The sequence below is a fragment of the Pseudomonas koreensis genome (assembly GCF_024169245.1).
Taxonomy (GTDB): Bacteria; Pseudomonadota; Gammaproteobacteria; order Pseudomonadales; family Pseudomonadaceae; genus Aquipseudomonas; species Aquipseudomonas koreensis_F.
The window spans coordinates 5,830,815-5,888,485 of the sequence record NZ_JALJWP010000001.1 but is presented as its reverse complement, the minus strand read 5'-3'; the positions used below and the strand labels follow the sequence as shown (position 1 = coordinate 5,888,485).

Sequence of the window (57,671 nt, the reverse complement as noted above, 5' to 3'; positions counted from 1 at the left end):
TGGATCTATGGCTAAAGCTGCCTCCCGAGGAGGTCGATTCACTGCTGATAGCCGCTTTCAACGCCGAGTGGGCTGGTATCCCCGATGCCCCTGACAAACCTTTAAAACCCGCCATCCGGGTTACCGACCATACCGTGCATGCATTGGGGGTGTTCCAGACCTTGCGTGAAGGCTTCGAGTGCAAGGCTGCGGATTTCGCAGTGTTCATCGATAAGTTCTCGATCTATGGCCGCGGGCAGGTAGCGTCCCAATTTGATCAGATTTTCAATAACGTCCAGGGCAACCACCGCGATCCATTGCTCCTTGATAACGGCGAGTTTCCATTGCTGCCGGCGCAAGGTGTGCCGGAACTTACCGTCAGCCGAATCTGCAGCGCGCTGGATATCGACCTGCAGACCTACCGGTATCTGGCGCTGGCGATTGCCCGTGCCCATGGCCGAACCGACACGCTCGTGCGCAGCCCGGAGATTCTGTCGGCGTTTCACCGACTGGTGAAATTGCCCCGCTTGTTGGGCATGACGCCTGTCGAGGGGCTGTTGATGCTCATGGTGCTTGGCCGGGAGGCGTGGGTTGAGGGTCTGGCGGGCGTTCCGGTGCTCAAGGGAGAACCCGCGGCCGGCGACACAGTCCCCGATGTGTTGAACCTCATTTCGGCACTGGTTGCCTGCCGCTACTGGTGTCGAACGCGCAATTTGCCGGTGCTGTGGATGCTGCAACAAGTGGCGGTTCCTCAGGTGTCCAATGTGGCGGCCGAGCCAGAACTGCGCTTGTTCGAGCAGGTCCGCAATTTGCTGGGCGAGGCATTATTGACTCATACCGGATTTGTGACCGCCGGTGTGCCGCCGCTGGTGGGCCGTGACTGGAAAGATCTGCTGTCTTCGCTGACTGACCCGCTGGGGCTGGTGAAATCTCGCGAGGGTACGGAGGACCAATATGTTGTCTTCGCCAGAGAGGAACTCGACAAGGCGGTCAGGGTGGGGCTGGATGAAGATGACATCAGTGTGCGTGCTCCCATCGTCGATATCATGCTCACGGTTCTGTTGCAGGCGCGTGCCGCTCAGCTTTCAGTCGCGCGTGAATGTCTGGCTGTTTATACCGGGCTGGATGCAGAGCGGGCGCTGAAGGTTCTGACCTGGGCGAATTCGAGCGTTTATGAGCTGTTGGTCAGAATTGTCGAGCAAATGGATGAGGATTGGGCGCTGTCACGCACCCTGCGCGCGGAACCTCTTGATCCCCTGTTTTTTCTGCTGGCTGACATACGTCGGCTCAGCGCCGTCGTGGCCGAACTGGCCATCAGCCTCGAAACCCTTGATGCCCTGCTCGATTACGGGCTCGACGATTGGTGGGAGCAGAACGATCCTGAAGTCTTCACCGTCACGACCCTGTACTACCTGACGGTTCTGACTCATGCCTTCGAAATCAGCAAGCAGCCTCATACCGAATTGCTCGAGTACTTGAGACAGATCCACGAATTGGGAGATCCGGAGAATTTGTCCACCGACGCGTTGCGCCTCGCACAGCAGGCGTCGGAGGTCTGGCTGGCCCGGTTTTTCGACTGGAGCGAGCAGGAAGTGCACGAATGCGTCGGGCGAATCGACCCGCAATACAGGCTTTTGAAAAACCTCCAGCAACTGGATCTGTTGGTACGGGTACGCGAACTGGCCACCCATACCCGCATGGATGCGCTGACCATTTTTCTGCTGGGAGCGCTGCCTGAAACCGTCGACAAGCCGGTTTACAAAGACGCTGCCGAACATGCCTCGTTGAGTCTGTCGGAAACGGCGCCAGCGGTTCGGCCATCCGCCGAGCTGCGGGCGCCGCTCATCAACATGCAGATTGTGGCGGATAGCTCCGAGGTGATTGCCGGCAGTGGGGGCAAGATCATTTTCACCATCACGCTGACAGATCAGGACGGCAAGGCGCTCACCGGTGTGTCCATTCGCGGTCAGGCCAGTCTTGGCACGCTGGTCATCGGAAAAACCCAGCCAGAAACGGGTATCGCCACGGCAACCTACACGCCTGGGAAGATCATGGGCGCTGAGCGTCCGCTGTTTTGGGTGCCCTTGATCACGCCGCAGGAGGGGCCGTTCATCCAGTTGACCGACGACGGCCTGAACCTGGATTTCCCCGCGCCTTTCATGTCCAGAGTACCGACCAGCGTTGTGCCAGCGGGGCAAGCGGTCGAGTTATCGGCCGTTCTCATGGATCGCTTCGGCAATCTGGGTAAAAACCGCTGGGTGCGTTGGTCCGCCACAGCCATCGGTGACGAGCCTTTACTGGCGGTTGAGGCGGTGATCCGGCCCCAGCAGGGCCAGACCACTCAGCAAGGCGTTGCCCGAGCGGTTATCTCAAGTACGACGGGAGGCACATTCATTTGCACCGTGCTCTCGGAAACCAGCGAAAACGCTGTGGATTTTGCATCGATTGAGTTCGCGCCTCTCCCTCTTCCAAATGAAGCATGACGTTTGCGCCGCCCCACCAGAAGGTGAAGATCATGAGCCAAAGCATCATCAACGATTTGCTGGAACAACGTCGCACTGCACTGACGGAGTATTGCCTTGGCCACTTTGGCGAGAGCGGTGGCCGGTTCAGCATCATGAAGAACGCTGACCATCTGAACGAATTGTTGCGTCTGGACTCGCTCGACACGCAAAAAGTCCCCAGTGCACTGGGTGCCGAGGCGATCAGCTGCGCGCAGAAATTCATCAACGCTGCTTACCGCAAGCTTGAGCCGGGGTATTCGAAGACGGAGTTCCCTGACGAGGATCTGAAACGCTGGGAGCTGTACAGAAACTTTTCGGACTGGTCGGCGCTGAAGTCGCTCCTTGTTCACCCGGAAAACTACATGACGCCGTTCGCGCGGCCGCGCACGACTCGTTTGTTCCAGGCGTTGATGACCGATCTGAACCAGACCCGGTTAAGCACCGATTCGGTACTGATCGCTTTGCGTACCTATCTGAAGTCTTTTGAAGGAATCTGCAACCTGGAAGTCATCAGTGCTTTTCTGCATGGCACTACGGCCGTGGATGGGCGCTATTTCATTATCGGCCGCGAACGGGTGGCGCCTTACCGATACTTTTGGCGCGAAGCGCAGATTGAACTGACGCCGACCTGTACCGGCGTCAATCCGGCGGCGTGGAACGAGTGGGAAGTAATCGATGTCGGGGCCACCGGAACCGTGCTGGATGTGCGCCCGGTGTTCTGGAACGGTAGGCCGTGTCTGGTCTGGGCCGAGCTTTCAGACAAACTCGGGGAGCAGGGCAAGGACGGCTATGTGCCTTACAAAGTGAGCATCAACATAGCCTTCAGATCGCAGAACGGAGAGTGGTCGCCGGCAACAAATCTGCAAAGGATTCCGGATCTCCACGCCCCTCCTGCAGCCGGTAGCCGCTTGATTGCCACCGTCCGTGTGACCGAAAGTCATCCCAATGGCTTTCTTGGCATTCTGTTTTTTAACGGTGCTGCAGCGCGGACGCCAGTGGTGCGCGATGCGTTGTTTCGGCCGCTCCCTGCGTATGAAGGCGGCTGGCTGGAAAAACTGGCGCAACGCTTCGACAGTGTTCTCACCGTCCAGCATTCGTTGACTGAGCGGACGCAGCCAAAAATGGTTACGACGATCCCTACGCCGGGGACACTGACTGACTTCTACAAACTGGATGCTTTTCTGCTGACTCACACCACGGGAGACATCCTGGCTGTAAGGGGGATCTGCATAGCGAATGGCACGGCGCTGGTGGCAGCGGCTGATGTCTCCGTCGATTTCGATTTGACGCTGGTCAGCACTCCCTCAGATGGCGATCCGACGCAAACCAAGGAGAGGAATTCAACAGGTGGCGGATGGGCTACCGACTGGCTGATCTACAAGCGTGCATCGGGAGGATTCACCAGCCCCATCACCTTCACGTTCGGCGCTACTACGCTCTCTGCAACCTATGGCCGTAAGCAATTCGTGCTGACAATGACCGACATCGTGGGTTTCGACCCGGCGGTACTGGAAAAGAATCGGCATGACGCGGCGCAGTTTCTGGCTTTCAACAAGCCGGGAACATTGCCACGGGTACGCCTCAATTCGATGTTCGGTCCGCAGTTGGTCGGGCTCGCCAATGTTTCCGTCGATGCGGTGCTCGACTGGCCGACGCAGTTTCTGGTTGAACCGCCCTCGGAAGCCGGGCCGGTCAATGAGCCCAACGGAGCCTTCAACGGTGCCAATGGCCTGTACTTCTGGGAGTTGTTCTTCCATCTGATCCATCTGGTGGCTATCCGCTTTCGCGACGAAAATCGTTATCGCGAGGCCGAAGCCTGGTGGCGCAAGGTGTTCGATCCGCAAGCGACCGCACAGGTTTCAAATCCCCCGCAGCCAAGCGACAAGCCGGACTACTGGCGGTGCCGGCCGTTGGTGAGTCCCGGCAATGCCGGCCCCGAGTGTCTGGTAGAAGATGATCCGTACGCCATCAGTTATGCGGCGCCACAGCATTTTCAGATCCTGACCTTCATGGAGTTCGTCAAGAATCTGGTCGAGGAAGGGGACTGGTATTACCGCCAGCAGACGCGGGACAGTCTGGTGCTGGCCAAGGAGTGTTATCAGCAGGCGCAGGACTTGATGGGCGACCCGCCTTCGGCGCGCTCGGTGACCGATTGGCAGACGCAGACGCTCGGAGCGCTGATTGACCAGAGCGGCACGCGCCCAACGCTGGAAGCGTTCGAGAGAACGCATGTGTATTCCCTTGCCGACGTACCGCCCGCGGCTGATTTCGCACCCGCGATGGGGCTGCTGGCGACACCACCGTTCAAACTGCCGACCAATGATCGCTTGCTGGCGCTGATCCAACTGCCTCGGCAGCGCCTTTACAACTTGCGCCATTGGTTGACCATTGATGGCAAACCGCTCGAATTGCCGCTGTATGAACCGGCGGGTGATCCTGTGCAACTGTTACGTGATCTGGCGGCAGGAAACAACGCCGGGCCACGGCGAATGGGGGGGCGGCCAGTCATAAACGGCTACGGCTGGCGAGTCACCAGCGAATTTGCACTGCGGTCTGCACAGGAGCTGCAAAACCTCGGCAGTGAACTGCTGCGCTTCATGGAACAGCGCGACACAGCGCAACAGATGGAGTTGCAACAAAGGCATCTGCTGGAACAAGCCGAATGGACGAAAGCCCTTCAGGAAAAATCCCTCGCTCAGATGAACGTGACGCTGACGGCCTTGCGCCAAAGTCACTCCGCCGTCAAGCAACGCGCCGATGAGTACGCCGCGTGGTTCGACGAAAACGTCACGGCAGAGGAATACAAGGTCATGGATGACCTTCACGCCGCCAAGGAACTCAATCAGGGCTCGGTGGCCGTTCAGTCTGCAGCGGGAGCGATTTCGGTCATTCCCAAGGTTTTTGGTTTGGCCAATGGCAATGCCTTTCCTGAAGGTGTGTTACATGCCATCGCCCAGGGCTTGCAGATTGCTTCCTTGGGCAAGCAGGCCGACGCGGAAAAAAGAGCGGTGACCGAGGGCTATCGTCTGCGACGCCGTGAATGGGGCATGCAACGCAACCTGGCACTCGCCGAACTGCTGGCGCTGGATGAGCAGATCAACGCGCAGGTGATTGCCGTGGACGCTGCCCAAGCCAGTTTGCAATTGGTCTTGCAAACCAATCGTCAGTCTTTGGCGGTGTACGACTTTCTGCAGAAACGCACTGCGCACAGCCAGCTTTATGACTGGTTGCTGGGACAACTCAAGGCGTTGTACTACCAGGCTTATGATGCAACTTACAGTCTATGCATCAGTGCTCAGGCTTCGCGCATTGCACAAACCGGTGATTACGATTCACTGTCGATTCTGGCCCAGGCATGGTCCGACAAGCATCACGGTTTGTTGGCTGGCCAGCAGTTGGCTGGCTTTCTGATGCGCGAGCAGCGCGATCACCTGCAAAGCTTCGAGCGACGTATCGAGCGGGTCAAGACCGTGTCCTTGCAACAGCTCTTCGCTGATACCGTCGAGCGGCAGCCTGACGCGCCCGATTGGGCGACGGCACTTGAAAAGCTGCAGACTCACGGACGCCTCGCTTTTTGCGTCAGTGAGTTGAACTTCAATCGCGACCATCCCGGTGAATACTGCCGGTTGATCCGCTCGGTTGAATTTGACTGTCCGGCATTGCTCGGCCCCTACGAAAACCTCAGGGCCACGCTGACCCAGACGGGCAGTCGTACCGTCGTCCGGCCAGTGCCACAGGCGGTGGAATATCTGCATAACCCCGACAGCAGGTCAGCGCCTGCCGATGTGGTATTCAACACGCGCTCGGGACAGCAAATCGGCATTTCCCAAGGCGTTGCTGATGATGGGCGTGTCATGGAAGACCAGGACTCGGGGCTGCTTCGCGCCTTTGAGTGCTCGGGGGCCGTTTCCTGTTGGGAAATTCATTTTCCGTGGTGGGGCGAGCCGGCTCAGTCTGCCGTGCTTGCATCCATTACCGACCTCATTATCACTATCCGCTATACGGCCAGGGCCGGTCAGCCGACCTTCACACTGGCAGTGGAAAATCTGGTGACAGAAGCCGAAGCGGATGCTTTGCAACGCAATGCAGAACGGAGCCGTCATCATGCTTAAACCCGGGATTCGAGCCGAGCGCAATCTGATTCTCAACGGCGACTTCTCTCAGAGCCTGCGAGAGTGGAAAAGAGGGCCGGTCAACCCGGCTTATGTCGTGACCAAGGCCGAGCAATTTGAAAGTGGTGAGCGCCTGAATATCCTGTCCGCTCTCGACGGGTCTTCCGCGTATCAGGAAATTACCTTATTCAAAAGTGCCAGCAACGACGTCAGGTATGTCATCAGCTTTCTTTGTGAAATGGACCACGATGAGGAGGGGCTCCTGGAGCTCAGTGTGGCCGGGCTGCCCGATACGCAGAAAATTCCCCTGCGCGTGGGCGCACTTCGCGACCGCAATGCCGACCTCCAGCGCCAGCGCGATGGTCTGCCTCGGCTGTTCCGGCCACACACGTACGAAGTGGATGTGACACTGCCGCTGTTGGATACGCACGTTCTGAAAGTCCACGCCATCAGTCCGCTCAACAAAGAGGGCGACTACTTCTCCTCGTTGCGTATCACCCGGATCAACCTGCAGTTGCATTTGCCGGCGGCGCACGTGTTGACGTTGCAACTGGACGGGGAGCAATTGCCACTGGCGCGCGTCTTGCCTCTTTGTCTGGGCGCGCTGGGTTCGACTGCGCACCGCTTCAAATGCATCCATGCGCAGGATGATGCCTGGCAGGGTACTCGGGCGTCCTTGAACATCAGGAACAACCCACAGGGCGCAATTGTCGCCGATCCGGATTGGGGCAGGGATAAACCGCTGGATGATACCTGGAGTCTCGTTTGCCCGGAACTTGACGGGGACCCTCCCTATCTTCTCACTCTGCAGTTAGCGAACGAGTTCAACTCCCCCGTGCTGGATATTCCGGTCTCACTGGGTGACCACCGTCTCAAGTTCATTCAACTGCAAGAGGCGGCGCATTACGTGGTAATGGAGTATGGCCAATCCATCAGGGTTGGCGTCCGCGTCGGTTCGTATTACACCGACGAGGCGCTGGAGGGTAAAACAGTCACCTGGACGGTAGACGGCACGGGCGCAAAAACCGCGACGCCGACCGATCGTGAGGGCTGGGCCTGGTTTGAACAACAACCGAGCGCGGCCGGCGATGTGCAGATCCAAGCGTCGGTCGAAAGTCTCTACTACGCCAGCGGCGCAGTGAGTCAGGCCTTTGAAGTCAAGGTGCTGGCGACCGACCCGTTGAAAGAGATCCGCACGATCATTGGAGATGGAGATGAGCGGCCGTGGGATCAGAAAGGCTATCCCAATCGCGGAACGACCTATCGTTTGCAAATCCGCTTCCCCGAGGAACTGTGGGACACAGACGTGACGTTGCGCTGGAGTGGCGACCCTGCCGAGAAGCTGGGAGTTTCTGTCACGCCACCGCTTGAAACAGCCGCTCGTATAGGCTCGGATGGACTGCTTGAGTATCGATTTGATAACGAGGACAGAGACGATGGCCAGTTTTCTCTGCGGTTGACCTCTGCGCATCTGTTGGAAAGCTCGCCTGCCAAACCCATGTTGCTGGCGCGCAATGTCGTTGAACCTGGTGAGGTGCGAGGGCCTGACAGGATTTGTGTGGTGGATGAAAACGACAGCGCACGAATGTGGGTGCAGGTGCTGCACAAGATGGGATCAGCAACCGGTGGCCCGGTCGAGGGAGCACTGGTGTTCTGGACGGAGCCGGATGGGAGTGTGACGAAGACCCTGACAGGTACCGGTGGCTGGGCCAGTCATAGCCATCAGCCTGGCGCTGCGGGAGACCATCGTGTGACTGCCACCATCAAGGCTCATGAAGATGCCGAGCCGAGCGAGATGGAATTCGTCGTGAAGGCGATCGCGACCAATGTCTGGAAGGAGCATGTGAAGGTCACTCTGGATGACGAAGCAGTGGATCTCCAAACCATCGGTCTGGTGTGCCGGCATGGACAGACACATGTGCTGAAGGTCACCCCTGTTGAGGGCAGCCCATGGGTCGACACCAAACGCATCAGTCTGGATTGGCGAGAGGGCGATCCGCTGATCGGTCTGAACCCGGCTGACCCGGGCATTTTTTTCCCGCTGGGGGCTGATGGATTGACATGGAACCTGTCCTCCAGCGCCGCCGAAAGTCTGAGCAGACCCTTTGAGTTGCGTCTGCGCGCTGATGCTGTTGCAGATGATCGCGAGTTGTGCGGGCGATTCGTCAATGCAGACCTGACTCGGGAGCTTGGCGTCAGGCTGGACCGCGTAACGGCAGCACTCGATGGGCAGACGCTCTATCCCTGCCTCGGTGCGGATCATCAGTTCACCGTCTGGCTCAATGAGCTGAGCCCGCTGGTGGGCCTGTCAACAGCGCTGGAGTGGTCGGGAACGCCTGCCGAAGAATTGAACGCGGACGTGCGTCCGCCCCTGGCGCAATCTCAACCGCTGGGTGCAGAGGGTGCTTTCTGGCAACTCGACTTCCGCAACAGCAAAAAAGCGGGTGACTTTGCGCTCGCTGTGAACCTGCCTCAATTGGCATTCCTCGCCCCCGTCACACCCATGGATCTGGGACATAACGCCTTGAGTTTCAATTCCATACTGGAATCACCGGTGGATCCGGTAGTGGATCTCGATCAGGCCTGGACATGGGCTAATGTGGTGTCGCGTTTTACCGGGGAGGCAGTTGCCGATGTACCGGTCACATGGCACTCAGGCGCAGCCCCTGTAGTGGTCAACACGGACAGCGATGGTAACTCCGGCTTCGCCGTGCTTCCCGTGAGCACCGAGATGCATACGGTGCAGGCGACTTTGCTCAGTCTCTACGACACTACCTCAGAGCACAGAAGCGCCAGCTTCAAAGCGTTGGCAGAAGATCTCTGGCCGCGAGTCAAGGTCAGTTTCGATGGTCAGACCAGTCAGGTCTGGGGTGACACAACCGGATTCCCGCGTCGCAAAGGCAGGCACAGTATCGTGGCGTTTTTCCCGGAAGGGTTTAACGGGCAGACCGTACGTATGGGGCATACCGGCACTGCGCCCGCGGTACTGGGCAATAGCTATCAGCCAGAGCTGGGCATGGCGCAGGTCGTCACGAATGGAATGGCGAGGTTCGGGTTGCGCGCGGGAGATTTTACGGACGGCAGTTTTGCCTTGCGGCTCTGCGCCGAACGGCTGGCACGGCTTTCGCCGGCCAATGCGATGTCGCAGGGTTCAGGTTCGCGGGTAATAAAAATCGGCCTGACAGCCAGCAATGCCGATTCGCAGCTTCTTTGGGGAGATGTCTTTGAAGAGACGATCCAGGTCGTGTCGTCCATCAGTGCAAAACCCATGGCAGGGATGCTGGTGACATTTACCCACCCTGACCTTGGCGCTTTGAACGCCGAGACCGATTTTTACGGGAGGGCAACAGTACGCTTTGTTCCCACAACTCCAGGTTCCAGTCAGGTCATCGCAACAGTTGGCGATGCTGGCAGTTCGGCCTCGATTGCGTTGGATCTTGTCCTCGCCCAACCGAGGCAGATCGCAGAGCTTTATGAACCGTCCGACGCCCGGCAGCCTCCCGACGAACCCCGGGTGCATGCGAAAGCCAGAGTGACTTCTGCATTGACCGGACAGCCTTTGGCCGGAGTGCCCGTGACGTGGGAGTTTGCCGGGCATGTAGTGAGCTCGGTGACCGATGACGAGGGTATTGCCGACTGGACTTTCATGGGTTTGAGTGACGGCGTTCTGTCAGCGACCGTTGAAGGCGGGCTGGCCGGTTGGGATATGGCTGTATTGACCTATACCGGGCAAGTGCCGGTGATTGAATCGCTCAGTTGCGACAGGGCAATGATCTATCGTGCAGACGAGGTGAATGCCTGGGCAGTGGTGAAACTCAACCCGCAAGGCACACCCGTAACAAACCTGCCGGTCAATTGGCGATACGCCGGAAATTCGCTGCCCACATCGATTTCCGACGAGTACGGGATCGCTCCGGCATCATTTCTGGCTGCTGAAGTCGGGGAATTTGATCTCGAGGCCTGGCTGAATCCGGGCACGATTTCCCTGGCAAAGATCAATGTGGTAGCCCGACCTAGCGTTATCTTGCGTTCCATTTATGCATCGCCCCTTATCGGTCAAGTGGGCAAGCCTGTGACGATTGCAGTGCAGGTCGTTAAAAACCTGACCGAGCCAGTGGTCGATATGAGCGTGCTCTGGACCGTTGATGATGTTCCGTTGAGAGGGACTGTCAGCGATGACAAGGGATGGTCGAAGGTGGTTTTTGCACCGGGTGAAACTGGCTCGGTTGTTGTCAGGGCAAGCGTGAAAAACCCTGTGGGAACAACCCAGACGTCATTGACTCTGGTCGTAGTCTGAGTGTGCGGTCGCGCTAGAGCGTCGCGGACTTTTTCCAGTCAAGATAGCGGCTCACCAACGCGGCCCCGAACTCCCCGGGCCGAACATCCATCACGACAACTCCATGAGCATTCAACTGCTCATGGAGTTCTACCCGTTCATTCAAATAATTCACCGTGCCGCAGTAGGCCAATGCTTCGGGCAGTGTTCGCACTGGCGTCTGGCGTAACGTATCCAGCGCTTCCTCGCGCAGGCTCGCCACCAGCACCCGGTGTTGCGCGCTCAGGCGTTTGACCGCGCCGAGCAGTTGATCATCGTCATCGCGCAAGTTTGTCACCAGCACTACCAGCGCCCGGCGCTTTTGTCGCGTCAGCAGTTGGTTGACGGCGGCCTGGTAATCAGCCGGACGCTGCGTGCTGTCGAGGTCGTAAACCGCGTTGAGCAGCATGTTCAGTTGCCCGCTGCCTTTGACTGGCACGACATGGCGCGGTTGATCATCGGCAAACGTACTCAATCCCACCGCATCGCCCTGACGCAACGCCACATAACTGAGCAAGAGGCAGGCATTGAGCGCGTGGTCGAAATGCGAGAGTTCATCGTCCTGGCTGCGCATGCGTCGGCCGCAGTCGAGCAGGAAGGTGATTTGCTGGTCGCGCTCGTCCTGATACTCGCGGGCAATCGGCGTGCGTTGACGGGCGGTGGCTTTCCAGTCGATCTGACGCAGGCTGTCGCCCTCACGGAATTCGCGCAACTGATGGAATTCCTGACCCTGTCCGCGACGTTGCCGCTGGCGTACGCCGAGCTGGCTGAGCCAGTTGTCCACAGCGCGCAACTGACCGCCGTAGAGCCGGGCGAAATCCGGGTAGACGCGGGTCTCGTCGCTGACGCTGAGCAGGCGTTTGCCTGACCATAAGCCCAAGGGGCTGGGCAGGTTGACTTCGCAGTGAGCAAAGCTGAAATGACCGCGCTTGAGCGGGCGCAATCGATAACCGGGCAGGCTGCGCCGGCCGGGTTGCAATTCAATCAACAGCGGCAGGTTTTCAAAACTCAGGCCTTCCGGCGGATGGTCGAACAGTTCAATGTGGATCGGCTCGTTGAAGTCATGGTCGACTTCCAGACGCACTTCACCCCAGCGGCCAAGCGCCAGACTGCCGGGCATCTGCCGGGTGATGCGCGGTGTTGGCAGACGTTGCAGGCGCAGGGCATCGAGCGCGGCCAGGGCCAACAGCGCCAGCAGCAGTCCCCAGTTGATCGACATCAGGCTTGCCGGGATGTTGATTTCCAATGCGCGCAACGTGCCCAGCGCAATGCCGACAGCCAGCAGCAATGCCAGCCAGATCAACAGCAGTTTCGACGGCTTCATGCCTCCGCTCCCTGTGGGAGCCGCCGAAGGCTGCGATCTTTTGATCTTTTCATGATCGTCACAGACGCGGCGCCGGAATCTGGTCGAGCAGTTGTTGCAGCACCTGATCGACCTGCAGACCCTCGATATCCAGCTCCGGAGCAATGCGCACGCGATGACGCAGCACGGCCAGCGCGCAACCCTTGATGTCGTCGGGAATCACGAACTCGCCACCACGCAACAAGGCGCGGGCGCGGGCGCAACGCACCAGGGCAATCGAGGCACGGGGGCCGGCGCCCAGGGTCAGCCCCGGCCAGGTGCGCGTGCCGCGCGCCAGGCGCACGGCGTAATCGAGCACCTGATCGTCCAGCGGCAAGTCACTGGCAATCCTTTGCAGGGCTTGCACGTCCCTAGCCTGCAATACCGTTCGCAGCGGTTGCACATCAAGCATGTCGGCGCGGCTCGAGCGACACACCTGACGGACCATGTTCAGTTCCTGATCGGCATCGGGATAATCCATGCGCACCTTGAGCATGAAACGGTCGAGTTCGGCTTCCGGCAGCGGATAGGTGCCTTCCTGCTCGATCGGATTCTGTGTGGCCAACACCATGAACGGTTGCGCGATCGGCAGGGCGCGACCTTCGAGCGTGACCTGACGCTCCTGCATGGCTTCGAGCAGCGCTGCCTGGGTTTTCGCCGGGGCGCGGTTGATCTCATCGGCCAGCAGCAGATTGGTGAACAGCGGCCCTTTGCGCAGCTTGAACTGTTCGGTTTGCAGGTCGTACACGGCGTGGCCGGTGACGTCGCTGGGCATCAGGTCCGGGGTGAACTGGATGCGTGCAAACTCACCACCAAAGCAACGCGCCAGTGCCCGCACCAGCAAGGTCTTGCCCAGACCGGGCACGCCTTCGAGCAACACATGGCCGCCGGCAATCAGCGCGGTCAGCACGTCGTCGACCACCGCATCCTGGCCGATCAGCGCTTTTTTCAATTCGTTGCGCAGCGCCTGCGCCAACTGGCTGGCACGCTGGCGTTGCTGGGCGGCGTGGCTGGCACTGCCGGGCTCGATCTGTTCAGTCATAGCGTGTTCCTCAAGGTTTGCAGGTGAGCGACCTGCCGGCTGAATTCGGCGCTGGACAAACGCTGCTTCGCTCGTGGACTCAGGGCCTGGCTGATGGCGCGGGTGGGTTGCCGGGTCAGGCGCGACAACGCCAGCCATTGTTCGGCAACGTTCAATTGATCGAAACCGGGATGGCGACGGCGGGCGCGGCGCAAGATGTCCTGTTGCAAGGCTTGCAGCAGCGCCTGCTGGCCGTTGTGGCGCAGCAGGAAATCGGCACTGGCGCGCAGGTGTTCCTGCAATTGCCGACGTCCGCTCGGGGCGGGCAGCTGCAGCGGGCCATGGCGTACGCCAGCGTGCCACAGCCACAGGCCGATCAAGGCAAGCAGGGCGACGATGGCCTGTGGAAAGTAGCGCCATAGCAGCGTCCACAGACCATCGTGCGCCGTGTTGTAAATCAGCGTGACGTCGGTGTCGGCGCTCAGGTACCAGAGCAGCCAGGCGTTATCGTATTGGCCGATGGCCGGGGTTTTCCACAGCTCGGCGTCGGTGACCACGGTGACCGTGCCGAGGCCGTACACCCGTTGCATCATGTGCGTGGCTTTGGCGCTGTTGGCCCAGGCCTGCGCGACATTGTTCGGGTCGTCGAGGTGGAAGTCGGTGTCGAAACCGGCGTAGGCCGGTGCGTCTTCGTCTTCCAGATACAGTTTGGTCAGTTTCGGGAAGCGGTCTTTTTCCACGTCCACTGGAGGATCTTTCAAGTCCTTGCTCAGCGATTGGTGCAGTTGCACCTTGTCGAGCAGCAGATCGTTGCTTTGCCGGGTTTGCGCATTCCACAACGACTCGGCGACAAACACCAGGCGCCCGCCGGCGCGAGTCCAGTTCAACACCTGATCGACTTCTCGCGGCGTCATCCGCGCGCGCTCGCCTAACAACAGCAAGGTGTGACTATGCGGATCAATCTGCGGCAGCACCGCCAGGGTCTCGGCGTGATTGACCGCCAGACCACGTTCACGCAGGAACATTTCTGCTGCCAGATACGGGTTGGCTTGCGCCGTGGGCGAGGGGCCGTGATCAATGATTTCCTGATACGGCCGGGCTTTGAGAAACAGAAACAGGCTCAGACCGCCAAGCAGCAACAGCGCCAGCGCAGCCAGCGACCAGCCGATGCGCCGGTTCAATGCGCAGCACCTTTGGCAAACAACGTACGCCAGCCGTCGCACAATTCCGCTTGCAAATGAGCGGGTGGAATCCGGTGCCCGTAGGCCATGTTCTGCCAGTGAACAGTGAGGTTGCGGCTGTAGGCGAGCAGGTCCGGGCGTTGCAATTGTTCGATGCGTTCGAGGATCTGGCTCTCGGTGTCGGCGGCTTTCAGCGTCAGATCGAAATCGTGCAGCAGATGGCTCAGCAGCCCGCGATAGAGCAGGCCCAGCGCGGCACGAGGTTCGCTCAGCCACAACTGTTCGGCGCTGGCGGCGATGTCATCAGGCAAGGTTTCACGGTTCAGATCGAGGCCGAAAACTTGTGGGGTCGCCGGTCGTTTGCTGCGCGATGGCGGGTTCGGTCGGCGGCTGACAAAGGCCTGGAGAAATTCGCGATAACGCCAGCCCAGCCAGCCCAGCGCGGCGATCAACGCGCCCCACAGCAGCACTTCAATCACGCTGGCGAGGCTATCGAGGTGCCGACCATCGAGCCAGCCGAGCAGGGTCTTCAACCATTGCGGTGCCTCACCTGTCTGCTTGTCCTTGGCCGGACTCGCCGGGTCATCGCCGAAGCGATAGCGGGTGACGCTCTCTTTATTCTTGAACGGCGGTTGTTCGAGCAGCGACTGAATGCTGTCGCGCGAGGCCTGACTGGTCAGCGGCTGATTGAGCAGTCGTGGCGCGTCCGGCGTATCAGCCGCCCATACCGGTTGCAGGTTCGGCAGCAACAGGCACGCGGCGAGCAACACACCGAGCACGCCGTTGTTCAAGCGCTGGCGCAAACGGCGGAAGACCAGCTCGATGTCCCAGGCTTCCAGTTGCGTGCGCCGGTTGAGGTAGAGGCTGAAACCGCAGGCAACATAGATTGGCTCCCAGACCACCAGGATCAGCGCATAAAACGCGTTGGTCAGGTGTTCCAGCCAGCGCCAGTCCTGATCGGCCGCGAGCAGCAGCGACTGCCAGTCCCAATCGGTTTCGATCTGCTGCGGCAGGAGCATGTAAAACAACACCATCAGGCCAATCCACAGCGCGGTTTCCAGATGCACGCCGATAATCGTCAACCACTGCGCGGCGCCGCCGTTGCGCTGCAGCAGCACCTGCAGACGTTGTTGTCTGGCCTCGCCGTCGAGGCCTTCGAGTTGCGTCACCGGCAGCACAAAGCTGCGACTCAGGCTCAGCCGTCGCCAGGTCAGACTGGCCAGCAACTGCGGCCTTAGCAGGCGCGGCCATTCACGCAATGCCTGCTTGAGCGTCGGCGTTTCCCCGAACAGTGCTTTGGAGAGGATGTACAACGGCAGGCGTTCATATGCTGGTTTCAGCCACCAGAAAATGAACACCGCCAGCGACGGTGAATCCCACAGCAACAGGCTGAGCAGGGCGAATAGCGGCAGGGTGACGATGGCCCAGCTGGTCATCAGCAGACGCCGATGTTGCTGGCTCATCAGGACGCCGAGGTCCATGGCTTCCCAGGTCGTGCGCGGGCGAATCACCACGCTGGCGTCACTCAGGCGCATGGCGGATCCGTCCGGCAAACAGCAGATACACCGCGACGGCCAGCCACAGCGCGGCGCCGACGGCGTATTTGGTCAGCGGCGTGACGCTGGTTTTCGACGACCAGTAAGCCTCGATGAATGCTGCGATCAGCAGGAACAGCATCACCCCGCACACCAGCAACACGCTTTTTCGCGCGGCCAGGCGCAGTGCCTCGCCGCGTGTCAGGCGTCCCGGTGCGATCAACGCCCATCCCAGCTTCAGGCCCGCCGCTCCGGCGAGGGCGATGGCGGTCAGTTCGAATGCGCCGTGGCCGATCACGAACGACCAGAAGGTCTGGCCAAAGCCGATTTCGCTGAGGTGCCCGGCCACCGTGCCAATGATCATGCCGTTGTAGAGCAGAAAAAATGCACTGCCCACGCCCATCAGCAAACCGCTGGCGAAGGTCTGGAAGGCAATACCGATGTTGTGCATCACGTAATAGCCGAACATCACCCAGTCTTCACTCGCTGCGCGTTCCGCCGAGCGGCCGAGGTGGCCGGCGACGGGGTCGTACATGCCTTGCATTTCATGGACCTGTTCGGCCGGGATCAGGTTGTAGATCAGTTCAGGGAACAGATAAACCAGCACGGCGAAACCGATCAGGCTGGCGAAGAACAGCAGGCTGGCGACCGCAACGAAGCGCCACTCTTCGCGCACCAGCCGCGGGAAGTCGGCGAGGATGAAACTGATGATTTGCGCGCCGAGGCGACTGCGCTGCCGGTACAGCTGTTGATGGCCGCGCAATACCTGCTGCTGCAATGAGTCGATCAGAAAACTGCTGTAGCCGCGCTCCTGGGCCAGAGCCAGATGTTGGCAAAGACGTCGATAGGCCTTGGGAAAAGCCGCAACTTGCGAGGTGTCCTTGCCGTGTTCGAGGCGTTCCAGCGCCAGGGCGAAGCGCTCCCATTCGGCCTTGTGGCGGGTTTCGAACAGGCTCTGCTTCATGGGGTCGGCCCCAGCAGGCCGCGCGCGATACCGTTGAGTTCGGACACGGCTTTGGGCGCGGAAATATGCAGCGGCTGCGCCAGCAACGCTGCCAGCTCATTGACCCGTGCCGGCGATAGCTCGGCCTGACGCTCGGCGAAACCGAGTAGCGCGCGTTGTTCGCTGAGCGTGAGAGCGACAGGGCAGCGGCGAGGTTCGGCCTCAGGCAATTGCGGGCGACTGAGCGGGCGTTCGCTGTAGACCACCAGTGTGCCGGCGGCAATGTCGCCGAGGCGTTTGAAGTTCGGGTGTTGCAGGCAACTGACTGCACCGAGGAAATAGCCGAAGGGCAGCAGATCGACAAAACGCAGCAGGTTACGCAATAGCGAGGCCGACCAGCCGATCGGCGTGCCGTCGTCATGGACGACGCGCAAGCCCAGCCATTGCTTACCCGGCGAGCGGCCCTGGCGCAGCACTTCGAACAGCACCATGTACCACCAGCTGATGGCGAACAGCAGCAAAGAACCGAGGCCCATACCGAGCTTGCCGAGAAATGCCAGTGCGATAAACAGCACGCCCAGAATCAGGCCGCGAATGCCCAGATCGATGCCAAATGCCACGGCGCGCACCATCAGCCCGGCGGGGCGCAAGGGCAGGTCGATGCCTTCCGGCGTTTCGACCTGATGCCGCGTATCCAGCGGTGCTTTCCTTGGCGGTGCTGTGGGCTCGAGCATGGGCTACCTGATGTTCGCCTGTTCAGAGTGCAATTGCGCCTGATGCTAGCAGCCTCTCGGGTGTGGGAGCGAGCCTGCTCGCGAATGCGGTGGATCAGTCAGTCCATTTGCAACAGACAGAAAGCTTTCGCGAGCAGGCTCGCTCCCACAGGGAAAATGCGATTCACCTGTAGGAATATGGAGAAATTGCTGTTCGAGGGCGACGAGGCTGGCCGTGGCAACCCTGGAGCGCCTAGACTTCGCCGATCTTCTGTTCAGGATTCGCCCGTGACTTCAATCTTCTGGTACGACTACGAAACCACTGGCATCAATCCGCGCAACGACCGTCCGCTGCAAGTGGCCGGGATTCGTACTGACCATGCGCTCAACGAAATCGACGAGCCGGTCAATCTCTACTGCCAGCCCAGCGAAGACATCCTGCCGCATCCGGCGGCCTGTGCGATCACCGGCATCACCCCCGGCCAGCTCGCCGAAAAGGGCCTGAGCGAAGCTGATTTCATGACTCGCGTGCATGCGCAACTGGCCGCACCGGGCACTTGTGGCGCCGGTTACAACACCTTGCGTTTCGACGACGAGATGACTCGCTACAGCCTGTATCGCAATTTCTTCGACCCCTATGCCCGGGAATGGCAGGGCGGTAACAGTCGCTGGGATCTGATCGATGTGGTGCGCGCCGCTTACGCATTGCGTCCCGACGGTCTGGTCTGGCCGACGGATGATGAGGGCCGCGTGACCCTCAAGCTCGAGCGTCTCACGGCGGCCAATAATATCGATCACGGCCATGCCCACGAGGCGCTGTCGGACGTGCGCGCCACCATCGCACTGGCGCGGCTGATTCGCGAGAAACAGCCCAGGCTCTACGAGTGGCTGTTCCAGTTGCGCAGCAAGCAGAAAGTGCTGGATCAGATTCGTCTGCTGCAACCGCTGGTGCATGTGTCCGGGCGTTTCTCGGCGGCGCGCAGTTATGTCGGCGTGGTGTTGCCGCTGGCCTGGCACCCGAAGAACCGCAACGCCTTGATCGTCTGTGACTTGCATCTCGATCCACAGGGGCTGCTGGACCTGGACGCGCAAGTCCTGCGCCAGCGGCTGTATACCCGCCGCGATGAGTTGGAGGAAGGTGAGTTGCCGGTGCCGCTCAAGCTGATTCACATCAATCGTTGTCCGGTTGTAGCGCCGCTGGCGGTATTGCGCGCAGAAGATCAGCAACGCCTTGGGCTGGATATGGCGCTTTATCAGGAGCGGGGACTGCGACTAACTGACGCACAACAAGTCTGGAAAGATAAAATCGCGGCGATTTATGCCAGCGAAGATTTCACACCCAGCGAAGATCCCGAGCAGCAGTTGTACGATGGTTTTATCGGTGATCGCGACCGCCGTCTATGTGAGCAAGTTCGAATGGCGGATCCTGCGCAATTAGCGCAAGAGCAGTGGCCTTTCGATGATGAACGTTTGCCCGAATTACTTTTTCGATATCGAGCACGCAACTTTCCGGACACCCTGGATGTTGCCGAGCAGGAACGCTGGAAATTATTTTGTCGCCAACGTCTGACGCAACCCGAGGCAGGTGCGCCGAATACCGTGCAGGCATTTATCGAGGCAGCCGAGCAATGGTCGCTTAGTGCGACGCCAATGCAGAGAGAGGTGCTCAATGACTGGCAGAACTATGTCCAGGCATTACGTAAACGTTTGAATCTGTGAAATCGAACATGCCCGGAACTAATTGACGGGCATAAAAAAACGCCAGCGCAAGCTGGCGTTTTTTTGTTCGCGGATCGCTCGGCGAAGATGTTGCGGCTTAGCCCAGCAGGGTAGCCCAGCCTTCAACCACGTCGCCGCCCCACTTGGCTTTCCACTCTTTCAGAGTCTTGTGGTTGCCACCTTTGGTTTCGATGACTTCACCGTTGTGCGGGTTTTTGTATTGCTTAACTTTGCGTGCACGTTTGGTGCCGGTAGTTTTCACTGCACCACCACGTGGGGCCTTGGATTTGGCTTCCGGATCCAGCAGCGCGATGATGTCACGCAGCGACTTGGAGTATTCACCCATCAGCGTGCGCAGTTTGCCTTCGAATTCCAGCTCGGCTTGCAGTTTGTCGTCTTCCGACAGGTTTTTCAGACGGGCTTGCAGCTCTTTGATGGCTTCTTCGGTGGCGCGATATTCGTTGATCAAGGACATGAGTACTACCTTTTGTAGAATGCTGAATGACAGGGGACAGTGCCGCAATAATAGTCAGGCTGTTTCATCAAGTAAACATTTAGATCGGCTTTTTATTTAAATGAGTTACAGGAATTAGCCGCCAATTGAATGTTCAGTTAAATAATGTGATGCAGTCAGCACAGATATTTACAGTTGTCTGACAAAAGCCTCGCTAAAGCGTCACGGTCTTGACGAAGACCCGCGTCAGAAAGTCGTTTCGCCAGGCTTCGTTGCGAGCGGCGCGCATGCGTACTGCAGTTTTCCTGCACAGTCGCTAGAATGGCGGCCTTTGTGAAGTTCTGGAGTTTCCCCCTCATGCGCACTTTTCGGCTGGTGATATCTTGCCCGGACCGCGTTGGCATCGTTGCCAAAGTCAGTAATTTTCTGGCCTCTCATAACGGCTGGATCACCGAAGCGAGCCACCACTCTGACAATCAAGTGGGCTGGTTCTTCATGCGTCACGAAATTCGTGCCGATTCGCTGCCGTTCGGTATCGAAGAATTGCGCGAGAAGTTCGCGCCGATCGCCGAAGAGTTCTCGATGGACTGGCGCATCACCGACACCGAGCAGAAGAAACGCGTAGTGCTGATGGCCAGCCGCGAATCCCACTGCCTGGCCGACCTGCTGCACCGCTGGCACAGCGACGAACTGGATTGCGAAATCTCCTGCGTGATCTCCAACCACGACGACCTGCGCAGCATGGTCGAGTGGCACGGCATCCCTTACTACCACGTGCCGGTCAATCCGCAGGACAAGCAGCCTGCATTCGACGAAGTGTCGCGCCTGGTCAAACAGCACGACGCCGAAGTGGTGGTGCTGGCGCGCTACATGCAGATTCTGCCGCCGGACATGTGCCGCGAATACGCGCACAAAGTCATCAACATCCACCACAGCTTCCTGCCTTCGTTTGTCGGCGCCAAGCCCTACCACCAGGCGTCCCTGCGTGGGGTGAAGCTGATCGGCGCGACCTGCCACTACGTGACCGAAGAGCTGGACGCCGGCCCGATCATCGAGCAGGACGTGGTGCGTGTCAGCCACAGCGACAGCATCGAAGACATGGTGCGTTTCGGGCGTGACGTCGAGAAGATGGTGTTGGCCCGCGGCCTGCGTTATCACCTCGAAGACCGTGTGCTGGTGCACGGCAACAAGACAGTTGTGTTCTGATCGAGCACTGCATGCTTGAAAAACCAAGGGCCTGGGCGTTGAATCGCTCAGGCCCTTGTCATTTGAGTCCGAGGAAAAGCCATGAACGATCCACTGGACAAAGCCACATCAAAAGCGCCCGCCACCCTCGGCGAAGGTTGCCTGAGTCGCTACGACCCCGACGACATGAGCGCTGAGGACGGCACCGAATTCCCCGGCGCCGCCGAGCTTTGGGAACAGGTGAAACCAGAGTCGGACGATGAAACGGGTGATGCCTGAAAAGATCGCAGCCTCCGGCAGCTCCTACAGAGAGAATCGCGTTCCAATGTAGGAGCTGCCGAAGGCTGCGATCTTCAGGCTTGGCGCACTTTCATCAGCTTCTTCAGCAACGGCTTGCCCAGCATCAACACGAACACAGGGCCGCCGACCAGCAGATAGAAGTAATACGTCACCACTCGCCAGATCAGGATCGCCGCCGCTGCGGTGGATTTGCCCACCATCGGTGCGAGCAGCGCAGCAGAAGTCAATTCCGCCGCCCCTGCGCCGCCGGGTAACAGACTGAACTGGCCGGCGCCCAGCGAGAGCATCTGCACCAGAAAACTCCATGCCCACTGCAAGTCGGCACCGAGCCCGCGCAGAGCCAGATACAACACGCTGTAACGCAGCAGCCAGTGCAAACAAGTCAAGGCGAACACCTGAACCAGCGTCTGCCAGGGCAACTTCAAGGTATCGGTAAACGCCGCGAGAAAGTGCAGCAACTTGCGCGCCCAGCGGCGGCGAGTGCGCGCCGTGACGTTCATTCCTGCCAATACCCGACCGCTCAGGCGAATCAACGCTCGGTGATAGCGCGCAATCAATACGCAACTGCACAAGCCGCCGAACAGCGACACTGCGCTGACTGTGAGTAGCCACTCGAGGCGGTCGCTCAGGTGCTGGAACAGCGCATAAATCAGAATCCCGCTCAGCGCGCAAAGAAAGAACAGCAGATCGCTAAGCTGATCCATGGCAAACACCGCGCTGCCCCGCGCCGGACGCACGCCGCACCGGGCCAGCAAGGCCATGATGGTCAACGGGCCACCGCTGCCGCCTGGCGTAGCGCAGTAGGCGAACTCGGCCGCCATGACCACGCCGAGGCTTTTCAACGGTGCGACCTTTTCACGCTGGTCGCCAAGCAACAAACGCAGGCGCAGGGTATTGATGCCCCAGCAGAGCAGGATCATGCCAAACATGATCAACAGCCAGTTCAGCGGGAAAGCGCGCAAACGCGACCAGGTTTCGCCGCCGCCGAGCAGCACTGGAATCAGCACTGCTGCAAGCAGACCAATCAGCAACAGCAGGCTGCGCTTCATGCTGCGCGTTCCAGTTGACCGTGCTGTCGGGCGAGCCAGTCGATCTTGGTCAGCGGCACGCGTCCGTCCGCCAGCAGACGTTCCAGTGTGCGTAACCAATAATCTCGAGAGAAATGATGGCGCATGTCGACGGGATGCAGACCCAGGCGAATCACCGATGCGTCGCGCCAGCGCTGTTCACGCTGGTCGCTGACGATTTTCGACAAGCCGCGACGCCAGGCACTGCGCGCACTCCACACCAGTCCCGGTGCATCTACGGCGCTAAAGTCGGGCAAGCGATAAAGATGCTGCGGATCACTGGTGTAGCTCAGCGGCAATTCGCGCAGGGCCTGGCGCGTGCCGTCACTCATCAGCCAGGCCGGGGCGACAAAGCCTTGCACTGGCCAGTCGTAGCGTTGAAACAGCTCGAGCCCTGCATGCAATCGACCCAGGGCAACTTCGCGGGACAGCCGATAGAACTCGCCTTCGTGGGTGTAGACCCGGCGCATGAACCAGTCGCGCGGGTTGTGCGACATGGGTTCCTGGTCGTCGTGGTAATAACCGTGCAGCGCCAGTTCATCGCCCCGAGCGACCCGGGCATCGAGCACTCGGCGAAATGCCGGGTTGGCATCAAGCGCATCGTGGCGATGGAAGTCCGGCACCACCAGCCACGTCATCGGCACATTGCCCAAGGCATCGACGGCCTCGACGAAGGGCTGGTAATCACCCCAGGTCGACGGCGCCACATCATGCAGCACCAGACAAACCGTTTTCATTGGCTCAACCATTGGCCACCCGTGGCAGCGTATGGCCGAGCACGGCGTGGTAGTGGCTGAGCAGGCTGTCGACTACGGTATCCCAGGCGTAATGCCGTTCGACATGTTGGCGCGCCTGACGGCCGAGCCGATCACAGCCGCGACTGAACAGCTCGCGCACGGCGTTGGCCATGGCCTGCGGATTATTCGGTGCACAGAGCAGACCGCAGGAATCATTGACGATCTCTTCAAACGCACCGGCCGCGACCGCCACCACTGGAATGCCACAAGCCATGGCTTCAAGGATGACCAGACCGAAAGTTTCCTGATCACCGGCATGCAGCAGCGCATCGGCGCTGGCCATCAGCCGCGCGACTTTTGGCGCCGGGCAAAATTCGTCGATGACACTGACGTTGTCCGGCACCGCTGCGGGCATCGACGAGCCGACCAGCAGCAAGTGATAACGCGGACCAAGGCGTTGCATGCACTTGAGCAGCACCGGCAGGTTTTTCTCCTTGGAACCGCGCCCGGCGAAGATCAGCAGGCGGGTGTCGTCGGCAATCCCCAGTTCGGCCCGCAGGCCGGGGTCGCAGGCGTCGGGATGGAAGGTATGCAAATCCACGCCGAGCGGCTGTACATAGACATTGCGCACGCCAAGCGCGGTGAGCTTGTCGGCCATGACCTGGCTCGGCGCAAGCACGCGGTCGAAATTGCCATAGAGACGAGTGACGTAGGCCTCGACATTCGGCGTGACCCAATGGCCCATGCGATTACCCGCCAGCAGCGGCAGATCCGAGTGATAAAAGCCGATCACCGGCACATCCAGCTGCCGCCGCGCATCCAGCGCCGCCCATGCGGTGAGGTAGGGATCGCCAACTTCGATCAGGTCCGGCTGCAAATCCTGCAGGACATTGCGCCATGGCGCCAGGCGCAGCGGGAAGCGATAGCCTTTGCCGAAGGGCAGCGCGGGCGCTGGAACCGTGTAAATGCCGTCATGTTCACCCAGTCGTGCGCCGGGGATCAGCAGGCTGTGACGAATGGCGTTGCGGTCGCCGAGGCGACGGTGTTTGGCATCCAGATAAGTCCGTACGCCTCCGCTGGCCGGGGCGTAGAACATGGTGATGTCGGCGATATGCACGGTGAGCAACCCTCCGCTGTGTTGTTCTCCCTTGGTTGACCGTTATCCAGAATAGATGTTCGGTCGGGATTGCGCGGTGCGGGGCACATGCAAAAAGATCGCAGCCTTCGGCAGCTCCTACAATTGGAATGCGTTTCCCCTGTAGGAGCTGCCGAAGGCCGCGATCTTTTGCTCTTAAATCCTGAAGCTGCCCACCAGTTGCTTGAGACGCGAAGCCTGCTGCTCCAGATCCGAGCACGCGCGCAAGGTCGCCTGCAGGTTTTCCACGCCTTCCTGGTTCAGCGTATTGATCTCGGTGATATCGACATTGATCGACTCGACCACAGCGGTTTGTTCTTCGGTCGCGGTTGCCACCGACTGGTTCATCCCGTCGATCTCGCCAATGCGCAAGGTCACGCTGTTCAGGCGTTCGCCGGCGAGGTTGGCGATCTCCACGCTGTCCTGGCTGTGGCGCTGACTGTCGCTCATGGTGCTCACCGATTCCCGGGCGCCGACCTGCAGCTCCTCGATCATGGTTTGCACCTGCTGCGCCGATTCCTGGGTGCGGTGCGCGAGGTTGCGCACTTCATCGGCCACCACGGCAAAACCACGACCGGCCTCACCGGCGCGCGCCGCTTCGATCGCCGCGTTCAGCGCGAGCAGGTTGGTCTGCTGGGAAATGCTGGTGATCACTTCGAGAATCTGGCCGATGTTGACGGTTTTGCTGTTCAGCGACTCGATATTGGTGCTCGACGCGCTGAGCATGCTCGACAGTTGATTCATCGCCTTGATGCTGCGCTCGACCACCTGCTGGCCATCCTCGGCCAGACCCCGGGCGTCGCTGGCCTGATTCGAAGCCTGTGCGGCATTGCGGGCAATTTCCTGGGCGGCGGCGCCGAGCTGATTGATCGCGGCGGCGACGCTGCTGGTGCGTGAAGCTTGTTGATCGGAGTTGTACATCGACGAGTTCGACGCTGCAACGACGCGCAGGGCGACCTCGTTGACCTGGCCGGTGGCCGAGGACACTTCGCGGATCGAACCGTGAATGCGCTCGACGAAGCGGTTGAATGCGGTGCCGAGGATGCCGAATTCATCGTTATTGACGATGTTCAGGCGTTTGGTCAGGTCACCTTCGCCGTCGGCGATGTCTTCCATGGCGCGGGTCATCACGTGCAGCGGCTGGATCAGCAGGCGAATCAGCATGCCGAGCAGGGCAATGATGATTGCCACGGCAATAATGGTCGCTATCACCGCCGAGGTGCGGAATTCGCTGAGCATCGCGTAGGCCTGGTCTTTATCGATCGACAGACCGATGTACCAGTTCACCGATGGCAGGCCTTTGATCGGTGCGAAGGTGACGATGCGGGTTTTGCCATCCACCGTCACTTCGCTGAAATCGCTGCTGATGCGCGGGGTGTCCTGCGGGTAGGCTTCTTTGAGCGATTTCATCACCAGAGCCTTGTCCGGGTGGACGAGGATCTTGCCGTCGGCACTGATCAGGAACACATAGCCCATGCCGTCGAAATCCCGCGCGGCGAGGGTATCGACCAGCGATTGCAGGCTCAGGTCGCCGCCGACCACGCCAACGCTCTGCCCGGCCTTCTTCGATGCGGTGGCGATGGAAATGATCAACTGGCCGGTGGCCGCATCGATGTAGGGTTCGGTCAGGGTCGACGTGCTGCTGCTTTCGGCACCTTTATACCAAGGGCGTACGCGCGGATCGAAACCGTCCGGCATCTTCACGTCCGGGCGGATGGTGAAATTCCCGGTGGCATCGCCCAGGTAGGTGGCCATGAACGTCGAGGTCAGGCTTTTCTGTTCCAGCAGGCTGGCGACCGTGGCAGGTTCCGGGTTGATGGCGATATTTTGTGCGGCGTTCTCGATCAGCAGGATGCGCCCGCTGAGCCAGGTCTGGATATTGCCGGCGGTGACCTCGCCCATTTCCTTGAGGTAATTATTCAGATCATCGCGGATCGCATTGCGCTGCAGCCAGTCGTTGTACAACGTGAACGAGGCGAAAGCGGCAATGACGATGAGAGCGGCGGCAAGCAAAATCTTATGGCTGAAGCGCAGGTTTTTGTTCATGGCTTGGGGTTCCGCTAAGGTCTTAATGTCCTGGGCGTGCTTTGATAGAGGCGCGCACTATGGGCAAGGTTGAAAAACTGATATTTCCGGCTCTCCTTAGGGAAATGTCCGACCCGGTTTTCTGACGGGTCTGTCCACTTTATGTATCGGCCATGTGTCATCAAAGATTAACCATTGGGTGAGAAAATGCCTGACTCCTCGCAACTCGTTATCGGCGCTGATCCGGCCGCGCAACCTATCGCTCAGGCCATGCGCCTGGCCAACCGCCACGGGCTGATCGCCGGCGCCACCGGCACCGGCAAGACGGTGACCTTGCAGCGTCTGGCCGAAGCGTTCAGCGATGCCGGTGTGGCGGTGTTCGCCGCCGACATCAAGGGCGACCTGTGCGGCCTCGGTGCTGCCGGCAACCCGCAGGGCAAAGTGGCCGAGCGTATCGCCGGCATGCCCTGGCTCGGTCACACGCCCCAGGCTTATCCCGTCACGCTGTGGGACATTCACGGTGAATCCGGTCATCCGCTGCGCACCACCCTGAGCGAAATGGGCCCGTTGCTGATCGGCAGCCTGCTCGAGCTGACCGACAGTCAGCAGTCGGCGCTGTACGCGGCGTTCAAGGTGGCGGATCGCGAAGGGCTGTTGCTGCTGGATCTCAAGGATCTGAAAGCGCTGCTCAATCACCTCAAGGACAACCCGCAGTTGCTCGGCGAAGACGCGGCGCTGATGACCACCGGTTCCAGCCAGGCGCTGCTGCGCCGCTTGGCGACGCTGGAACAACAGGGCGCCGAAGCGCTGTTCGGCGAGCCGGCGCTGCAACTTGAAGACATTCTGCAACCGGGCGCGGATGGCCGTGGACGCATCCATCTGCTCGATGCCAGTCGTCTGGTGCACGAGGCGCCGAAGGTCTATGCAACGTTCCTGCTGTGGCTGTTGGCCGAGTTGTTCGAGCAATTGCCCGAGCGCGGCGACGCCGACAAACCGCTATTGGCGCTGTTTTTCGACGAGGCGCACTTGCTCTTCGGTGACACGCCCAAAGCGTTGCAGGAACGCCTGGAGCAAGTGGTGCGCTTGATTCGTTCCAAAGGCGTGGGCGTGTACTTCGTCACCCAGTCGCCGGCGGATCTGCCGGACGATGTGCTGGCGCAGTTGGGGTTGCGCATTCAACACGGCCTGCGTGCGTTTACCGCAAAAGAACAGAAATCCCTGCGCGCAGTGGCGGACGGTTTTCGGCCGAATCCGGCGGTCGACAGCCTGTCGGTGCTGACCGAGCTGGGGATTGGCGAGGCGCTGGTCGGTACCTTGACCGAGAAGGGCACACCGGAAATGGTCCAGCGCGTGCTGGTGGCGCCGCCGCAATCGCGGATCGGGCCGTTGACCGAAACCGAACGCACCGTGCTGATCGCCGGCTCGCCGTTCAAGGGCCGCTATGACAAGCCGATCGATCGGGAATCGGCTTATGAGATTCTGATGGGCCGCAAAGGGCTGGCGCCTGAGGCCGAAACGCCGGCAGGTAAACAGGCCGAAGAGCCAAGCCTCGCTGATCGCGCGGGCGAATTCCTCGGCACGGCGGCAGGGCAGGCACTGAAATCGGCGATGCGTCAGGCGGCCAATAATCTCGGCAAGCAGTTGGTGCGCGGGTTGATGGGTTCCCTGCTCGGAGGCAGCAAGCGCCGCTAAAAGCAAAGATCGCAGCCTTCGGCAGCTCCTACAGTTGAAATGCATTCATTCTGTAGGAGCTGCCGAAGGCTGCGATCTTTTGATTTTGCTTCAGGCTTTACCCTTGGCATGTGCCGCCAACCGCTCCAGCGCAGCGCGCAATCCCGGGTCGCTGATGCCGTCGGCCGTCGACTGAATCGTCTCCGCCGCACTGCTCGACAGATCCATCGTGTGCCCAACCGCCCGGTGCTGAATGATCGGCGGGCGCACGCTGAATTTGATCCGGGTCAGGCTGGCGAACTCTTCGAACAATTGCAGCTGCCGTTGCAAGCGTTTCTGCTGATAGCGCAGGCGCGTCGCCCAATGGCCGTCAGTGACCACCAGCGACAGTTCGCCCTCGCGCCACTTGGCCACCCGGCAATGTTCACGGGCGGCCGGTTGCAGCTGGCTTTCGAGCAGACGCTGCAAATGCTCCAGGCGCTGGGCATGGCCGAGGATGGCTTTCAGCGGTTTGGCTTCGCGTAGCAGAACGGCGGGGGCTCTGGCCGTGAGAGGGCGAAACGCCATGATCGAACACCTGAAGTCACAGAGGCGCCATGTTAGCAGAAAGCTGTGGAACCACTGGCCCATTGCTTTTGTCCCTGCTTTGCTCATTAAATCAACGCCTGACTTCTTTCCCTCGACGGGTTGAAGTTGAGCAAAACGCCCCTATTTTAAGTGAGCCCCGTCAAAGCGCAGTGCCAGCATCGTGGAACATCGCCACTTTCCTCACCACCGTTTCCGGGTAGAATGCTCGTTCGCATGCGGCCATGAGGGCTGCACGGGCGACTCACGGGGCCGCCCTCCATCCCTTTAGTGTGGAAGATCCTGCCGATATGTTTGCGCCTTTGTTAAAGAAACTTTTTGGAAGCAAGAACGAGCGTGAAGTCAAACGCATGCTCAAGACGGTGCAGCTCGTCAATGCCTTCGAAGAGCAAATGGTGGCCCTTTCGGACGATCAATTGCGTGCCAAGACCGCCGAGTTCAAGGCCCGTATCGCCAAAGGGGAAACCCTCGACAAGCTGTTGCCGGAAGCCTTTGCCGTCGCCCGCGAGGCCGGCAAGCGCGTGATGGGCATGCGCCACTTCGACGTGCAACTCGTCGGCGGCATGACCTTGCACGAAGGCAAGATCGCCGAAATGCGCACCGGTGAGGGCAAGACCCTCGTGGCCACTTTGGGTGTTTACCTCAACGCATTGTCCGGCAAGGGCGTGCACGTTGTGACCGTGAACGACTACCTGGCCCGCCGTGACGCCAACTGGATGCGCCCGCTGTATGAATTCCTCGGCCTGACCGTCGGCGTCGTGACGCCGTTCCAGCCGCCGGAAGAGAAACGTGCCGCCTACGCCGCCGACATCACCTACGGCACCAACAACGAATTCGGTTTCGACTACCTGCGCGACAACATGGCGTTCAGCATGGATGAAAAATTCCAGCGCGAACTCAACTTTGCCGTGATCGACGAAGTCGACTCCATCCTCATCGACGAAGCGCGTACCCCGCTGATCATTTCCGGTCAGGCCGAGGACAGCTCCAAGCTGTATACCGAGATCAACAAACTGATCCCGCAGCTGGAACTGCATGTTGAAGAAGTCGAAGGCGAAGTTACCAAGGCTGGCCATTACACCGTTGACGAAAAGACCCGTCAGGTCGAACTCAACGAAGCCGGTCACCAGTTCATCGAAGAAATGCTCACCCGCGTCGGCCTGCTGGCCGAAGGCGAGAGCCTGTACTCGGCGCACAACCTCGGCCTGCTGACCCACGTCTATGCCGGTCTGCGTGCGCACAAGCTGTTCAACCGCAACATCGAATACATCGTCCAGGATGGTCAGGTCGTGCTGGTCGACGAACACACCGGTCGGACCATGCCGGGTCGTCGTCTGTCCGAAGGCCTGCACCAGGCGATCGAAGCCAAGGAAGGTCTGAATATCCAAGCCGAGAGCCAGACCCTGGCCTCGACCACCTTCCAGAACTACTTCCGTCTGTACACCAAGCTGTCCGGTATGACCGGTACCGCCGACACCGAAGCGTTCGAATTCCACCAGATCTACGGTCTGGAAGTCATGGTCATTCCGCCGAACAAACCGTTGGCGCGTAAAGACTACAACGACCTGGTGTTCCTCACCGCCGAAGAGAAGTACGCGGCAATCGTGGCGGACATCAAGGAAAGCATGGCTGCCGGTCGTCCGGTGCTGGTGGGTACCGCGACCATCGAGACCTCCGAGCACATGTCCGCATTGCTCGTCAAAGAAGGCATCGAACACAAGGTTCTCAACGCCAAGTTCCACGAAAAAGAAGCCGAAATCATCGCTCAGGCCGGTCGTCCGGGTGCGCTGACCATCGCCACCAACATGGCCGGTCGTGGTACCGACATCCTGTTGGGCGGCAACTGGGAAGTGGAAGTCGCTTCGCTGGAAAACCCGACCCCTGAGCAGATCGCCCAGATCAAGGCCGACTGGCAGAAGCGTCACCAGCAAGTGCTGGAATCCGGCGGCTTGCAGGTAATCGCTTCCGAGCGTCACGAATCGCGCCGTATCGACAACCAGCTGCGTGGCCGTGCCGGCCGCCAGGGCGACGCCGGTTCGAGCCGCTTCTACCTGTCGCTGGAAGACAGCCTGATGCGTATTTTCGCCTCTGACCGGGTGAAGAACTTCATGAAAGCCCTGGGCATGCAGCCAGGCGAAGCGATCGAGCACCGCATGGTGACCAACGCGATCGAGAAGGCGCAGCGCAAGGTTGAAGGCCGCAACTTCGACATCCGCAAGCAACTGCTCGAGTTCGACGACGTCAACAACGAACAGCGTAAAGTGATCTATCACATGCGTAACACGTTGCTGGCCGCCGACAACATCGGTGAAACCATCGCCGACTTCCGTCAGGACGTGCTCAACGCCACCGTCAGCGCCCACATTCCGCCGCAATCGCTGCCAGAGCAGTGGGACGTGGCCGGTCTGGAAGCGTCGATCGAAAGCGATTTCGGCGTGAAACTGCCGATCCAGCAATGGCTCGACGAAGACGATCACCTGTACGAAGAAACCCTGCGCGAGAAGCTCATGACCGAGCTGATGGCCGCGTACAACGAGAAAGAAGACCAGGCCGGTGCCGAGGCGCTGCGCTCGTTCGAGAAGCAGATCGTCCTGCGCGTACTCGACGACTTGTGGAAAGACCACCTGTCGACCATGGATCACCTGCGTCACGGTATCCACTTGCGTGGTTATGCGCAGAAGAACCCGAAGCAGGAATACAAGCGCGAGTCGTTCACGCTGTTCTCCGAACTGCTCGATTCGATCAAGCGCGACTCGATCCGCGTGCTCTCGCACGTTCAGGTACGTCGCGAAGATCCGGAAGCCGAAGAACAACGCCTGCGTCAGGAAGCCGAAGCACTGGCGGCGCGCATGCAGTTCGAACACGCCGAAGCCCCTGGGCTGGATCAGCCGGAAGCGTTGGGTGAAGAGGTCGATGTGGCGCTGGCCACCGCCGCTGCCCCGGTTCGCAACGAGCAGAAGCTGGGCCGCAACGAACTTTGCTACTGCGGTTCGGGCAAGAAATACAAGCATTGCCACGGGCAGATCCAGTAAAACCCGTTTCAATCGCTGAACACCCCGCGCCGCGACCGGCTCCTGCCGTCGCGGCGTTTTGCCATTTATCCCACCGTCCTTTCCCGTGGCGGTGCTGACATCATTGAGTAAGGAGCGCATTCATGGCTGTTGGTCTTGGTCCTTTGCCAACGTTGCACCCGGTTGCCGGTTTTGAACTCGGTATCGCCTCGGCCGGCATCAAGCGCCCGGGGCGCAAGGATGTGGTGGTAATGCGCTGTGCGGAAGGTTCGACCGTGGCTGGCGTGTTCACCCTGAACGCGTTCTGCGCCGCGCCGGTGATCCTGGCGAAAAAACGCGTGAACAACGCTGTGCGTTACTTGCTGACCAACACCGGCAATGCCAACGCCGGCACCGGCGAACCGGGTCTGGCCGCTGCCGAGCGCACCACTGCCAAACTGGCTGAGCTGACCGGCGTCGACGCCAGCCAGATTCTGCCGTACTCCACCGGTGTGATCGGCGAGCCGCTGCCGGTCGAGAAAATCGAAGGCGCACTGCAAGCCGCGCTGGATGACCTGTCGGAGAATAACTGGGAAGCCGCTGCCACCGGCATCATGACCACCGACACCCTGCCGAAGGGCGCCAGCCGCCAGTTCGAGCATGACGGCGTGACCATCACCGTCACCGGCATCAGCAAGGGCGCCGGCATGATTCGCCCGAACATGGCGACCATGCTCGGTTACATTGCCACTGACGCCAAAGTTTCCCGCGACGTGCTGCACAAACTGATGCTCGACGGCGCCAACAAGTCGTTCAACCGCATCACCATCGACGGCGACACTTCGACCAACGACTGCTGCATGCTGATCGCCACTGGCAAGGCCGCGCTGCCGGAAATCACCCGCGCTGAAGGCGAGCTGTTCGCCAAGTTGAAACAAGCGGTGTTCGAAGTGTGCATGGAGGTGGCGCAGGCCATCGTGCGTGACGGCGAAGGCGCGACCAAGTTTGTCACTGTTGAAGTGAATGGCGGCGGCAACCACCAGGAATGCCTGGACGTCGGTTATACCGTGGCGCACTCGCCGCTGATCAAGACTGCGCTGTTCGCCTCCGACCCGAACTGGGGGCGCATCCTCGCCGCCGTGGGCCGTGCCGGTGTGCCGGACCTGGACGTGAGCAAGATCGACGTGTTCCTCGGCGACGTGTGCATCGCCAGCCGTGGCGCCCGCGCCGCGACCTATACTGAAGCTCAGGGCTCGGCAGTGATGCAGCAGGAAGAAATCACCATCCGCATCGAACTGGGTCGCGGCGATTGCAGCGAAACCATCTGGACCACCGACCTGTCGCATGAATACGTGAAGATCAACGCGGAATACCGCACCTGATCCAGCCTGGGACCGAGTCGCCTGCATCGCCAGCAGGCTGGCTCCCACAGAGGTATGTGTCGTTCACACATCCACTGTAGGAGTGAGCCTGCTCGCGATAGCGCCAGTCCGGACACTACAAAATTAGAGTTTTCCCTCTGACGAAAAGGCGCCACACCATGTCTCTGCACCTGATCATCGGCGACAAACTGCTGTCCTCCTGGTCCCTGCGCGCGGCACTGGCGCTGGAGCTGACCGGCGCACCCTACAGCGAAGAACTGATCAAGCTCGGCAAACCCGACACCCGCGAGCGCCTGCTCAAGCATTCGCCGACCGGCAAGGTGCCACTGCTGCAAACCACTCGCGGCACCATCGCCGACTCTCTGGCCATCGCTGAATATCTCGCTGAGCAGTTCCCGTCCGAACAACTCTGGCCGAGCGATACCTTCGCCCGTGCCCAGGCGCGCTCGGCCTGCGCGCAGATGCACAGCGGGTTCTTCGCCATGCGCAACCACATGCCGTTCAACCTCAGCCAGGACGCACCGCTGAACCCGGTGCCGCCAGAGGTGAAGGTCGATATCGAACGCATGCTCGCGCTCTGGGCTGAATGCCGCGCGGCAGCCACGGAAGAGGGGCCGTACCTGTTCGGTCGCGTCAGCCTCGCCGATGCCTTTTTCGCGCCAATCGCTGTGCGCTTGCGCACCTATCAGGTGAAGCTACCGGCAGTTGACGAAGCTTATGTTGAAACCGTCTACCGATGGCCCGCGTTCAAGGTGTGGCAAAAGGCTGGACTGGAGGAATTGAACCCGTGAAACGCGTCCACGTCGCCGCTGCCGTCATTCGTGATGGCGCCGGCAAAATCCTTATCGCCCGCCGCGCTGATACCCAGCATCAGGGCGGGCTGTGGGAGTTCCCCGGGGGCAAGGTCGAGGCCGGCGAGTCAGTCGAATCGGCACTGGCTCGCGAGCTTGAGGAAGAGCTGGGCATCGTCGTGGGCGCTGCCCGCCCACTGATCAAGGTTCGCCACGATTACCCGGACAAACAGGTATTGCTGGATGTCTGGGAAGTGTCGGCGTTCAGCGGCGAACCCCATGGTGCTGAAGGCCAGCCACTGGCCTGGGTCAGCGCCAGAGAGCTGATCAACTATGAATTCCCGGCGGCTAACCAGCCAATCGTCGCGGCGGCGCGTTTGCCTGCCGAATACCTGATCACCCCGGAAGATCTCGAAGGCCCGGCGTTGTTGCGCGGCATCCAGAAGGCGATTGCCGGCGGGATCAAACTGATCCAGCTGCGTGCACCGAATGGCTACGACCCGAAATACCGCGATCTGGCGGTGGATGCCGTAGGTCTGTGCGCGGGCAAGGCGCAGTTGATGATCAAGGGGCCGTTCGAGTGGCTCGGCGATTTCCCTTCTGCCGGTTGGCACATCACTTCTGCGCAACTGCGTAAATATGCAGCTGCGGGGCGTCCGTTGCCAGCAGAGCGCTGGCTCGGGGCGTCGTGCCATAACGCTGAAGAGCTGGCGCTGGCGGAGCAGATGGGCGTCGACTTCGTCACCCTGTCGCCGGTGCAACCGACGCTGACGCACCCGGATGCGCAGCCATTGGGTTGGGAGCAGGCTGCGGCGTTGATTGAAGGCTTCAGCAAGCCGGTGTTTTTGTTGGGCGGGGTTGGCCCGGCGGAGCGCGAGAAGGCTTGGGGTGTCGGGGCTCAGGGTGTGGCGGGGATTCGGGCATTCTGGCCTGATCCAGTGTAAGGGCTACCGGCCTCTTCGCGAGCAGGCTCGCTCCCACAGTGGATTGCATTTCTCCAGTCAGAATGCAGACAAATGTGGGAGCGAGCCTGCTCGCGAAGGCGCCCTGAAAGACGCTACCTTCCTCCACATTTTGCCGCCGGCTGCCACAAAATCTCCGCCACCCCCTGCCGCCGCGCAATCAACCGCGCCACCACAAACAGCAAATCCGACAGCCGATTGATATACGCCAGGCCAACCCCGGCCAATGGCTCAACCGAGTTCAAATGCTGACACCGCCGCTCGGCGCTGCGTGCCAGGCTGCGGCAGACATGCGCTTGCGCAATCAACATCGAGCCACCCGGCAAGATGAAGTTTTCCAGCGGCCCCAGCTCTTCATTCCACACATCGATCGCCGCTTCCAGCCGCTGGATTTCAGCCTCGTTCAACGCCTGATACGCCGGCATCGCCAGTTCGCCACCGAGGTCGAACAGGCGATGCTGACAAGGCGCCAACACTTCGATGATTTCATTCAGTCCCGGATGCACTTCGCGCTCGGCGAGCAAACCGGCCAGCAGGACGCCGACCTGACTGTTCAGCGTATCGATCTCGCCAATCGCCTCGATGCGCGGGTGATCCTTGGGTACACGACGGCCGTCACCGAGGCCGGTCTCGCCTTTGTCGCCGGTGCGGGTGTAGATCTTCGACAAGCGAAAGCCCATGGTTTACCTCGGTAGTGAATTGGTTTCGGTGGTCAACGGCGCCGGTTGCACCAGCGGCAGACGCAGGGTAAAGCAAGTGCCCTGGCCGGGCGCCGACTGCACTTCCATCTGGCCTTTGTGGTTGTTGGTGATGATGAAGTACGACACCGACAGGCCCAGGCCAGTGCCCTGGCCGATTTCCTTGGTGGTGAAGAACGGTTCGAAGGTGCGTTTGCGCACGTTTTCGCTCATGCCGATGCCATTGTCCTCGACCTGAATCTCGGCCCACGGCGGATTTAGTCGGGTGCGCAAAATGATCCGTCCCGGTTCGCTGTCGTCTTCGCGCTGATGAATCGCCTGGGCGGCATTTTTCAGCAGATTGAGCAGCACCTGTTCCAGCTCGTTGGCGGTGCCCGGAACCGGCCCCAGTGCCGGATCGAACTGGCGGATGATCGCTTGACCCTTGAAGTCGAAACCAATCGCCAGATCGAAGTCGTTGCCAGCGATTTCCACCGCCTGATCGATCAGCGCCGGTAGATCGCACGGCGCCATCTGCCGGGTGCTGCGACGGCTGAAGCTGAGCATGTGCGTGACGATCTTCGCCGCGCGGGCGCCCGCCTGTTGAATGCCATCGAGCAATTGCGGGACTTCGCGGCCCTGCAGGTAACGGTTGACCGCATCCAGCTCAATGCCCAGTTGTTCGGCGGTCTCGATGTTCTTCGGCAGATCCGCCGACAGCCGCCTACGGATGTTCTGCACGTTGTGCAGGATCGCGCCGAGCGGGTTGTTGATTTCATGAGCCATGCCGGCCGCAAGGCCACCCACCGAGAGCATCTTCTCCGACTGCACCATCATTTCCTCCAGCGACAGGCGCTGGGTGATGTCGTCGATACGGATCACCACGCCACGCCCGGCACCGCCCATCAGCGGATAAAACGTCAGTGCGTAATGCTTCGGTTCATCGTCCTTGAACCAGGTCACCCGATCGACTTTGGCCACGGTGTGCTGCTCGACGGTGGCCTTGAGCTGCGGCAAAAAAGGCTTGAGCGGTTCGAAGGCGAGGAAGATCGGCTGGTTCAGTGCCTCGTCCAGACGCGTGCCGGACAGGGCGCTGGCTTCCTGGTTCCACTGGGTCACATAGAGCTGCTCATCGAGAGCGATCAGCGCCGAAGGCATCGAGTCGATGATGCTGTTGAGGTAATTCTGAAAGCCGGTGAGTTTCTTCTCGATCTTGCTGCGCACCTGGACTTCCAGCTCCAGTTTGCGATTGGTGTGGCGGGTTTCCTCGGCCAGCCCCTGCGCCTGATCGTAAGCGGCCTGCGAGTCGTCGCGGGCACGTTTGAGCTGCTGCTCGCGGGCTTCGATGCGCGAGAGCATGGTGTTGAACGCCTCGGCCAGACTGCCGATTTCGTCGTGATTGCCGCGTGCAGCGCGCAGGGCGTAGTTCTCTTCGCGGGTGACCTGCCGCGACAGCTCCTCGAGCTGATGAATGGGGCGGGTGATCAAGCGCTTGATCTGCCGCGCAATCACCAGCCACAACAATACGCTGAAGATCAGGATGCCGAGGCTGGCGGTCAGGGTTCCGGTATAGAACGCCATGGGCAGTTCGCTGCTGGCCACCAGCAACAGATGCCCCGGCGCAGCACCGGGGCGCGGCAGTGTGATCAGTTGATTGCTGCGAAACTCGGTGAGTTGCCAGGCTTCGACATGGCGATAGCGCTCGGGCAGGCTGAGCTTTTCGCCGCGCTGCACCTGCGCCAGACGTTCGCCCTTGCCGTCGTAAAGGGCGGCGGCACGCAACGGCGAATAACTGTCGAGTTCCTTGAGCAGGCGCTCGGCGCTGCGCGGCGACTCCAGCGCGTCGCTGACCAGACTCGGATTGGCGATCAGCCGGCCGATGGTCTGCAGGGCCTGTGGCGCCATGCTTTCCTGGGAAATGTAGTAGGCGGCGCTGATGAAGGTCAGGTTGGCGACCAGCAGAACCGTGGTCAACAACACCAGCAGGGCGGCCAGCAGTTTCTGGCCGACCGGCAGGTTTTCGAGGCGCTGGCGCAATGGCATCAGGTTTATCGCAGCAGGGGAACAAGCCATCAGCCTAGCGGCTGCTCAGTCGCTGGGCAATCCACGCTTGTGCAGATGCGCGACCAGACGTTGCTGCAACTGGTGCAGGTGCGGCAGGTTCAACTGATGGCGCTCAGCGATTTTGCAGGCGTGGCCCAACAGATAGCTGATTTCGGTGCGGCGCTGATTGGCGACGTCCTGATGCATCGAAGAGTAATTGGCGGCGGTGGCGTGGATCACCCGCTCGACCTCCGCTTGCAGATTGTCCGCCGCTGCCGGCTGACCACAGCGTTCGAGCAGTTCAGTCAGTTCGGCGCAGAGCGTGGCGACTTCGCAGTGATGCGCTGTCAGCCCGCCGTTACGGCAGTCGTGGAGCACGGTCAGCGGGTTGATCGCGCAGTTCAGCGCCAGTTTGCGCCACAGGCGAGTGAGGATGTCGGGACTCCATTCATGGGGAATGTTTGCCGCTTGCAGATCGTCGAGCCAGACCGGCGCCAGCGGATTGCCGATATCGCCCAGCCAGTTGAAACCGTGGCCGGCGAACACCACCCGCCAATCGCCGTCGCGAAATGCGCCCTCGGTGCTGGATGCGCTGATGCAGCGCGCTTGCGGCACCCGCGCGGCCACGGCGTCCTGACTGCCCAGACCGTTTTGCAGGAGGATCAGTTCGGCATCCGAAGCGAGGCGTGAAGCGAGGCGGGCGACGGCCTCTTCGGCGTCATAGGCTTTGCACGCGACCAGCAGACGTCGAATCGGCTCGGGGCTGTCCGGGGTTTCGCCGGGAACTGCGTAGGTATGAGCTTGTCCGTTTTCTACCAGGGTTAATCCACCTGCCACCGCATAGCTTCGCAAGCGCGCCGCGTCACGGAGGATCAGCCGCACGGGCAAGCCGGCCCGGGCCAGCCGTGTCGCCCAGAGTGTGCCGAGACTGCCGGCGCCCAGTACATGCCAGATGGTCGACATCAGTTTTTTGCTCGATTGCTTGCAGGCATGTGCGGCTCGCCGTATCGGTAGGAAAAGACCCGTTATAATGAGCCCGATTTTAACCGCAAGCCAAGCGCGCTCCATCCACATCGAGCGCGCCTTTTTATTGGAGAGATTACATGCCGTCGTTCGACGTGGTATCCGAACTGGACAAACACGAACTCACCAACGCGGTCGAGAACGCCGTGAAGGAACTCGATCGTCGTTATGACCTGAAAGGCAAGGGCAGCTTCGAGTTCAAGGAAAAGGACCTCACCGTCAGCCTGACTGCCGAGGCCGGATTCCAGCTCGAAGCGATGATCGAAATCCTCAAGCTAGCGCTGACCAAGCGCAAGATCGACGTGCAGTGCCTTGAGGTCAAGGACGCTTACGCCTCTGGCAAGCTGATGAAGCAGGACGCCATCCTCAAGGAAGGCATCGACAAGGAACTGGCGAAGAAGATCGTCGGCCACATCAAGGACGCCAAGCTCAAGGTCCAGGCCGCCATTCAGGGCGAGCAGGTGCGTGTCACCGGCAAGAAGCGCGACGACCTGCAGGAAGCCATCGCGGCCCTGCGTGCCAAGGAATTCGGCATGCCGCTGCAGTTCAACAACTTCCGCGACTAAGCTTGTTTTGTGACTGTGTGGGAGCGAGCCTGCTCGCGAATGCAATGTGTCAGTCAATTTATTGCTGAATGACACAGCGCTTTCGCGAGCAGGCTCGCTCCCACATTTTTTTGTTTACACCCCGGGAAGCCGGAAATCAGGAGATAGAACATGGATTTGAATGCTGAAGTGGACCACCTGGTCAAGGCGTCCCAGGCGTGGATCCCGATGATCATGGAATACGGCAGCCGCGTACTGCTGGCAGTGATTACCCTGGCCATCGGCTGGTGGCTGATCAACAAGGTCACGCAAAAACTCGGCGGTCTGCTGGCCCTGCGCAATGCCGACCTGGCGCTGCAAGGCTTTATCAGCAGCCTGGCCAACATCATTCTCAAGGTGCTGCTGATTGTCAGCGTCGCGTCGATGATCGGCGTCGAAACCACCTCGTTCGTCGCGGCCATCGGTGCTGCCGGTCTGGCGATCGGTCTGGCCCTGCAAGGCAGCCTGGCGAACTTCGCTGGCGGCGTGCTGATTCTGCTGTTCCGCCCGTTCCGCATCGGTGACTGGATCGAAGCCCAAGGCGTAGCGGGTACCGTCGACAGCATCCAGATTTTCCACACCGTGCTGCGCACCGGCGACAACAAGACGATCATCGTGCCCAACGGTAATCTGTCGAACGGCATCATCACCAACACCAACCGTCAGCCAACCCGCAAAGTCGTGTTCGATGTGGGCGTGGATTACGAGGCAGATCTGCAGAAGGCCCGTCAGGTGTTGCTGGATCTGGCCAAGGATGCCCGCGTCATGCAGGACCCGGAGCCACAAGCCGTGATCTCGACACTGGGCGACAGTTCGATCACGGTTTCCCTGCGTGTCTGGGTTAAAACTGCAGATTATTGGGATGTGATGTTCATGTTTAATGAACAGGCGCGAGACCGTTTGAAGGCTGCCGGTATTGATATTCCATTTCCGCAGCGAGTTATACGCGTTGTTCAGGAATCGGCGACACAATGATAGGTTGCTAGCTAAGTAATCGCTTTGGTAGCCAGACTCTTAATCAAGTGACAGGCAATAAAAAGGCCCATCGGAAGATGGGCCTTTTTTTATGCTTTGAAACTAACCACTGACGATTACAAGATGTTCAGCGGGTACTCGGTGATCAGGCGGAACTCTTTGACATCGCCTTCACCTTCGTCAGCGTTGGCAACGTGCCAGGCTTGACGAATGCGGAAGGAAAGATCTTTGGCCGGGCCGCTCTGAACAACGTACTTGGCTTCAAAGTTGGTTTCGTGGTGTTTGCCATCTTCACCATACAGACCGGCGTATGCGCTGCCTGCCGGAGTGTTGGTACCGTCAATGTCCCAACCTTTGACGTAACGAACCATGAAGCTAAGGCCCGGAACACCGTACTCGGCCATTTTCAGGTCATAACGAGCCTGGATGGATTTCTCGCCAGGAGCGTTGAAGTCGGAGTACTGGATCGAGTTGGCGAGGAAGATCGAGTCGCCGCCACGGTTGTTCTTGCCCACACCGATGTAGTCGAACGGGGTATCGCCGTTGACCTTCTGGAAGCCCAGGGTGAAGGTGTGTGCCTTCAGGAACGACAGCGCGGTTGCCAGCGAGAATGCGGTGTTGCTGATGTCGCCCGCTTCAGCGCTGCCGGTGTCAGTGGTGCGGTAAATGTTGAAGTCGGTGTTCAGCGAAGTATCACCACCGAACGGGGTGGTGAGGTTCACGTTGGCGTAGTACTGGTTCCAGATGTCTTCCAGCTTGGCGCCGTACAGCGATGCACTGAGGTTGTCAGTGATCGAGTACTTGCCGCCGAAGTAGTCGATGTTGTTCGCTTCAACACCAGCGTAGGTAGCGTAGAGGCCGCCATCGCGGGCGTTCTTGTCCTGGCTGGAGCCGGAGTAGAAGTGGCCGGCTTCGAGATCAAGATCTTTCACTTCGCTGCTCTGCAACTGGAAGCCAGTGGCAGTTTGCGGAAGGATACGGGAACCGCCGACTGCGAACACTGGAGAGGTGCTTGGCTGCATGTCGCCGAATTTCAGTTCGGTCTTGGAGACACGGAACTTGATGGAAGCGCCTGCCTTGCCCTGACTGTCGTTGACGTCGCGAGCATAGCCGTTGGCCTTGACGGTATCGCTACGGCTCATGTTGCCAGTACCGGAAGTACCGTCACCGCCATCCAGTTTCAGCGCCAGATAGCCGTATGCATCAATACCTACACCCACGGTGCCTTGGGTATAACCGGAGGTGAAGTTGCCGAGGAAGCCCTGGGTCCAGTCTTTCTGGTCGCGGCCACCGTTCTTGTTGTCGCGGTTGAAGTAGTAGTTCTTCAACGTCTCGGTGAGTTTCGCGTCTTCAACGAAACCTTTGGCTTCTGCCTGGTCACTAACAAACGGGGCGGCCGTAGCCAACTGCGAACTGGCTGCTGCTGCAACTGCCAGTGCGATCATGCTCCACTTCATCACGCGCATCGTGATTTGCTCCTTTGGTTTTAGAAGAGTACTGCCGTCCCACCTGTTTTATTATCTGGGCGGCTCTTTCTTTTTGTGTCGGCGCAAACTTATATCACGCCGACAATGTTGGCGATACTTGCGAAACCAACCTTTCAGCTTCTTTACGGCGTTGTCGCAAAAGGAGCGCTGGATGTCGCAAATTCACAGTACCGATGCAGCCGGACTGACAACTTTATCGCTGTTTCCGGACCTTTTTGCACCGCTAAAAAAGAGTCCCTGGCAAAACACTTGAATCTCCATCGGGCAATCCTGCCACTGTTTTTATTGGCTTCAGGCGACCACTTCCAGTGGTGCGCTTATAGTCCATACGGTTACGAATGCAACAAGCGTGCACAAACCGCAAATTCGGTGCGGTTATTTTTCCCGGCAACGGCCGCATATGTGAAAACCTTGTGAAAACGGGGCCTCCGGCCTGTTTTGTCGCAGGCTTGACCAGATTCTGCCAATGGTGTTGCAACGCACCAAAGATGCGCCGGACAACCAAAAACGTTACCGGTTCACCCCGCAGTGAGTATTTGGCGGATGCCCGACCCAGTGAGCGTAGACGTTGTGTGCTGTTTTGGTGCAAAAAATTCACGGGCGAGCCTGAAATGTTCTCGTGAAGGGAAGCGCAGACTGCCACGATCAAGGATTTCCACAGCGTTCTTCGAGTCGAGACTCATGTTGAGGGTCCTGTTGGTGCGCGGCGCAGATAAATGATTCATGTCGGAGCGTCTGGCGATTTACTGGCGGGGGCAGCGTGAAGCCCGCTGCATTCGCAGGTATGCTGCGTCCTGTCGCTTGGTGCGCCGCCGTCAGGGCCGGCCTCCGAGCTGAGTTAAAGGACCAGCCGGGAGTACGTACTGTGTTTGCTTTGGATTCACGACTTCAACAGGACACGCTGGTGATCGGCGACTTCCCGCTTTGCCGGCTGTTGCTGTCCAACGACAGTAATTACCCGTGGTTCATCCTGGTGCCTCGCCGCGAAGATATCAGCGAGTTGTTTCAGTTGGATGTCGCCGACCAGCAGCAGCTCTGGCGGGAAACCACCACGCTTGCGGAGTTGCTCAAGGACTCGTTCGACGCCGATAAGCTGAACGTGGCAACCCTGGGTAACGTAGTCAGTCAATTACACATGCATGTCATCGTGCGCAAACGCGACGATGCCGCCTGGCCAGCCCCGGTCTGGGGCAAGCATCCGGCCAAGCCGTACAGTGCGGAACAGGTGGCGACGATCCGCGAGCGCCTGCGCCTGGTGCTGACTGAAGAATTCACTTTTGTGGAGGGCTGAGTCATGAGCCTTGAAGAACGCGTTACCGACCTGGAAAGCCGTCTGGCCTTTCAGGATGACACCATACAGGCCTTGAACGATGTGCTGGTGGCCCAGCAGAGAGTCATCGAGCGCCTGCAATTGCAGATGGAAGCGCTGATCAAGCGTCACGAAGAAATGGTCGGGCAGTTCGGTGCTTTTGAAGAAGATGCACCGCCGCCGCATTATTGAGCCATTCGCCAGGCATAAAAAAACCGCGAGCAGCCTAGGCTGCGCGCGGTTTTTTGCTTTGGATCAGCGACGCGGCAGAGCCGCGATCACGTCTTCGGCTTGCAGGCCTTTGTCACGGTTCATCACCGAGAACTCCACGCGCTGGCCTTCGACCAGGACACGGTGGCCTTCGCCACGAATGGCGCGAAAATGCACGAAAATATCATCACCGGAATCCCGGGAGATGAAACCGAAACCCTTGGAAGTGTTGAACCACTTCACGGTGCCGGTATCGCGATTGCTCATGTCATAGGTAGTCGGCGCGGCGGCTGGTGACGATTTGTAGAAGCTGACGGCCAGGTGCAGCAGCACGGCAACCACCGCAATCGCCAGGCTGAACAACACGGCCGGCTGGCCAGCGATGACCGGCATCGGTGCGATCAGCGTCAGGGTTTGCAGGACGACGGTCAGCACCAGCAGGGCGCTGACCAGGTTTTGCAGATGCTGGCGCGGGCCTTTGTTCCAGTAGGGAATCACTGGAGCGATGACTAGGTTCAGCAGGCCGAAAAAGGCCAGGTAAAGTGCATCGGGCTGTTGCAGGTAAGGAACGGCTTCGGCTTTCAGGCTGGGTATGAACGACAGCAGCAAGGCTGCTGCGCCCATTAGCAGGTGGACGATTTTCAACATTTTGATTGGCTCACGTTATGACGGCTCACAAGGAAGAGCTGAAGGCGCACGGTTCGCTTCAGGACAAAATAAGAGGCGGTGGACACGTACACTGATCAGCCTATGCGCAACACCCCGGAAAATGGGGGATGGCGACACACTGCCTATTTAACAGCAAAGCCTGCGGCTACTCAAATCAGCCCGGCCAGCGGCACGGAAACGGTCGATTTGTCGCAGTCCGATCACCGATTCATAGCTGCGAGCCAGCGCTTGCCTTGCTAAAGTGGGGCTGAACCTGCTGGATGAATTCAATCACTGTTAGGGGGTAAGCATGGCAATTGATATCGGTATCAGTGAAGAAGACCGCAAATCCATCGTCGAAGGCCTGTCGCGACTGCTGTCGGACACCTACGTGCTGTATCTGAAAACCCACAACTTTCACTGGAACGTCACCGGCCCGATGTTCCGCACGCTGCATCTGATGTTCGAAGAGCAATACAACGAACTGGCGCTGGCCGTCGATTCGATCGCCGAGCGTATTCGTGCGTTGGGCTTCCCGGCGCCAGGTGCCTACGCCACCTATGCACGTCTTTCTTCTATTAAAGAGGAGGTCGGGGTGCCGAGTGCCGAAGATATGATCAAGCAATTGGTCGACGGCCAGGAAGCGGTGACCCGCACCGCGCGCGGTATCTTTCCGCTGCTGGACAAGGTCAGCGACGAACCGACCGCCGATCTGCTGACCCAGCGCATGCAAGTGCATGAGAAAACCGCGTGGATGCTGCGCGCGCTGCTCGAGCAATGAGCCGGCTGCTGCGGACGGCTTAGAGTCGTCCGCACGCTGTCCAGACTCTTACCGTTGTCGTTGGCTTATCCTACGAGGCTGGTCAACAAGTCGTATGGCGATAACTTTGTCACTGGGTTTTTATGAGGGCGCAGGATGTTGCCTTATAAATCAGCAGTCATGGCAAAGGAGTGTCAACGCTATGGTAGAAGGAGACGGGCGAAACGACAGGATGTCGGCTTCGCGGCACGCTATAAAGGTCGATCCGTTCGTCAGCGGATTTGACATGAATCTGATCCGGCCCTTGTCCCGATCAATACGCCTCAACGGTTTTGCGACCTGCCTGCGACTCGAGCAGGTCTACTGGAACATTCTCGGCGGCATGGCCGAGGACAATCATTGTTCGATCAGCACACTGTTATCCCACGTCGATCGTGAAGTGCATCTGCGTCACGGCGGGGTGAAGAATTTCAGTGCGCTGGTACGGGTAGTTTGCGTCATGAACGGGATCAAAAACCCCGCACCCGCCGTTTCGCGCTGAAACGGAGGTTGCAACGAGGTTGCGGGCTGTGCAGTGTTACGGCTGCACAGCCTGCATTTAATCGATATAATCCCGCGCTTTCGCCGCAAGCCTTGCGCGCGGCAGCAATCTGATCGCCGAGACACCCCCATGCCAATGTACGATTACCAATGTGCTTCCTGTGGTCATCAGTTGGAAGCCATTCAGAAGATCAGCGACGCGCCGTTGATCGACTGCCCTGCCTGCCAGGCGCCCGAACTGAAGAAACAGCTGTCCATGCCGGGTTTTCGCCTCAGCGGCAACGGTTGGTACGAGACCGATTTCAAGACCGGAGCCAAGAAGAATCTGGCCGGTGGCGACAAAGCTGACTAGGGTTCAAGCCCTGAACGAACGACACGCGTGAGTTTCCGCCTTGCTTGAAGGCAGCGGGATCTCCACCGAATTTCGAATTACGAGAAGCGAACCACACCATGATGCGCAGCCACTATTGCGGCCAACTGAACGAAAGCCTGGAAGGTCAGGAAATTACCCTTTGCGGATGGGTTCACCGTCGCCGCGACCACGGCGGGGTGATTTTCCTCGATATCCGTGATCGTGACGGTCTGGCCCAGGTGGTGTTCGATCCGGATCGCGCCGAGAGCTTCGCCGCCGCCGATCGCGTGCGCAGCGAATACGTCGTGAAGATCACCGGCAAGGTGCGCTTGCGTCCGGCCGGTGCGACCAACGCCAACATGGCTTCGGGCATGATCGAAGTGCTGGGTTATGAGCTTGAGGTGCTGAACGAGTCGGAAACCCCGCCGTTCCCGCTCAACGAGTTCTCCGATGTCGGCGAAGAAACCCGTCTGCGCTACCGCTTCCTCGACCTGCGTCGCCCGGAAATGGCCGAGAAGCTGCGTCTGCGTTCGCGCATGACCACCAGCATCCGCCGCTTCCTCGACGAGAACGGCTTCCTCGACGTCGAAACGCCAATCCTGACCCGTGCCACCCCAGAAGGTGCGCGTGACTATTTGGTGCCGAGTCGTACCCATGCCGGTTCGTTCTTCGCCCTGCCGCAATCGCCGCAGCTGTTCAAGCAACTGCTGATGGTCGCCGGCTTCGACCGTTACTACCAGATCGCCAAGTGCTTCCGTGACGAAGACCTGCGTGCCGACCGTCAGCCGGAATTCACCCAGATCGACATCGAGACCAGCTTCCTCGATGAAAAAGAGATCATGGGCCTGACCGAGCAGATGATCCGCAACCTGTTCAAGGAAGTGCTGAATCTGGAATTCGGCGAATTCCCGCACATGACCTTCGAAGAAGCCATGCGCCGCTACGGTTCGGACAAGCCGGACCTGCGTATTCCGCTGGAACTGGTCGACGTTGCCGACCAGCTCAAGGAAGTTGAATTCAAGGTGTTCAGCGGCCCGGCCAACGATCCCAAGTGCCGTATCGCCGCACTGCGCGTTCCAGGCGGGGCGAGCATGCCGCGCAAGCAGATCGACGATTACACCAAGTTCGTCGGCATCTACGGTGCCAAGGGCCTGGCGTACATCAAGGTCAACGAGCGTGCTGCCGGTGTTGAAGGTCTGCAATCGCCGATCGTGAAGAACATTCCTGAAGACAAGCTCAACGTGATCCTCGATCGCGTCGGCGCAGTCGACGGCGACATCGTGTTCTTCGGTGCCGACAAGGCCAAGATCGTCAGCGAAGCCCTGGGCGCGCTGCGTATCAAGCTCGGTCACGACCTCAAGCTGCTGACCTGCGAGTGGGCGCCAATGTGGGTCGTCGACTTCCCGATGTTCGAAGAGAACGACGACGGCAGCTTCTCCGCGCTGCACCACCCGTTCACCGCACCGAAGTGCACCCCGCAGGAACTCGAAGCCAACCCGGCCGCCGCACTGTCCCGTGCGTACGACATGGTGTTGAACGGCACCGAGCTGGGCGGCGGTTCGATCCGTATCCACCGCAAGGAAATGCAGCAAGCGGTATTCCGCCTGCTGGGCATCAATGAAGCGGAGCAGGAAGAGAAGTTCGGCTTCCTGCTTGACGCGCTGAAGTACGGTGCACCGCCGCACGGTGGTCTGGCCTTCGGTCTGGACCGTCTGGTGATGCTGATGACCGGCGCCCAGTCGATCCGTGAAGTGATCGCCTTCCCGAAAACCCAGAGTGCTGCCGACGTGATGACGCAGGCTCCTGGCGTGGTCGATGCCAAGGCATTGCGCGAGCTGCACATTCGCCTGCGCGAAACGCCAAAGGCTGAGTAAGACGGGCCTGAAGGCGCATCTTCGGATGCGCCTTTTTTCTTTCTCAGGTCGAATTTTTCAATTGCCGGCCGCTGCCTCGGCAGGGCGGGCAAGGTTTCAAAGAGCATTCGGAGCAAGTTATGGCAGGTCATTCCAAGTGGGCAAACATCAAGCACCGCAAAGAACGTCAGGATGCCAAGAGGGGCAAGATCTTCACCAAGTGGATCCGTGAACTGACCGTTGCCGCCCGTCAGGGTGGCGGTGATCCGGGTTCCAACCCGCGTTTGCGTCTGGCCCTGGACAAGGCGTTGAGCGCCAACATGAGCCGCGACATCATCGACCGCGCCGTCGCGCGCGGTGCCGGTGCCACCGAAGCGGACAATGTTGAAGAACTGACCTACGAAGGCTACGGCCCGGGCGGCGTGGCGGTGATGGTCGAGTGCATGACCGACAATCGCAACCGCACCGCCGCAGCGGTGCGTCACGCGTTCAGCAAGTGTGGCGGCAACCTCGGCACCGATGGCTCGGTGGCGTATCTGTTCGAGCGCAAGGGCCAGATCAGCTTCGCCCCAGGCGTCGATGAAGACGCACTGACCGAAGCAGCGCTGGAGGCCGACGCCGATGACGTGGTCACTCACGAAGACGGTTCGATCGACGTGTTCACCTCGTTCACCGGTTTCTATGCGGTGCGCAACGCGCTGGAAGCGGCCGGGTTCAAGGGCGACGACGCGGAAATCGTCATGCAGCCCACCACCAGCGCCGAGCTGGATCTGGAAGGCGCCGAAAAGGTGCTCAAGCTGATCGACATGCTCGAGGATCTGGATGACGTGCAGAACGTCTATTCCAACGCGGATATCCCGGAAGACGTGGCTGCTCAGCTAGGCTGATGTAAATAGAAAGGTCGCAGTTTTTTGCTGGCTCTACACTTCCCCTGTAGGAGCTGCCGAAGGCTGCGATCTTTTGATCTTTTAAAAACACAAAGATCGCAGCCTTCGGCAGCTCCTACATGTACCCTCAGCTTCCGCATTATTTTCTGCAGGCGTTATGACTCTAATTCTTGGTATCGACCCCGGTTCGCGCATCACCGGTTACGGGATCGTTCGCGATACCGGGCGGGGCGGCTGCATCTATGTGGCCTCGGGCTGCATTCGCACCGGATCCGGCGAGCTGCATGAGCGTCTGCAAATCGTCTATCGCGGCGTGCGCGAGATCATCAAGACCTACGGCCCGGTGACCATGGGCATCGAAAAGGTGTTCATGGCGAAAAATGCCGACTCGGCGCTGAAGCTCGGTCAGGCGCGCGGCGCGGCGATTGTCGCCGGCGCCGAAGAGTGTCTGGAAATCGCCGAATACACCGCGACTCAGGTCAAGCAGGCTGTGGTCGGCACGGGTGCGGCCAATAAAGAGCAGGTGCAGATGATGGTCATGCACATGCTCAAATTGACCAGCAAGCCGCAAATCGACGCCTCCGACGCCCTGGCGATCGCCATCTGCCATGCGCATACACGCTCAAGCCTGCTCCCCCATGGTCTGGGAACCGCACGCAGTCGTGGCGGGCGCCTGCGTCTCTGATAGCATCAGCATCAATTTTCCTGAAGGTGGCTTTTCGGTGCCTGTGTTGCCGGCGCGCAAGCCCCCTTCAATCGTCGCCAGCCCACGGCTGGCCAGCGCTCAAGGATTCAAAACGTGATTGGACGCTTGCGCGGCACCCTGGCTGAGAAACAGCCGCCGCACCTGATTCTCGATGTAAACGGCCTCGGCTATGAGGTGGAAGTGCCGATGACCACCCTTTATCGCCTGCCGTCGGTCGGTGAACCGCTGACCCTGCATACCCATTTGGTCGTACGCGAAGATGCGCAATTGCTCTATGGTTTCGCCGGCAAACGTGAGCGAGACTTCTTTCGTGAGCTGATCCGTCTCAACGGGGTCGGGCCGAAACTGGCGCTGGCACTGATGTCGAGCCTGGAAGTCGATGAACTGGTGCGTTGCGTGCAGTCTCAGGACACCTCGGCGCTGACCAAGGTGCCGGGGGTTGGCAAGAAGACCGCCGAGCGTTTGCTGGTCGAATTGAAAGACCGCTTCAAAGCCTGGGAAACTTCGCCGGCGATGTTCGCGCTGGTGCCGAATCAGCCGGACGGCCCGGCGCCGGTCAACAGCGCCGAGACCGATGCCGTCAGTGCGCTGATCTCCCTGGGCTACAAGCCGCAGGAAGCGAGCAAGGCGATTTCCGCGATCAAAGACAAGAACCTGAGCAGCGAAGACCTGATCCGCCGCGCTCTGAAGGGAATGATTTAAGTGATTGAAGCTGATCGTCTGATCGCCGCCGCGCACAGCCCGCGCGAGCGCGAAGAAGTCCAGGACCGGGCGATTCGTCCGGTCAGTCTGGCCGATTACATCGGCCAGCCGACCGTGCGCGAGCAGATGGAACTGTTCATCCAGGCTGCCCGAGGCCGTAGCGAATCCCTCGATCACACCTTGATCTTCGGCCCGCCGGGGCTGGGCAAAACCACGCTGGCGAACATCATTGCCCAGGAAATGGGCGTGTCGATCAAGAGCACCTCAGGCCCAGTGCTGGAGCGCCCGGGGGATCTGGCGGCGTTGCTGACCAATCTCGAGCCGCACGATGTGTTGTTCATCGACGAAATCCATCGTCTGTCGCCGATCGTTGAAGAAGTGCTGTATCCGGCGATGGAAGATTTCCAGCTCGACATCATGATCGGCGAAGGGCCGGCAGCGCGCTCGATCAAGCTGGATCTGCCGCCGTTCACTCTGGTCGGTGCGACCACCCGTGCGGGCATGCTGACCAACCCGTTGCGTGATCGCTTCGGTATCGTCCAGCGCCTGGAGTTCTACAGCACCGCCGACCTGGCAACGATCGTCAGTCGTTCGGCGGCGATTCTCGGTCTGCCGCTGGACCCGGAAGGCTCGTTCGAGATCGCCCGTCGCGCCCGTGGCACCCCGCGAATCGCCAACCGTTTGCTGCGACGGGTGCGCGACTTCGCCGAAGTCCGCGCCAAGGGCCATATCACCAAAGCCGTGGCGGATCTGGCGCTGAACCTGCTGGATGTCGACGAACACGGTTTCGATCATCAGGACCGGCGACTGCTGCTGACCATGATCGAGAAGTTTGATGGCGGTCCGGTCGGTATCGACAGTCTGGCGGCGGCGATCAGCGAAGAACGCCACACCATTGAAGACGTGCTCGAGCCGTATCTGATCCAGCAGGGCTACATCATGCGCACGCCACGGGGCAGGGTGGTAACGCGGCATGCCTATTTGCATTTCGGTTTGAATGTGCCGTCACGCATGGGCGAGATGCCCGTGGCAGACGAGTTTCTCGACGCCGTCGACGATTGATACACATTTGTTGGTGATTTATTCAGGGTTTGTACTGTCAGACGACGGTACTTTTGCGTTAAAGCTTTGAAACCACGAAAAACAGTTGTCTGGCCGGATTGGCAACCTGAGGAGTAAGCACTAGAGTATGCGCGCGCAAAACGGGCTTGAGCCGTTCGCACATCGTTGTCGCGTTTATTACGAGGACACCGATGCGGGCGGCATCGTGTATTACGTTAATTACCTCAAGTTTATGGAACGGGCTCGAACCGAACGGCTACGGGAACTGGGTTTTGCCCAATCGCAGCTGGCCGGAGAGGACCTGTTGTTCGTCGTGCATTCCAGCGAAGCGCGTTATCACGCGCCGGCGCGACTGGACGACGAACTGCTGGTAAGCGCTGATGTAATCGAATTGAACCGTGCCAGCCTGCGCTTCAGACAGCAGGTCAGGCGGGCCACGGATAATGTGCTGCTCTGCGAAGGGCAGTTTTTGGTGGCCTGCGTGCGCACCGACAGTTTGAAACCCCGGGCCCTTCCCGAAGACCTGCGTGCGGCCTTCGCCGACGCGGTCGGCCCGGGTACACACTCAAAGCAGGAGATAAAGCGTGGAAGCTAACGTCGTCGACCATTCCTCCATGTGGAGCCTGGTCAGCAATGCCAGCATCGTGGTGCAGTTGGTAATGTTGACCCTGGTGGCCGCATCGGTGACCTCATGGATCATGATCTTTCAGCGCAGCAACTTGCTGCGTGCCGGTCGACGCGCCCTGGAGAGCTTCGAAGAGCGCTTCTGGTCGGGTATCGATCTGTCCAAACTGTACCGTCAGGCCGGCAGCAATCCCGATCCGGATTCGGGCGTGGAGCAGATCTTCCGTGCCGGTTTCAAGGAATTCTCCCGTCTGCGTCAGCAGCCAGGTGTCGACCCGGAAGCAGTAATGGAAGGCGTGGCCCGTGCAATGCGCGTCGCCATCTCTCGTGAAGAAGAGAAACTCGAGCAGAGCCTGCCGTTCCTCGCCACCGTCGGTTCGGTCAGCCCGTATATCGGTCTGTTCGGTACCGTGTGGGGGATCATGAACTCCTTCCGTGGTCTGGCCAGCGCCCAGCAGGCGACCCTGGCCACCGTAGCTCCGGGTATCGCCGAAGCCCTGATCGCCACCGCGATCGGCCTGTTCGCCGCGATCCCGGCCGTTATCGCTTACAACCGTTTTGCTGCGCGCAGCGAGACCTTGCTGGGCCGTTACTACACCTTCGCCGATGAATTCCAGGCGATCCTGCACCGCAAAGTGCACACCAGCGAAGAATAAGCAGGTATTTCCCGATGGCTTTAATCGCTCGAGCTCGCAAAAAGCGCAAGCCGGTCGCCGAGATGAACGTGGTGCCCTACATCGACGTGATGTTGGTGCTGCTGGTCATCTTCATGGTGACCGCGCCGATGCTCAATCAGGGCGTGAAGGTTGATCTGCCCAAGGTTTCCAGCGAAGCCTTGCCGCAGGACAACAACACCCAGGTCCTGACCATTTCGATCAAGGCTGACAAGACCTACTACTGGAACCTTGGCAGCGAAGTCGACACCGAGAAGCAACAGGACAGGGCCATGACCCTGCCGCAAATGACCGACGCGGTGACCAAGATCATCCGCGCCGGCACCGAGGGCGGCAAACGCACCCAGGTGTTCATTCGTGGCGACAAGACTGTCGACTACGGCGCCGTCATGGGCGCCATGGGCGGGTTGCAGAAAGCCGGGGTCGGTAACGTTGGTCTGATTACCGAGGCCCCCTGATGCAGCAACAGCGAGAGCCGTCCGCCTCGGAAAGCTACTTCTGGCCTAGTGTTCTGGCAATTGTCCTGCACGTGCTGGTATTCGGCATGCTGTTCGTCAGTTTTGCCTTCACGCCCGAACTGCCGCCGGCCAAGCCGATCGTCCAGGCGACTCTGTACCAGCTGAAATCGAAAAGTCAGGCAACCACCCAGACCAATCAGAAGATTGCGGGTGAGGCGAAGAAATCCGCCGCGCGCCAGACCGAAGTCGAACAGATGGAACAGAAAAAGATCGAGCAGGAAGCGGTGAAGGCGGCGGAACAAAAGAAAGAGGAAGCGGCTCAAAAGGCCGAGGAAGCCAAGAAGGCCGACGAGGCGAAAAAAGCGGACGAAGCGAAAAAGGCTGATGAAGCCAAGAAAGCTGACGACGCGAAGAAAGCCGAAGCCAAAAAGGCCGAAGAGAAACAATTGGCTGATATAGCCAAGAAGAAGGCCGAAGACGAAGCGAAGAAGGCTGCTGAGGAAGAGGCGAAGAAAGCCGCTGCTGAAGAAGCCAAGAAAAAGATCGTCGAAGACGCGAAGAAGAAAGCCGCCGAAGACGCCAAGAAGAAAGCTGAAGCTGAAGAGGCGAAGAAGAAAGTCGCCGAAGAAGCGAAGAAGAAAGCTGCTGCCGATGCTGCGAAGAAAAAAGCGCAGGAAGCGGCACGCAAATCCGCCGAAGACAAAAAGGCTCAGGCCCTGGCAGATCTGCTTTCCGACACGCCGCAGCGCCAGCAGGCCTTGGCCGATGAGCAGGGTGACGAAGTCGCCGGCAGTTTCGATGACCTGATTCGCGCTCGCGCAGCAGAAGGCTGGGCTCGTCCTCCTTCGGCCCGCAAAGGCATGACAGTCGTGCTGCAAATCGGCATGTTGCCGGACGGTACGGTGACTTCGGTCAGCGTGGCCAAGTCCAGCGGTGACGGTCCGTTCGATGCCTCGGCAGTCGCGGCAGTGAAGAATATTGGACGTTTGACAGAAATGCAGGGAATGAAGCCGAGCGATTTCGCTCCGTATCGTTCATTCAAGATGACATTCACACCTGAGGATCTAGCCTTGTGAGAAACCTTCTTCGAGGAATGCTGGTCGTGATCTGCTGCATGGCAGGGATCGCGGCGGCAGATGAAAAGAACATTCTGGTCACCAGCGGCAGCGATCGGGCCACTCCGATCGCCGTCGTACCGTTCGGCATGCAGGGCGGCGCCGTGCTGCCTGATGACATGGCTGAAATCATTGGCAACGATTTGCGCAACTCGGGCTATTACTCGCCGATTCCGAAAGCCAACATGATCAGCCAGCCAAGCCAGCCGAGCGAAATCATCTTCCGTGACTGGAAGGCGGTGGGTGCTCAGTACATGATGGTCGGCAGCATCGCGCCAGCGGGCGGTCGCCTGCAGGTGCAGTGGGCACTGTTCAACGTTGCCACCGAACAGAAAGTGGCCGACGGCAGTGTTTCCGGCACTACTGACCAGATTCGCGACATGGCGCACTTCATCTCCGATCAGTCGTTCCAGAAGCTGACCGGTATCGAAGGTGCCTTCTCGACGCGTCTGCTGTACGTAACGGCTGAGCGTTTCTCCGAGAAGAACACGCGCTACACCCTGCAGCGTTCCGACTATGACGGCGCCCGCGCAGTGACCCTGCTGCAATCGCGTGAGCCGATCCTGTCGCCGCGTTTCGCCCCGGACGGCAAGCGTATCGCCTATGTGTCGTTCGAGCAGAAGCGTCCGCGCATCTTCATGCAGAACATCGACACCGGTCGCCGTGAGCAGATCACCAACTTCGAAGGCCTGAACGGTGCGCCAGCCTGGTCGCCGGATGGCAATCGCCTGGCATTCGTGCTGTCGAAAGACGGTAACCCGGACATCTACGTGATGAACCTTGGTTCGCGTCAGATCAGTCGCGTAACCAATGGCCAGGGCATCAATACCGAACCGTTCTGGGGCAAGGATGGCTCGACCATCTACTTCACCTCGGACCGTGGCGGCAAGCCGCAAATCTATAAAACCAGCGTCGGTGGCGGTGGTGCCGAGCGTGTGACGTTCGTGGGCAACTACAACGCCAACCCGAAACTGTCGGCTGATGAAAAGACTTTGGTGATGATCCATCGTCAGGATGGCTTCACCAATTTCAAGGTGGCAGCTCAGGATCTGCAGCGGGGTAGTGTAAAGATCCTCACTGATAGCACTCTGGACGAGTCACCTACTGTTGCGCCCAACGGCACCATGGTAATCTACGCCACCCGCCAACAGGGCCGGGGAGTCTTGATGCTCGTGTCCATTAATGGACGCGTGAGGCTCCCGCTTCCTACCGCTCAAGGCGAAGTCAGAGAACCGTCCTGGTCCCCTTACCTGAAGTGAGCGGGCGCTACACGTTTTACTTAACACACTGGGGTTCATTAGGAGTTTCACGATGGAAATGCTGAAGTTTGGTAAATTTGCTGCGCTGGCTCTGGCCATGGCTGTAGCTGTAGGTTGCTCGTCCAAAGGCGGCGACAACGCCGGCGAAGGCGCTGTTGATCCAAACGCTGGTTACGGCGCAAACACCGGTGCCGTTGACGGCTCCCTGAGCGAAGAAGCTGCTCTGCGCGCAATCACCACCTTCTACTTCGAATACGACAGCTCGGACCTGAAGCCAGAAGCCATGCGCGCTCTGGACGTTCACGCCAAAGACCTGAAAGCAAACGGCGCTCGCGTTGTTCTGGAAGGCAACACCGACGAACGTGGTACTCGTGAGTACAACATGGCACTGGGCGAGCGTCGTGCGAAAGCCGTTCAGCGCTACCTGGTACTGCAAGGTGTTTCCCCAGCTCAGCTGGAACTGGTTTCCTACGGCGAAGAGCGTCCAGTTGCTACCGGCAACGACGAGCAGTCCTGGGCCCAGAACCGTCGCGTCGAACTGCGTAAGTAATTCGATATGCGAACGTGCCGTCGTGCTGTAACTGTTCTGGCTCTCAGTCTCGCGCCGCTTGCGGCGTGGGCTGCGGTTCCTGTGGTCGATGACAACTCCGGTTATAACAATAGCGGGAGCAGTTATCCGCCTGCGGGTTACGGTACGAACGGCGCCTATGCCGGGGGAGCGGCTTCGGCCCCTGCCTCGGCACAAGGCATGCTGTTCAACCAATTGCAACAGATGCAGGATCAGATCTCGCGCCAACAGGGCGTGATCGAAGAACTGCAGAATCAGGTTGCGCGCATGAAGCAGGAATCCCTGGAGCGATACCAGGATCTTGATCGGCGCATAGGATCCGGCGTTGCACCAGCCGCGACTCCCGAGAATTCTTCTGCCGGCGGCGATGCAAGTGCTGCTGCCGGTGCTGCCGCAGGCGCGGGTGCTGCTGCGGCCGCCCAAGCCCCTGCTGCGGGTAGCGAACCGGCTGATCCGGCCAAGGAAAAGCTGTATTACGATGCCGCTTTCGACCTGATCAAAGCCAAGGATTTCGACAAGGCCAGCCAGGCCTTCGCCGCTTTCCTGCGCAAGTACCCCAACAGCCAGTACGCGGGCAACGCCCAATACTGGTTGGGCGAAGTGAACCTGGCCAAGGGTGATCTGCAAGGTGCAGGTCAGGCTTTTGCCAAGGTTTCGCAGTTGTATCCCAAGCACAACAAAGTGCCGGACTCACTGTACAAACTGGCTGACGTAGAACGCCGCCTCGGTCACACGGACAAGGTCAAAGGCATTCTGCAGCAGGTGGTGTCCCAGTATCCGGGCACTTCCGCCGCGCAGTTGGCCCAGCGTGATCTGCAGCGCATGTAAGCCTGTTTATCCGTGTTTTGAAGAAACCCGCGCTTGTCGCGGGTTTTTTCGTTAGAATTCACGCCCTTTTTCTGAAACACGCTTCTTGCGGTCTACGCGTTGGCGGGATTGCCTGAAGTGCCTGACGGAGGCGGACAGCCTGTTTAGCTGTTACGCCCGTGGCGACTATGCAAGACACATTGAGAATCACCGAAGTTTTCTACTCGTTGCAGGGGGAAACTCGGACTGCCGGGCTGCCCACGGTTTTCGTGCGCCTGACCGGTTGCCCGTTGCGTTGCCAATACTGCGACAGCGCTTATGCGTTCAGCGGTGGCACCGTCCGCAGCCTCGACGACATCCTTGAGCAAGTGGCCGGATACCGTCCGCGCTACGTCTGCGTCACCGGCGGTGAGCCGTTGGCCCAGCCAAACGCTATTCCTTTGCTTGAACGGTTGTGTGATGCCGGCTACGAGGTTTCGCTGGAAACCAGCGGCGCCCTCGACGTCTCGGCGGTGGATTCACGCGTCAGTCGCGTGGTTGATCTGAAAACGCCGGGCTCGAAAGAAGCTCATCGCAACCGTTACGAGAACATCGAACTGCTGACCCGCAACGATCAGGTGAAGTTTGTCATCTGCTCGCGGGAGGACTATGACTGGGCTGTCTCCAAGCTGATCCAGTACGGTCTCGACCAGCGTGCCGGCGAAGTGCTGTTTTCTCCAAGCCACCATGACCTCAATGCTCGCGAGCTGGCGGACTGGGTGGTGGCGGACAATCTGCCGGTACGCCTGCAATTGCAGCTGCATAAATATCTTTGGAACGACGAGCCGGGGCGCTGAGATGACTGAACAACTGAACACTACCGAAAAACGAGCGGTCATTCTGCTGTCCGGCGGCCTCGACTCGGCCACCGTCGTCGCGATGGCCCGCGCCGAAGGCTACGCCTGCTACACCATGAGCTTCGATTACGGCCAGCGTTCGCATGCCGAATTGCACGCCGCCGCCCGCGTCGCTCGCGATCTGGGCGTGGTCGAGCACAAGGTCATCGGCCTGAATCTCAACGGCATGGGCGGTTCGGCCCTGACCGACACCAGTATCGACATTCCGGAAGAGCTGGGTGAAGGCATTCCGGTGACTTACGTGCCGGCGCGCAACACCGTGTTCCTGTCGCTGGCTTTGGGTTGGGCAGAAGTGCTCGGCGCGCGCGACATCTTCATCGGCGTCAATGCAGTGGATTATTCCGGCTACCCGGATTGCCGTCCCGAGTTCATAGAGTCGTTCGAGCGCATGGCCAATCTGGCGACCAAGGCGGGCGTGGAAGGCAACGGCTTCCGCATTCAGGCACCGTTGCAGAATCTGAGCAAAGCGCAGATCATCCAGGCGGGCGTGAAGCTCGGCGTGGATTATGGCCTGACGGTTTCCTGCTATCAGGCAGACGATGACGGCCGCGCCTGCGGCAAATGCGACAGCTGCCGCCTGCGTGCAGAAGGCTTCGCGGCCGCCGGTGTAAGCGACCCAACCCCTTATTTTTGATCTTTTTCAAAAAAGGTGTTGAATAGTCCTTAAAAATCAGTATTATACGCGCCACCACACAGCGGGTCGTTAGCTCAGTTGGTAGAGCAGTTGGCTTTTAACCAATTGGTCGTAGGTTCGAATCCCACACGACCCACCATATTTGGCGGTTTAGAAAATCCGGAAGGCCC

General features: G+C 59.6%; 49 protein-coding genes, 1 tRNA gene and 1 pseudogene (1 of these 51 only partly in view). 33 read left to right on the top strand and 18 right to left on the bottom strand.

The features are described 5' to 3' along the window. The 3 genes in view from J2Y90_RS26115 to J2Y90_RS26105 are tightly spaced (at most 32 nt apart) and all read left to right on the top strand, a layout consistent with a single transcriptional unit that may run on beyond the window. Nucleotides 1–2,462: the 3' portion of a Tc toxin subunit A gene (locus J2Y90_RS26115; protein ID WP_253504855.1), read on the top strand. 1,048 nt of this gene lie to the left of the window's left edge; only the last 2,462 of its 3,510 coding nucleotides appear in the window; its start codon lies beyond the left edge, outside the window; its stop codon occupies nucleotides 2,460–2,462. Between the two features lie 32 nt (nucleotides 2,463–2,494). Then, entirely contained in the window at nucleotides 2,495–6,595 is a 4,101-nt protein-coding gene (locus J2Y90_RS26110) for a neuraminidase-like domain-containing protein (protein WP_253504852.1), read from the top strand. Beyond that, nucleotides 6,588–10,892, top strand: a complete 4,305-nt coding sequence (locus J2Y90_RS26105; protein WP_253504849.1) for a hypothetical protein — start codon at nucleotides 6,588–6,590, stop codon at nucleotides 10,890–10,892. The genes J2Y90_RS26110 and J2Y90_RS26105 overlap by 8 nt, the downstream gene beginning before the upstream one ends. A gap of 13 nt (nucleotides 10,893–10,905) precedes the next feature. Here the strand turns inward: J2Y90_RS26105 and J2Y90_RS26100 are convergent, their stop codons facing one another. From J2Y90_RS26100 to J2Y90_RS26075, 6 genes are read right to left on the bottom strand one after another with little or no spacing between them, the layout of a single operon-like run. Further along, complete coding sequence (locus tag J2Y90_RS26100) at nucleotides 10,906–12,234, bottom strand: DUF58 domain-containing protein (RefSeq protein ID WP_253504846.1); 1,329 nt, start codon at nucleotides 12,232–12,234, stop codon at nucleotides 10,906–10,908. A gap of 58 nt (nucleotides 12,235–12,292) precedes the next feature. Continuing rightward, complete coding sequence (locus tag J2Y90_RS26095; protein ID WP_253504843.1) at nucleotides 12,293–13,294, bottom strand: AAA family ATPase; 1,002 nt, start codon at nucleotides 13,292–13,294, stop codon at nucleotides 12,293–12,295. Next, the gene (locus J2Y90_RS26090) at nucleotides 13,291–14,454 is read right to left on the bottom strand and encodes a DUF4350 domain-containing protein (protein ID WP_253504840.1); all 1,164 of its coding nucleotides are present in this window, start codon (nucleotides 14,452–14,454) and stop codon (nucleotides 13,291–13,293) included. The genes J2Y90_RS26095 and J2Y90_RS26090 overlap by 4 nt, the downstream gene beginning before the upstream one ends. Further along, nucleotides 14,451–15,989 (bottom strand): DUF4129 domain-containing protein, encoded by a 1,539-nt coding sequence (locus J2Y90_RS26085; protein WP_253504837.1) that lies wholly within the window; start codon nucleotides 15,987–15,989, stop codon nucleotides 14,451–14,453. The genes J2Y90_RS26090 and J2Y90_RS26085 overlap by 4 nt, the downstream gene beginning before the upstream one ends. Beyond that, nucleotides 15,976–16,953 carry a stage II sporulation protein M gene (locus J2Y90_RS26080; protein ID WP_253504834.1) on the bottom strand — a complete coding sequence of 326 codons (978 nt, stop codon included), beginning with the start codon at nucleotides 16,951–16,953 and terminating at the stop codon, nucleotides 15,976–15,978. The genes J2Y90_RS26085 and J2Y90_RS26080 overlap by 14 nt, the downstream gene beginning before the upstream one ends. Beyond that, nucleotides 16,950–17,666, bottom strand: coding sequence for an RDD family protein (locus J2Y90_RS26075; RefSeq protein WP_253504831.1), 717 nt, complete (start codon nucleotides 17,664–17,666; stop codon nucleotides 16,950–16,952). Before J2Y90_RS26075 ends, J2Y90_RS26080 begins: the two co-directional genes overlap by 4 nt. Nucleotides 17,667–17,933: 267 nt before the next feature. On the opposite strand from J2Y90_RS26075, the gene sbcB reads away from it, so the two are divergent. Beyond that, entirely contained in the window at nucleotides 17,934–19,364 is a 1,431-nt protein-coding gene (sbcB, locus tag J2Y90_RS26070; protein ID WP_253504828.1) for an exodeoxyribonuclease I, read from the top strand. A gap of 97 nt (nucleotides 19,365–19,461) precedes the next feature. On the opposite strand, the gene mvaT is transcribed toward sbcB, so the two are convergent. Further along, nucleotides 19,462–19,839, bottom strand: a complete 378-nt coding sequence (gene mvaT, locus J2Y90_RS26065; RefSeq protein ID WP_016773476.1) for a histone-like nucleoid-structuring protein MvaT — start codon at nucleotides 19,837–19,839, stop codon at nucleotides 19,462–19,464. Between the two features lie 336 nt (nucleotides 19,840–20,175). Between mvaT and purU the strand changes: the two genes are divergently transcribed. Together purU and J2Y90_RS26055 are read left to right on the top strand one after the other, a co-directional pair. After that, nucleotides 20,176–21,024, top strand: a complete 849-nt coding sequence (purU, locus tag J2Y90_RS26060; RefSeq protein ID WP_016773477.1) for a formyltetrahydrofolate deformylase — start codon at nucleotides 20,176–20,178, stop codon at nucleotides 21,022–21,024. Nucleotides 21,025–21,105: 81 nt separating this feature from the next. After that, on the top strand, nucleotides 21,106–21,282 hold the full coding sequence (locus J2Y90_RS26055) for a hypothetical protein (RefSeq protein ID WP_253504826.1): 177 nt from the start codon (nucleotides 21,106–21,108) through the stop codon (nucleotides 21,280–21,282). 74 nt (nucleotides 21,283–21,356) lie between these two features. Here the strand turns inward: J2Y90_RS26055 and J2Y90_RS26050 are convergent, their stop codons facing one another. From J2Y90_RS26050 to J2Y90_RS26845, 5 genes and pseudogenes are all read right to left on the bottom strand, one after another. Beyond that, the gene (locus tag J2Y90_RS26050; RefSeq protein ID WP_253504823.1) at nucleotides 21,357–22,352 is read right to left on the bottom strand and encodes a lysylphosphatidylglycerol synthase transmembrane domain-containing protein; all 996 of its coding nucleotides are present in this window, start codon (nucleotides 22,350–22,352) and stop codon (nucleotides 21,357–21,359) included. Further along, a complete protein-coding gene (locus J2Y90_RS26045) occupies nucleotides 22,349–23,107 on the bottom strand; it encodes a DUF2334 domain-containing protein (RefSeq protein WP_253504819.1) in 759 nt (252 codons plus the stop codon). Before J2Y90_RS26045 ends, J2Y90_RS26050 begins: the two co-directional genes overlap by 4 nt. A 4-nt stretch (nucleotides 23,108–23,111) precedes the next feature. After that, on the bottom strand, nucleotides 23,112–24,203 hold the full coding sequence (locus tag J2Y90_RS26040; RefSeq protein ID WP_253505354.1) for a glycosyltransferase family 4 protein: 1,092 nt from the start codon (nucleotides 24,201–24,203) through the stop codon (nucleotides 23,112–23,114). Between the two features lie 195 nt (nucleotides 24,204–24,398). Beyond that, a complete protein-coding gene (locus J2Y90_RS26850) occupies nucleotides 24,399–25,163 on the bottom strand; it encodes a methyl-accepting chemotaxis protein (RefSeq protein WP_425375757.1) in 765 nt (254 codons plus the stop codon). Nucleotides 25,164–25,256: 93 nt separating this feature from the next. Further along, nucleotides 25,257–26,288, bottom strand: a pseudogene (locus J2Y90_RS26845) (HAMP domain-containing protein); the annotation flags it as partial. 186 nt (nucleotides 26,289–26,474) lie between these two features. Here J2Y90_RS26845 and J2Y90_RS26030 point away from each other — a divergent pair. Continuing rightward, entirely contained in the window at nucleotides 26,475–27,959 is a 1,485-nt protein-coding gene (locus J2Y90_RS26030) for a helicase HerA-like domain-containing protein (protein ID WP_253504814.1), read from the top strand. A gap of 90 nt (nucleotides 27,960–28,049) precedes the next feature. Here J2Y90_RS26030 and J2Y90_RS26025 read toward each other — a convergent pair whose 3' ends face one another. Next, a complete protein-coding gene (locus J2Y90_RS26025) occupies nucleotides 28,050–28,505 on the bottom strand; it encodes a DUF721 domain-containing protein (protein WP_253504809.1) in 456 nt (151 codons plus the stop codon). A 308-nt stretch (nucleotides 28,506–28,813) separates the two neighbouring features. Between J2Y90_RS26025 and secA the strand changes: the two genes are divergently transcribed. From secA to J2Y90_RS26005, 4 genes are all read left to right on the top strand, one after another. Then, nucleotides 28,814–31,555 carry a preprotein translocase subunit SecA gene (secA, locus tag J2Y90_RS26020; RefSeq protein ID WP_253504806.1) on the top strand — a complete coding sequence of 914 codons (2,742 nt, stop codon included), beginning with the start codon at nucleotides 28,814–28,816 and terminating at the stop codon, nucleotides 31,553–31,555. Between the two features lie 122 nt (nucleotides 31,556–31,677). Next, on the top strand, nucleotides 31,678–32,895 hold the full coding sequence (gene argJ / locus J2Y90_RS26015) for a bifunctional glutamate N-acetyltransferase/amino-acid acetyltransferase ArgJ (protein WP_253504803.1): 1,218 nt from the start codon (nucleotides 31,678–31,680) through the stop codon (nucleotides 32,893–32,895). A gap of 158 nt (nucleotides 32,896–33,053) precedes the next feature. Further along, complete coding sequence (locus tag J2Y90_RS26010; RefSeq protein WP_253504796.1) at nucleotides 33,054–33,686, top strand: glutathione S-transferase family protein; 633 nt, start codon at nucleotides 33,054–33,056, stop codon at nucleotides 33,684–33,686. After that, on the top strand, nucleotides 33,683–34,630 hold the full coding sequence (locus J2Y90_RS26005; protein WP_253504793.1) for a Nudix family hydrolase: 948 nt from the start codon (nucleotides 33,683–33,685) through the stop codon (nucleotides 34,628–34,630). Before J2Y90_RS26010 ends, J2Y90_RS26005 begins: the two co-directional genes overlap by 4 nt. Before the next feature lie 113 nt (nucleotides 34,631–34,743). Here the strand turns inward: J2Y90_RS26005 and J2Y90_RS26000 are convergent, their stop codons facing one another. From J2Y90_RS26000 to J2Y90_RS25990, 3 genes are read right to left on the bottom strand one after another with little or no spacing between them, the layout of a single operon-like run. Then, nucleotides 34,744–35,328, bottom strand: a complete 585-nt coding sequence (locus J2Y90_RS26000; protein ID WP_253504790.1) for a cob(I)yrinic acid a,c-diamide adenosyltransferase — start codon at nucleotides 35,326–35,328, stop codon at nucleotides 34,744–34,746. Between the two features lie 3 nt (nucleotides 35,329–35,331). Further along, nucleotides 35,332–37,368 carry a sensor histidine kinase gene (locus tag J2Y90_RS25995; protein WP_253504786.1) on the bottom strand — a complete coding sequence of 679 codons (2,037 nt, stop codon included), beginning with the start codon at nucleotides 37,366–37,368 and terminating at the stop codon, nucleotides 35,332–35,334. A gap of 45 nt (nucleotides 37,369–37,413) precedes the next feature. Further along, nucleotides 37,414–38,331, bottom strand: coding sequence for a putative 2-dehydropantoate 2-reductase (locus J2Y90_RS25990; RefSeq protein WP_253504783.1), 918 nt, complete (start codon nucleotides 38,329–38,331; stop codon nucleotides 37,414–37,416). Between the two features lie 140 nt (nucleotides 38,332–38,471). On the opposite strand from J2Y90_RS25990, the gene J2Y90_RS25985 reads away from it, so the two are divergent. Both J2Y90_RS25985 and J2Y90_RS25980 read left to right on the top strand, forming a co-directional pair. Further along, the gene (locus tag J2Y90_RS25985) at nucleotides 38,472–38,957 is read left to right on the top strand and encodes a YajQ family cyclic di-GMP-binding protein (RefSeq protein ID WP_186530024.1); all 486 of its coding nucleotides are present in this window, start codon (nucleotides 38,472–38,474) and stop codon (nucleotides 38,955–38,957) included. Nucleotides 38,958–39,107: 150 nt separating this feature from the next. Then, nucleotides 39,108–39,950, top strand: a complete 843-nt coding sequence (locus J2Y90_RS25980) for a mechanosensitive ion channel family protein (RefSeq protein ID WP_042607295.1) — start codon at nucleotides 39,108–39,110, stop codon at nucleotides 39,948–39,950. Between the two features lie 116 nt (nucleotides 39,951–40,066). Here the strand turns inward: J2Y90_RS25980 and J2Y90_RS25975 are convergent, their stop codons facing one another. Next, nucleotides 40,067–41,416, bottom strand: a complete 1,350-nt coding sequence (locus J2Y90_RS25975) for an OprD family porin (RefSeq protein WP_253504780.1) — start codon at nucleotides 41,414–41,416, stop codon at nucleotides 40,067–40,069. 886 nt (nucleotides 41,417–42,302) lie between these two features. Here J2Y90_RS25975 and J2Y90_RS25970 point away from each other — a divergent pair. After that, nucleotides 42,303–42,728, top strand: coding sequence for an HIT family protein (locus J2Y90_RS25970; protein ID WP_253504778.1), 426 nt, complete (start codon nucleotides 42,303–42,305; stop codon nucleotides 42,726–42,728). Nucleotides 42,729–42,731: 3 nt separating this feature from the next. Continuing rightward, a complete protein-coding gene (locus J2Y90_RS25965) occupies nucleotides 42,732–42,938 on the top strand; it encodes a SlyX family protein (RefSeq protein ID WP_016773495.1) in 207 nt (68 codons plus the stop codon). 63 nt (nucleotides 42,939–43,001) lie between these two features. On the opposite strand, the gene J2Y90_RS26575 is transcribed toward J2Y90_RS25965, so the two are convergent. Next, nucleotides 43,002–43,604, bottom strand: a complete 603-nt coding sequence (locus tag J2Y90_RS26575; protein ID WP_301291691.1) for a cold-shock protein — start codon at nucleotides 43,602–43,604, stop codon at nucleotides 43,002–43,004. 310 nt (nucleotides 43,605–43,914) lie between these two features. Here J2Y90_RS26575 and J2Y90_RS25955 point away from each other — a divergent pair, with 310 nt between their 5' ends. The 18 genes from J2Y90_RS25955 to J2Y90_RS25870 all read left to right on the top strand — a co-directional run bounded on the left by J2Y90_RS25955 (nucleotide 43,915) and on the right by J2Y90_RS25870 (nucleotide 57,640). Further along, nucleotides 43,915–44,385 (top strand): Dps family protein, encoded by a 471-nt coding sequence (locus J2Y90_RS25955; RefSeq protein ID WP_253504776.1) that lies wholly within the window; start codon nucleotides 43,915–43,917, stop codon nucleotides 44,383–44,385. 181 nt (nucleotides 44,386–44,566) lie between these two features. Further along, nucleotides 44,567–44,905, top strand: coding sequence for a ribbon-helix-helix domain-containing protein (locus J2Y90_RS25950; RefSeq protein ID WP_253504774.1), 339 nt, complete (start codon nucleotides 44,567–44,569; stop codon nucleotides 44,903–44,905). Between the two features lie 129 nt (nucleotides 44,906–45,034). After that, nucleotides 45,035–45,256, top strand: coding sequence for an FmdB family zinc ribbon protein (locus J2Y90_RS25945; protein ID WP_253504772.1), 222 nt, complete (start codon nucleotides 45,035–45,037; stop codon nucleotides 45,254–45,256). A gap of 98 nt (nucleotides 45,257–45,354) precedes the next feature. Further along, on the top strand, nucleotides 45,355–47,130 hold the full coding sequence (gene aspS / locus J2Y90_RS25940) for an aspartate--tRNA ligase (RefSeq protein WP_253504770.1): 1,776 nt from the start codon (nucleotides 45,355–45,357) through the stop codon (nucleotides 47,128–47,130). A gap of 119 nt (nucleotides 47,131–47,249) precedes the next feature. Further along, on the top strand, nucleotides 47,250–47,996 hold the full coding sequence (locus tag J2Y90_RS25935; protein ID WP_024014089.1) for a YebC/PmpR family DNA-binding transcriptional regulator: 747 nt from the start codon (nucleotides 47,250–47,252) through the stop codon (nucleotides 47,994–47,996). A 157-nt stretch (nucleotides 47,997–48,153) separates the two neighbouring features. After that, entirely contained in the window at nucleotides 48,154–48,681 is a 528-nt protein-coding gene (ruvC, locus tag J2Y90_RS25930; protein WP_016773501.1) for a crossover junction endodeoxyribonuclease RuvC, read from the top strand. 114 nt (nucleotides 48,682–48,795) lie between these two features. After that, on the top strand, nucleotides 48,796–49,404 hold the full coding sequence (ruvA, locus tag J2Y90_RS25925) for a Holliday junction branch migration protein RuvA (RefSeq protein ID WP_024014088.1): 609 nt from the start codon (nucleotides 48,796–48,798) through the stop codon (nucleotides 49,402–49,404). Then, the gene (gene ruvB, locus J2Y90_RS25920) at nucleotides 49,405–50,466 is read left to right on the top strand and encodes a Holliday junction branch migration DNA helicase RuvB (RefSeq protein WP_024014087.1); all 1,062 of its coding nucleotides are present in this window, start codon (nucleotides 49,405–49,407) and stop codon (nucleotides 50,464–50,466) included. Nucleotides 50,467–50,593: 127 nt separating this feature from the next. After that, nucleotides 50,594–51,061: a tol-pal system-associated acyl-CoA thioesterase gene (gene ybgC, locus J2Y90_RS25915; protein ID WP_253504768.1), complete on the top strand. Its 468-nt coding sequence runs from the start codon at nucleotides 50,594–50,596 to the stop codon at nucleotides 51,059–51,061. Next, nucleotides 51,051–51,746: a protein TolQ gene (gene tolQ, locus J2Y90_RS25910; RefSeq protein WP_008080223.1), complete on the top strand. Its 696-nt coding sequence runs from the start codon at nucleotides 51,051–51,053 to the stop codon at nucleotides 51,744–51,746. Before ybgC ends, tolQ begins: the two co-directional genes overlap by 11 nt. A 23-nt stretch (nucleotides 51,747–51,769) precedes the next feature. After that, entirely contained in the window at nucleotides 51,770–52,222 is a 453-nt protein-coding gene (tolR, locus tag J2Y90_RS25905; RefSeq protein WP_160767866.1) for a protein TolR, read from the top strand. Next, entirely contained in the window at nucleotides 52,222–53,298 is a 1,077-nt protein-coding gene (tolA, locus tag J2Y90_RS25900) for a cell envelope integrity protein TolA (RefSeq protein WP_253504766.1), read from the top strand. Before tolR ends, tolA begins: the two co-directional genes overlap by 1 nt. Before the next feature lie 17 nt (nucleotides 53,299–53,315). Beyond that, nucleotides 53,316–54,596, top strand: coding sequence for a Tol-Pal system beta propeller repeat protein TolB (gene tolB, locus J2Y90_RS25895; RefSeq protein ID WP_016773506.1), 1,281 nt, complete (start codon nucleotides 53,316–53,318; stop codon nucleotides 54,594–54,596). Between the two features lie 52 nt (nucleotides 54,597–54,648). Continuing rightward, nucleotides 54,649–55,146: a peptidoglycan-associated lipoprotein Pal gene (gene pal / locus J2Y90_RS25890; RefSeq protein WP_003178634.1), complete on the top strand. Its 498-nt coding sequence runs from the start codon at nucleotides 54,649–54,651 to the stop codon at nucleotides 55,144–55,146. Nucleotides 55,147–55,152: 6 nt separating this feature from the next. Beyond that, nucleotides 55,153–55,992 carry a tol-pal system protein YbgF gene (ybgF, locus tag J2Y90_RS25885; protein WP_041479790.1) on the top strand — a complete coding sequence of 280 codons (840 nt, stop codon included), beginning with the start codon at nucleotides 55,153–55,155 and terminating at the stop codon, nucleotides 55,990–55,992. Nucleotides 55,993–56,159: 167 nt separating this feature from the next. Beyond that, complete coding sequence (gene queE, locus J2Y90_RS25880) at nucleotides 56,160–56,807, top strand: 7-carboxy-7-deazaguanine synthase QueE (RefSeq protein WP_253504763.1); 648 nt, start codon at nucleotides 56,160–56,162, stop codon at nucleotides 56,805–56,807. Nucleotide 56,808: 1 nt separating this feature from the next. Beyond that, nucleotides 56,809–57,501 carry a 7-cyano-7-deazaguanine synthase QueC gene (gene queC / locus J2Y90_RS25875; protein ID WP_253504761.1) on the top strand — a complete coding sequence of 231 codons (693 nt, stop codon included), beginning with the start codon at nucleotides 56,809–56,811 and terminating at the stop codon, nucleotides 57,499–57,501. 63 nt (nucleotides 57,502–57,564) lie between these two features. Further along, nucleotides 57,565–57,640, top strand: a tRNA-Lys gene (locus J2Y90_RS25870). Nucleotides 57,641–57,671: the final 31 nt, after the last annotated feature.

Bases quoted from the DNA above. Each gene is read 5' to 3' on its own strand.
- J2Y90_RS25955 (WP_253504776.1), top strand. From the start codon at position 43,915: ATGGCAATTGATATCGGTATCAGTGAAGAAGACCGCAAATCCATCGTC.
- mvaT (WP_016773476.1), bottom strand. From the start codon at position 19,839: ATGTCCTTGATCAACGAATATCGCGCCACCGAAGAAGCCATCAAAGAG.
- J2Y90_RS26055 (WP_253504826.1), top strand. From the start codon at position 21,106: ATGAACGATCCACTGGACAAAGCCACATCAAAAGCGCCCGCCACCCTC.
- J2Y90_RS26110 (WP_253504852.1), top strand. From the start codon at position 2,495: ATGAGCCAAAGCATCATCAACGATTTGCTGGAACAACGTCGCACTGCA.
- ybgF (WP_041479790.1), top strand. From the start codon at position 55,153: ATGCGAACGTGCCGTCGTGCTGTAACTGTTCTGGCTCTCAGTCTCGCG.
- J2Y90_RS26850 (WP_425375757.1), bottom strand. From the start codon at position 25,163: ATGTACAACTCCGATCAACAAGCTTCACGCACCAGCAGCGTCGCCGCC.
- J2Y90_RS26095 (WP_253504843.1), bottom strand. From the start codon at position 13,294: ATGACTGAACAGATCGAGCCCGGCAGTGCCAGCCACGCCGCCCAGCAA.
- ruvC (WP_016773501.1), top strand. From the start codon at position 48,154: ATGACTCTAATTCTTGGTATCGACCCCGGTTCGCGCATCACCGGTTAC.
- queC (WP_253504761.1), top strand. From the start codon at position 56,809: ATGACTGAACAACTGAACACTACCGAAAAACGAGCGGTCATTCTGCTG.
- J2Y90_RS26105 (WP_253504849.1), top strand. From the start codon at position 6,588: ATGCTTAAACCCGGGATTCGAGCCGAGCGCAATCTGATTCTCAACGGC.
- J2Y90_RS26030 (WP_253504814.1), top strand. From the start codon at position 26,475: ATGCCTGACTCCTCGCAACTCGTTATCGGCGCTGATCCGGCCGCGCAA.
- tolB (WP_016773506.1), top strand. From the start codon at position 53,316: ATGCTGGTCGTGATCTGCTGCATGGCAGGGATCGCGGCGGCAGATGAA.
- J2Y90_RS26040 (WP_253505354.1), bottom strand. From the start codon at position 24,203: ATGTTCTACGCCCCGGCCAGCGGAGGCGTACGGACTTATCTGGATGCC.
- secA (WP_253504806.1), top strand. From the start codon at position 28,814: ATGTTTGCGCCTTTGTTAAAGAAACTTTTTGGAAGCAAGAACGAGCGT.
- tolA (WP_253504766.1), top strand. From the start codon at position 52,222: ATGCAGCAACAGCGAGAGCCGTCCGCCTCGGAAAGCTACTTCTGGCCT.
- argJ (WP_253504803.1), top strand. From the start codon at position 31,678: ATGGCTGTTGGTCTTGGTCCTTTGCCAACGTTGCACCCGGTTGCCGGT.
- J2Y90_RS26100 (WP_253504846.1), bottom strand. From the start codon at position 12,234: ATGAAGCCGTCGAAACTGCTGTTGATCTGGCTGGCATTGCTGCTGGCT.
- pal (WP_003178634.1), top strand. From the start codon at position 54,649: ATGGAAATGCTGAAGTTTGGTAAATTTGCTGCGCTGGCTCTGGCCATG.
- J2Y90_RS26010 (WP_253504796.1), top strand. From the start codon at position 33,054: ATGTCTCTGCACCTGATCATCGGCGACAAACTGCTGTCCTCCTGGTCC.
- purU (WP_016773477.1), top strand. From the start codon at position 20,176: ATGCGCACTTTTCGGCTGGTGATATCTTGCCCGGACCGCGTTGGCATC.
- J2Y90_RS26050 (WP_253504823.1), bottom strand. From the start codon at position 22,352: ATGAAGCGCAGCCTGCTGTTGCTGATTGGTCTGCTTGCAGCAGTGCTG.
- J2Y90_RS26025 (WP_253504809.1), bottom strand. From the start codon at position 28,505: ATGGCGTTTCGCCCTCTCACGGCCAGAGCCCCCGCCGTTCTGCTACGC.
- J2Y90_RS26075 (WP_253504831.1), bottom strand. From the start codon at position 17,666: ATGCTCGAGCCCACAGCACCGCCAAGGAAAGCACCGCTGGATACGCGG.
- J2Y90_RS25995 (WP_253504786.1), bottom strand. From the start codon at position 37,368: ATGCCATTGCGCCAGCGCCTCGAAAACCTGCCGGTCGGCCAGAAACTG.
- ybgC (WP_253504768.1), top strand. From the start codon at position 50,594: ATGCGCGCGCAAAACGGGCTTGAGCCGTTCGCACATCGTTGTCGCGTT.
- queE (WP_253504763.1), top strand. From the start codon at position 56,160: ATGCAAGACACATTGAGAATCACCGAAGTTTTCTACTCGTTGCAGGGG.
- J2Y90_RS25975 (WP_253504780.1), bottom strand. From the start codon at position 41,416: ATGCGCGTGATGAAGTGGAGCATGATCGCACTGGCAGTTGCAGCAGCA.
- J2Y90_RS26045 (WP_253504819.1), bottom strand. From the start codon at position 23,107: ATGAAAACGGTTTGTCTGGTGCTGCATGATGTGGCGCCGTCGACCTGG.
- J2Y90_RS25950 (WP_253504774.1), top strand. From the start codon at position 44,567: ATGGTAGAAGGAGACGGGCGAAACGACAGGATGTCGGCTTCGCGGCAC.
- J2Y90_RS26575 (WP_301291691.1), bottom strand. From the start codon at position 43,604: ATGTTGAAAATCGTCCACCTGCTAATGGGCGCAGCAGCCTTGCTGCTG.
- J2Y90_RS25990 (WP_253504783.1), bottom strand. From the start codon at position 38,331: ATGTCGACCATCTGGCATGTACTGGGCGCCGGCAGTCTCGGCACACTC.
- J2Y90_RS25935 (WP_024014089.1), top strand. From the start codon at position 47,250: ATGGCAGGTCATTCCAAGTGGGCAAACATCAAGCACCGCAAAGAACGT.
- J2Y90_RS25965 (WP_016773495.1), top strand. From the start codon at position 42,732: ATGAGCCTTGAAGAACGCGTTACCGACCTGGAAAGCCGTCTGGCCTTT.
- J2Y90_RS26085 (WP_253504837.1), bottom strand. From the start codon at position 15,989: ATGCGCCTGAGTGACGCCAGCGTGGTGATTCGCCCGCGCACGACCTGG.
- aspS (WP_253504770.1), top strand. From the start codon at position 45,355: ATGATGCGCAGCCACTATTGCGGCCAACTGAACGAAAGCCTGGAAGGT.
- J2Y90_RS25985 (WP_186530024.1), top strand. From the start codon at position 38,472: ATGCCGTCGTTCGACGTGGTATCCGAACTGGACAAACACGAACTCACC.
- J2Y90_RS26080 (WP_253504834.1), bottom strand. From the start codon at position 16,953: ATGAAGCAGAGCCTGTTCGAAACCCGCCACAAGGCCGAATGGGAGCGC.
- J2Y90_RS25980 (WP_042607295.1), top strand. From the start codon at position 39,108: ATGGATTTGAATGCTGAAGTGGACCACCTGGTCAAGGCGTCCCAGGCG.
- J2Y90_RS25945 (WP_253504772.1), top strand. From the start codon at position 45,035: ATGCCAATGTACGATTACCAATGTGCTTCCTGTGGTCATCAGTTGGAA.
- J2Y90_RS26000 (WP_253504790.1), bottom strand. From the start codon at position 35,328: ATGGGCTTTCGCTTGTCGAAGATCTACACCCGCACCGGCGACAAAGGC.